We start from the raw sequence: 56,196 nt of genomic DNA on the forward strand, positions 1-56,196 counted from the left end.
TGAATATCAGCGACGCGAATCAAGTTACGGGGCGAGGCCAAGGTGCACAAGCCGGCGGATTCTGGCGGATCTGTAGTCCGTTGCGCAAGGCGCTGTAGTTAATCGGACTTTTGCTGTCTCGCTGTAGGACCAATGTGATCGGGCTGCTGTTTCAGTGCGAAGCGCTCCCCAAAAAAGGGGCTGCTACGCAGCCCAGCGGGAGCAAGCTCCCTCGCCACGGGTTCATCGTGTTACTTAAGTGATCAGCTTCAGGCGGTTCCGGCTTTTTTCCAGGCCAGGTATTGGGTCACCAGGGCCGCACCCAATTCGCTGGGGCGCGAATCCAGGGTTGGCACGCCGTGGGCGGCGAGCTGCTTGTGCAGCTCCGCCCGCGCATTCAAATAGTCCACCGTCCCGCAATAGGCCAAGGCCTCGGGCAAGGTTTGCACCGGTGCCTGGCGCAACCGGTCGAGGGCGTCTTCGCGCAGGCTGGCCACCAGCACCCTATGCTGTTGCCCCAGCCGTTTCACGGCCGCGAGCAATTGCGCATCGTCTTCATCCCGCAGGTTGGTCACCAGCACCACCAGGGCCCGGCGTTTTTGCCGGGCCAGCAGTTCGGTGACGGCGGCCTGGTAGTCGGCGGGACGTTGGCTGCTGTCGAGGTCGTACACGGTGTTAAGCAGGACGTTGAGTTGGCCGGTGCCTTTGACCGGGGCGAGGTAGCGGCTTTGCTCGCTGGCGAAGGTGCTCAGGCCCACGGCATCGCCCTGGCGCAGGGCGGTGTAGCTGAGCAGCAGGCACGCGTTGAGGGCGTGGTCGAAATGCGCCAGCTCGCCGTCCTGGCTGCGCATGCGTCGGCCGCAGTCGAGCATGAAGATGATCTGCTGGTCGCGCTCGTCTTCGTATTCCCGGGCGATCGGCGTGCGATGGCGGGCGGTGGCTTTCCAGTCGATCTGGCGCAGGCTGTCGCCCTCGCGGAATTCGCGCAGTTGATGGAATTCCTGCCCCTGGCCGCGGCGTTGCCGCTGGCGAATGCCGAGCTGGCTGAGCCAATTGTCCACCGCCAGCAACTGACCGTCGTAGAGCCTGGCGAAATCCGGGTAGACGCGGGTGTGGTCGACGGCGTCCAGCAGGCGCTTATCGGTCCACAAGCCCAGCGGGCTCGGCAGGTTGGTTTCGCACTGGACGAAGGTAAAGTGACCGCGCTTGAGCGGGCGCAGGCGGTAGCCGACCTGGCTGCGCTGGCCGGGTTGCAGTTCGACCGACTGCGGCAGGTTTTCGAAGTCCAGGCCATCGGGAACATGATCGAAAAGCTGCACGTGCAGCGGCTGGGCAAAGTCGTGGCTGACTTCCAGGCGGACATCACCCCAGCGGCCCAGGGCCAGGCTCCCGGGCATTTGCCGTTGCACCCGCGGCGAGGGCAGGCGCCGGACGCGCACCGCGTCGAGCAGCGCCAGGGCCAGCAAGGCCAGCAGCAACCCCCAGTTGATCGACAGCAGCGTCGATGGCACCGCGATGCCCAGCGCTCGCAGTGCGCCGAGCACGATACTCACGCCCAGCAGCACGGCGAGCCAGGTCAGCAGCAGGCGTGAGGGTTTCATCGGCGCATGCCCTTGCAGGGGATGTTTGCCTTGGCAAAGAAATTTGCTGCAGTGAGGTTTCCTGTGGCGAGGGAGCTTGCTCCCGCTGGACGCGCAGCGTCCCTTGGCGGTGTGTCAGATAGAACTTGGGGGCTGCTTCGCAGCCCAGCGGGAGCAAGCTCCCTCGCCACAAAAAGCATGCCTGCCACAAAGAATTTTCCTGGCACAAAAAGCATTCCTGGTACAGAAGACATTCCTGCCATAGAAGGTATTCCTGGCACAAAAAGCACGCTTGGCACAGACGCCCTCATCACAACCGCGGCGCCGGCACTTGATCAAGCAACTGCCCCAGCACCTGATCCACCGACAGCCCTTCGATGTCCAGTTCCGGTGCCAGCCGCACGCGATGGCGCAGTACGGCCAGGGCGCAGCCCTTGATGTCGTCCGGCACGACGAAGTCGCCGCCGCGCAACAACGCCCGGGCCCGGGCGCAACGCACCAGGGCAATCGACGCGCGAGGCCCGGCGCCGAGGGTCAGGCCCGGCCAACTGCGGGTGGTGCGGGCCAGGCGCACGGCGTAGTCGAGCACCTGGTCGTCCATCGGCAGGTCGCTGGCGATGCGTTGCAACGCTTGCACGTCCTTGGCCTGCAACACCATGCGCAGCGGTTGCACATCGAGCATGTCGGCGCGGGTCGAACGGCTGACCTGGCGGACCATGTCCAGCTCCTGGTCGGCATCCGGGTAATCCATGCGCACCTTGAGCATGAAGCGGTCGAGCTCGGCTTCCGGCAGCGGGTAGGTGCCTTCCTGTTCGATGGGGTTCTGGGTGGCGAGGACCATGAACGGCTGGGCGATGGGCAGGGCACGGCCTTCCAGGGTGACCTGGCGCTCCTGCATGGCTTCGAGCAGCGCGGCCTGGGTCTTGGCTGGCGCACGGTTGATCTCGTCGGCCAGCAGCAGATGGGTGAACACCGGGCCCTTGCGCAGCTTGAACTGCTCGGTCTGCAAGTCGTACACCGCGTGCCCGGTGACGTCGCTGGGCATCAGGTCGGGGGTGAACTGGATGCGCGCGAACTCGCCGTTGAAACAGCGAGCCAGGGCCCGCACCAGCAAGGTCTTGCCCAATCCGGGAACGCCTTCGAGCAATACGTGGCCACCGGCGATCAATGCCGTGAGCACATCGTCGATCACACTGGCCTGACCCACCACCGCTTTGCGTAGCTCGGTGCGGATGGCCTGGGCCAACTGACTGGCGCGCTGGCGCTGTTGGGCGGCGTGGGCCTGGCCGTCGGCAGGTTCGTTCTGTTCAGTCGTCAATTCTGGCGTTCTCCTAACGGTTAAATCCTATTTACTCGTGATCTAACGCTTTCATCCTTCAGTGCCGGGCAGTGATAGCTGAGTCGCTGGCACACCTTAGCCCATCTGAAAATGCAGGTTTGGAAAGATTAATCCGGCGAAGCGTGCGGGCAACCCCGCTTCCACCGTTCGAGACCGGGGGGTACTGCTAACCACGATCCCCGCTTCGATCAAGCGGCCCAGCTCTTCGGTTGCCAGCCGATCCTTCAAGCCTGTGAATACCTTGAACTCCGCCCGCGGCATTACGCCCTGAGTGAGAAGCGCCAGTACGGCAGCAGCACTGGTGGGTCGGATGCCGGCACGGCGAAGCTCAGGATCCGTCGAGAACACATGAACAACCTGTTCGCGCAGCTTGGCCGGGTTTAGCGAGGTCGTCATGTACTCGATCTGGTCGTGGCAGACATCGAGCATGAACTCGATGAAGTTGAAGTAGTGACGCTGTGAGAGTTGGCCGCGCCCGTCATAGTCACCTTCGCGAGGGCGATCAGCCAGGGCCAGGAAGCGATAGTACTCATCTTGCCTGCGAGCCAGGCCGCGAGACAGTGACCAAAGAAAAGGTTTTAGCCCGAGGTGAACCAGTTGCAGGTGGGTGAGCATCCGAATCACTCGACCATTGCCGTCCAGGAAGGGGTGAGCAAGCGCCACCCGGTGATGGCCTGCCAGGGCAGCGATCAATTGGCGCCGCGGATCCCTGATTCGTCCGTAGTGCAACTGCAGATGCTCAAGCATGGGCAATACAACAGCCGCCGAGGGAGCGACATGCGCGCAAACCTGGACCTGTTCATTTTCTTCGGCCCGCAGCCTGCCGGGTTCCATCAGGCGCCCATCGCCCAGGGTCAGTTCCTGCTTGGACGCGTCCTTGAACAGACGACGATGGATGGCCGCGATCAACTTGGGATCGAACAGCGCGGAGAAATTGTCCGCTGGCCGCATACGAAGTAGCCGCTCCATCACTTCCTGCTGCGTCATGTGGTGCACGGCCAGCTCTTTGAGTTCCTTTCTTTCCCGTTTTGGTGTCGTGCGAGCAACTTGGAGGTCGGCAATCTCGGTGCGATGCCCTTCGATCAGGTTCGAGTAGTAGGTGTTGGTGATGCGCAACAGGCCCGCCAGTTGCCTGGATGTCTCATCGGCCAGCCGTCCGGCCAGGAAGGCTGCCTTGCGTGGCAACTGATCCGCGGCCAGAAAGATCGAGTCGGGCAGAATTTCTGGTCCAAGTACCAAGTTCACAAGGCATTCCTAAGGCTTTGCAAATGGGCGACCTGGCGGCAGAACTCGGCGCCGGACATCCGCTGTTTCGGCCGTGGGCTCAAGGCCTGGCTGATGGCCCGCGTCGGTTGTCGGGTCAGGCGGGCGAGTACCTGCCACTGTTCGGCGACGGCCAGTTGTTCGAAACCTGGGTGAAGGTGGCGTGCCCGGCGCAGCACGTCTTGCTGCAAGGCGTGCAACAGGTGCTGCTGGCCGTTGTGGCGCAGGTGGAAACCGGCGCTGGCCTGCACGTGTTCTTCCAACTGGCGCCGCGCCTTGGAGGCGGGGGGTTGCAGCGGGCCATGGCGCACCGCCGAATGCCAGAACCACAGGGCAACCAGGGCCAGCAATGCCACCAGCGCTTGGGGGAAATAGCGCAGCAACAGGGTCAGCAGGTCGTCGTGGTCGGTATTGAACAGCAGCGTGACGTCCGTGTCGGCGCTCAAGTACCAGAGCAGCCAGGCGTTGTCGTACTGGTCGATCGCATCGTTCTTCCACAGCTCGGCATCGGTGAGCACGGTGATCGAGCCCAGGCCGAGGGTCAATTGCATCATGTGGGTCGACGACGCGCTGTTGGCCCAGGCCTGGGCCAGGTTATGCGGGTCTTCGAGGTGAAAGTCGGTGTCGAAGCCGATATAGGCCGGCGCCTCTTCGTCTTCCAGGTAGAGCTTGGTCAGTTCCGGATAACGGTCCTTGATCAGTTCGGGCGCGGGCTCCTTGAGGTCCTTGCTGAGGAATTGGCGCAGGCGCACGCGGTCGAGCAGCAGGTCGCCGCTGTTGCCGGCGCTGTCGTCCCACAAGGCTTCGGCCACGAAGAGCAAGCGCCCGCCGGCCCGGGTCCAGTTCATCAATCGGTCGACTTCCCGGGGCGTCATGTGGGTGCGCTCGCCCAGCAACAGCAGGCTGTGCTGGCGAGGCTCCAGGGTGGGCAATACATCCAGGCTGTTGGCGTGCTCGACGTTGATGCCCCGCTGGCGCAGGAAATGCTCGGCGGCCAGGTAAGGGTTGGCCTGGGCTTCGGGAGAAGGGCCGTGCTCGACGACCTCTTCATAGGGCACGGCTTTGGCGTAGAGATAGAAGCCGAATGCGCACACCACGGCGGCCAGCACGGCGCCGATCAGCCACCCCGCATGCCGGCTCATCGAGACGTTCCCGGACCGAATAGCCCGCGCCAGCCGTCACACAGTTCCTGTTGCAGGTGGGTCGGCGGTGGGCGATGCCCGTAGGCAATGTTTTGCCAATGCAGCGTCAGGGCTTTGCTGAAGCCCAGCAGGTCGTCCTGCTTGAGCTGTTCGACGCGTTGCAGCACCTGGCCTTCGGTGTCGGACGGTTTCAAGGGGATCTTGAAGTCATGATGCAACCGGCTGAGCAGCGCCCGGTACAGCAGGCCCAGGGCTTCACGGGGTTGCGTGGCCCACAGTTGTTCGACGCTGGCGGCGATGTCGGTCGGCAGGCTTTCTTCACGGATATCCAGGCCGAACATGCGTGCCGGCGCCGCTCGTTCCACGGGCAGGCGTGGCGTCGGTCGGCGATTGACCAGGGCCTTGAGCCGTTCCCGATAGTGCCAGGCCAGCCAGACGATCGCGCCTATCAAGCAGGCCCACAGCGCGATCTGGATCAGCGCGGCGGCGATGTCGAAGCGTTGGCCGCCGAGCCATTTGAACAGGGCCTTGAGCCAGCTCGGTTTGGCCTCGGTCTCTTCGGTCTCCTCGGCGGGTTCAGCGGTGTCTTCGCCGAAACGATAACGGGTGATGGTCTCGGAGTTCTTGAAGGGCGGGGCGTCGAGGATCGCCTCGATGCCGTCCCGGGAGGCTTCGCTGGTGAGGGGCTGGTTGAGCAGCCGCGGGCTGTCGGGGCCGTTGGTGTCCTCTGCGGCAAACGCCGGGGGCGCCAATGGCAGCATCACCAGGGCCAGGAGCAACAACACCGGGGCTACGCCGCTCAGCCGTTGGCGAAGGCGCCGGAACACCAGTTCGATGTCCCACGCCTCGAGGATCGTACGCCGGTTCAGGTAGAGGCTGAAGCCGCAGGCGACGTACACCGGTTCCCACAAGATCAGCAGCAGCGGATACAGGAAGTTGACCAGGTGCTCGAACCACAACCAGTCGTGTTCGGCTGCGGACACCAGCGTCTCCCAATCCCATTGCAGTTCGACTTGTTGCGGCACGAACAGATAGAACAGCGCCATCAGGCCGAACCACAGGGCGGTTTCCAGGTGCATGCCGATGATGGTCAACCATTGCGAAGCGCCACGGTTGCGTTGCAGCAATACCCGTATGCGTTGCTCCCGCGCTTCACCGGCGAGCCCTTCGAGTTGCACCACCGGCAGCAGGAAACTGCGGCTCAGGCTCAGCCGGCGCCAGGTCAGGCTGGCCAGCAACTGGGGCTTGAGCAGCGCTGGCCATTGGCGCAAGGCCTGCCTCAAGGTCGGGGTTTCGCCAAACAGCGCCTTGGACAGAATGTACAAGGGCAGACGGTCAAAGGCCGGCTTCAGCCACCAGAACAGCATCACCACCAGGGACGGTGAATCCCACAGCAGCAGGGTCAGCAACAGGTACACCGGTAGCGTGATGATCGCCCAACTGGTCATCAGCAAGCGTCGATGCTGCTGGCTCATCAATACACCCAGGTCCATGGCTTCCCAGGTGGTGCGTGGGCGGATGACGACGGTGGCATCACTCAGGCGCATGGCGGACCCGTCCGGCAAACGACAGATAGCTGATCACCAACAGCCACAACAACGCGCCCACCGTGTATTTGGTGGCGGGCGTCGCGGCGCTGGAGGACCAGTAGGCCTCGATGAACGCGGCAATGAGCAGGAACAGCATCACGCCGCCGATCATCAGCACGCTTTTGCCCGCCGCGAGCCGCAAGGCCTCGCCCCGGGTCAGGCGTCCCGGCGCGATCAAGGCCCAGCCCAATTGCAGGCCCGCGGCACCGGCCAAGGCGATGGCGGTGAGTTCGAAGGCGCCGTGGCCGATCACGAACGACCAGAACGTTCCCCCCGAGCCGATCTGGGTCAGGTGCCCGGCCACTGCGCCGATGGTCAGGCCATTGAAAAGCAGGAAGAACGCGCTCCCGAGACCAAACATCAAGCCACTGGCGAACGTCTGAAAGGCAATGCCGATGTTGTGCATGATGTAGTAGCCGAACATGACCCAGTCTTCGCTGGCGGCCCGTTCGACCGAGCGCCCCAGGTGCCCGGAGGCGGGGTCATACATGCTGCGGATCTGGCTGATCTCGTCGGCGCCCTGCACGCTGTAGACCAGTTCCGGAAACAGATAGACCAACAGCCCGATGCCCACCAGGCTGCCGAGGAACAGCAGGCTGGCGGCCAGCACAAAGCGCCATTGTTCACGTACCAGGCGAGGGAAACCGACCAGGATGACGGCCGAGAGGCTGGCCGAGGGGCGGCTGCGATCCCGGTAGAGTTGCTGATGACCGCGTAGCGCCAGTTGTTGCAGGGTGTCGACCAGCAAGCTGCTGTAGCCCCGGGCCTGGGCCAGTGCCAGGTGATGGCAGAGCCGTCGATAGGCGGCGGGGAAATCACCGCTCTGGGGCACGTTGCGGCTGCGCTCCAGTTGATCGAGTTGTCGGGACAGATGCTCCCATTCGCCTTGGTGGCGGCTTTCGAACAGGCTTTGCTTCATGTCGGCCCCAACAGGCCGCGGGCGATGCCATTGAGCTCGGCGGTGGCGTTCGGCCCCTGGACGTTCAGTGGCGCGGCCAGGATCGCCGCCAGTTCGTTGACCCGCGCCCGGGACAGTTCTGCTTGGCGTTCGGCGAAGCCCAGCACGGCGCGTTGTTCATGCAAGTTCAGGGTGAAAGGCGTGCGTATCGGCGGGGCCATGGGCAATGCGGGGCGTTTGACAGGTTGTTCGCGATACACCACCAGCGTGCCGGCCGCGAGGTCGCCCAGGCGCTTGAACGCCGGATGCTGCAGGCAGCAAATGGCCCCGAAGGTGTAGCCAAAGGGCAGCATGTCGACGAAACGCAGCAGGTTGCGGATCAACGACGCCGACCAGCCGATGGGCCGGCCATCGTCCTGCACCACGCGCAGCCCCATGATCTGCTTGCCGGGAGAGCGCCCCTGGTTGAGCACCTCGAACAGCACCATGTACCACCAACTGACGACAAACAGCAGGATGGAACCCAGGCCGAGCCCCAGCTCACCGAAAAATGCCAGGACCAGGAAGAAAAACCCCAGGACCAGCCCGCGAATGCCCAGGTCGATGGCGAAGGCGATTGCACGCGGCATCAACCCCGCCGGGCGCAGCGGCAGGTCGCTGCCTTCCGGCGTTTCAACCTGATAACGCGTGTCCAGGGGCGCGGGCAGCGTCGCGTTCCTTTGCAGTGCTGGGGTCTCGAGCATGGGCAACCTGTGATGGGCCAGACCGAATCTTCAATCTCGGCCCAGATGCTAGCAGTCTTCGCGCGGGCAAACGATAGAACTGTGGGTCATTTCATGGTTTGCAACAGGATTGGGAGGGCGAACACGGTCTGTACCTCCATGCCGGGATTGCACTCGCAGGCACCGCAGACCAACTGTGGGAGCGAGCTTGCTCGCGATGACGGCAGCCCATTCAACAGGGATGCAAGCTGACCCACCGCCATCGCGAGCAAGCTCGCTCCCACATGGGGCATGGGGTGGACCCGTGTGTTGGCATTCAAAAGTTACAGCACTGCTGGTCGCAGGCGGGTTCGAGCGCCTAGACTTCGCCAGTCTTCAGTTCAGGAACAGCCCGTGACTTCCATCTTCTGGTACGACTACGAAACCACCGGCATCAACCCGCGTTGCGACCGGCCCTTGCAGGTGGCGGGTATCCGTACCGATTTCGAGCTCAATGAAATCGACGAACCGGTGAACCTGTATTGCCGGCCCAGCGATGACATCCTGCCGCATCCGGCGGCCTGTGCGATTACCGGCATCACCCCGTCATGCCTGGCCGAAAAAGGCTTGAGCGAAGCCGATTTCATGACCCGTGTCCACGACCAACTGGCCGCGCCCGGTACCTGTGGCGCCGGCTACAACACCCTGCGCTTCGACGATGAAATGACCCGCTACAGCCTTTATCGAAACTTCTTCGACCCGTACGCGCGGGAATGGCAGGGCGGTAACAGTCGCTGGGATCTGATCGACCTGGTGCGCGCGGCCTATGCGCTGCGCCCACAAGGCATTGTCTGGCCGCAGGAAGACGGTCGCGTCAGCCTCAAGCTCGAACGCCTGACCGCCGCCAACGGCATCGACCATGGCCAGGCCCACGACGCGTTGTCGGACGTGCGCGCGACCATCGCCCTGGCTCGCCTGATCCGCCAGCAGCAGCCCCGGCTCTACGACTGGCTGTTCCAGTTGCGCAGCAAACAGAAGGTGATGGACCAGATCCGCCTGTTGCAGCCGATGGTGCATATTTCCGGTCGCTTCTCGGCGGCGCGCAACTACATCGGCGTGGTCCTGCCCCTGGCCTGGCATCCGAAAAACCGCAACGCCCTGATTGTCTGCGACCTGCACCTGGACCCCCAGGGCTTGTTGGACCACGACGCCGACAGCCTGCGCCAACGGTTGTATACCCGCCGTGAAGAACTGCTCGAAGGTGAGCTGCCAGTGCCGCTCAAGCTTATCCATATCAACAAATGCCCGGTGGTCGCGCCGTTGTCGGTGCTGCGCCTCGAGGACCAACAGCGACTGGCGCTGGACATGGAGGGTTACCAACAGCGGGCATTGCGGCTAACTGACGCACAGAAAGTTTGGCAAGATAAACTTCAGGCTATTTATGGCCACGAAGATTTCACCGCCAGCGAGGATCCCGAGCAACAGTTATACGCAGGCTTCTTGGGCGACCGCGATCGGCGTTTATGTGAACAAGTGCGCATGGCGGACCCGGCGCAATTGGCTCAAGAGCGCTGGCCTTTCGATGATGAGCGTCTGCCGGAACTATTGTTCCGATATCGCGCACGCAACTTTCCAGACACCTTGGATCCCAAAGAGCAGGGGCGTTGGAGACTTTTCTGTCAACAACGTCTGTCCGCCCCGGAATGGGGAGCGCCTAATACCTTGCAAAGTTTTGACGAGGCGATGGGAGAGTGGCTGGACCTGTCGACACCCATGCAGCGAGAAGTACTCATGCAATGGCAAGGCTACAGCCAGCAATTGCGCAAACGTTTAAGCCTTGAGTCGCTATGAATTGAAAAGATGACAGGCATAAAAAAACGCCAGCAATCGCTGGCGTTTTTTTGTTCGCAAAGAAGCATGCGACGCGGCGAGGCTTAGCCCAGCAGGGTTGCCCAGCCTTCTACCACGTCACCGCCCCACTTGGCTTTCCACTCTTTCAGCGTCTTGTGGTTGCCACCTTTGGTTTCGATGACTTCGCCGTTGTGCGGGTTCTTGTATTGCTTAACTTTGCGAGCGCGCTTGGTGCCAGTAGTTTTGACGGCGCCACGTGGCGCTTTGCTCGACTTGGCTTCTGGATCCAGCAGGGCAATGATGTCACGCAGCGACTTGGAGTATTCGCCCATCAGCGTGCGCAGTTTGCCTTCGAATTCCAGCTCGGTTTGCAGTTTGTCGTCTTGCGACAGATTTTTCAGGCGAGCTTGCAGTTCTTTGATGGCTTCTTCTGTGGCGCGGTATTCATTGATCAAGGACATGTGGACTACCTTATGTAGGACGCGGGTGACAAGGAGACAGTGCGGCAATAGTAATCAGACAGTTTCATCAAGTAAACATTTAACCGATGTTTTATTTAATTAATTAGTGCTGCGCCACAAAAAAACCTGTTGCAGTTAAATACCGTGACAGTGTCTTCACATCTATTCACACATATAGCCGGCCTTGCCAGGCCTCGCCGGCCATGGCCTGGGGCGGTCGCCCAGGCTCCGGCGTGTCATCGATACTGCAGTTTTGCCGCGCAATGGCTAGAATGGCCGCCTTTGCGAAGTTCTGGAGTTTCCCTAATGCGCACTTTTCGTCTGGTGATTGCTTGCCCGGACCGCGTCGGCATCGTTGCTAAAGTCAGTAACTTTCTGGCGTCCCATAACGGCTGGATCACCGAAGCGAGCCATCACTCGGACAATCAAAGCGGTTGGTTTTTCATGCGTCACGAGATCCGTGCCGACTCGCTGCCCTTCGGTATCGAAGCCTTCCGTGAAGCGTTCGCACCCATTGCCCAAGAGTTCTCGATGGACTGGCGCATCACCGACACCGCGCAGAAAAAACGCGTGGTGCTGATGGCCAGTCGTGAATCTCACTGCCTGGCTGACCTGTTGCACCGCTGGCACAGCGATGAGCTCGATTGCGACATCGCCTGTGTGATCTCCAACCATGATGACTTGCGCAGCATGGTGGAATGGCACGGCATCCCGTACTACCACGTGCCGGTCAACCCGCAAGACAAGCAGCCGGCATTCGCCGAAGTCTCGCGGCTGGTCAAGCAGCACGACGCCGAAGTGGTGGTGCTGGCCCGCTACATGCAAATCCTGCCGCCGGCGTTGTGCAGCGAGTACGCCCATAAGGTCATCAACATCCACCACAGTTTCCTGCCGTCGTTCGTCGGGGCCAAGCCGTACCACCAGGCCTCGATGCGCGGTGTGAAGCTGATTGGCGCCACCTGTCACTACGTGACTGAAGAGCTGGATGCCGGCCCGATCATCGAGCAGGACGTGGTGCGCGTCAGCCACAGCGACAGCATCGAAGACATGGTGCGTTTCGGCCGTGACGTCGAGAAAATGGTGTTGGCCCGCGGTCTGCGTTATCACCTGGAAGACCGGGTGCTGGTGCACGGCAACAAGACCGTGGTCTTCTGACTACGCTTCGAAGGGCCTGGACGAGCGATCGCCAGGCCTTTTTATTGACTAAAGAACAACGATGCCCCGTGGCGAGGGAGCTTGCTCCCGCTGGGCTGCGAAGCAGACCCAAAACCATTCAACACCGTGCACCGGGGAAAAGAGTAGGCAGGCTTTACGACTGCTGCGCAGCCGAGCGGGCGCAAGCTCCCTCGCCACAGTGATTCATACCGCTCAAGGAGCAACGCTGCGCCATGACCGATCCATTGGACAAAGCCACCTCCAAGGCCCCAGCCACCCTGGGCGAAGGCTGCCTCCGCCGCTACGACCCTGACGCATTGAGCCCGGAGGACGGCACCGAGTTTCCCGACGCCGCGCAATTGTGGGAGCAACTGCATCCCCAGGACGAGGCCGAACAAAAGCCGTGACCGGTCAGGCTTGCCTGAGCCTGATCAGCTTCTTGATCAACGGCCGCCCGACCATCAGGAAAAACACCGGCCCGCCGGCCACCAGGTAGAAGTAATAGGTCACCGCCCGCCAGATCAGGATCGCCGCCGCCGCGGTGGACTTGCCCACCATGGGCGCCAGCAGCGCCGCCGAGGTCAGTTCGGCCGCCCCGGCGCCACCGGGCAGCAGGCTGAACTGTCCCGCGCTCAAGGACAGCATCTGGATCAGGAAACTCCAGGCCCACTGCAAGTCCGCCCCGAGTCCCTTCAAGGCCAGGTACAACACGCTGTAGCGCAGCGCCCAATGCAGGCAGGTCAGGCCGAAGACCTGGAACAGGGTCCGTCGCGGCAATTTCAAGGTGTCGGTGAACGCCGCGAGGAAGTTCAGGATCTTGCGGCCCCAGCGTCGGCGGGTGGTGGTCTTTACCCGCAAGTGCCGCAGCACCCGAGCGCCCAGCAGGATCAATCGACGATGATAACGGGCCACCAGGACGCAGCCGAACAGCCCGCCAAACAATGAAATCGCGCTCAACGCCAGCATCCATTCCAGGCGCTGGCTGAGGTTCTGGAACAGCGCGTAGAACAGAATGCCCACCAAGGCACAGAGGAAGAACAGCAAGTCGCTCAGTTGATCCATGGCGAACACCGCGCTGCCATGGGCCGGGCGCACGCCGTTGCGCGCTAGCAGGGCCATCAGCGTCAGCGGGCCGCCACTGCCGCCGGGCGTCGCGCACATGGCGAACTCGGTGGACATCACCACGCCCATGCTTTTCCACCGGCCGATGCGTCCACGGTATTCACCCAGCAACAGGCGCAAGCGTACGGAGTTCAAGCCCCAGCACAGCACGATCATGCCGAGCATGGCCAGCAGCAGCGACAAGGGAAAACGCTGCACCCGCGACCACATTTCCCCGCCGCCGACCAGCAGCGGCACCAATAGCGCCGTGAGCAGCGCGGCGCCCAGCCAGATCAGCCGTTTCATGCGGCGCTACGGGCCAGCAGCCCCTGGGTCGCCAGCCCGCCGACCTTGGTCATCGGCACGCGCCCGTCGTTGAGCAGGCGTTCGAGGGTGCGCAGCCAATAGTCGCGGGAAAATCCGTGGCGCATGTCCACCGGGTGCAAGCCAAGGCGAATCACCGGGGCCTGGCGCCAGCGCTGTTCACGCTGGTCGCTGATGACTTTCGACAGGCCACGGCGCCAGGCGCTGCGGGCGCTCCAGACCAGGCCCGGCGCGTCGATGGCGGTAAAGTCGGGCAGGCGATAGAGGTGTTGGGTATCGCTGGTGTAGCTCAGCGGCAACTGGCGCAACGCCCGACGCGTGCCTTCGCTCATCAGCCAGGCCGGGGCGACGAAACCTTCCAGCGGCCAGTGGTAACGCTCAAAGGTGTCGATCCCGGCGCGCAGGCGGGCGAGGGCGGCTTGCTCGGACAGGTTGTAGAACTCCCCTTCGTGGGTATAGACCCGGCGCATGAACCAATCCTTGGGGTGACGGGCAACAGGGCCGTCGTCGCAATGGTAGTAGCCATGCAACACCAGCTCATCGCCACGCTCCACCCGACTGTCGAGCAGGCGCCGAAAGCCGGGGTGAGCCTCCAAGGCATTGTTGCGATGAAAATCCGGCACCACCAGCCAGGTCATCGGCACCTGGCCGAGGGCATCGACGGCCTCGACGAAGGGCTGGTAATCGGGCCAGGTTTGCGGAGCCACGTCGTGCAGCACCAAAAGCACGCTGGGTGAGGAACTCATCGACACGGACCTCGCCTCAACCATTGGCCAGCAGCGGTAGCTGTTCGCCGAGCACGGCGTGGTAATGCCCCAGCAAACTGTTGACCACGGTATCCCAAGCGTAATGCCGTTCCACATGCCGGCGCGCCAGTGCACCACGGCGCTGGCAGCCTTCGGCAAACAGTTGCCGCACGGCATTGGCCATGGCCTGCGGGTTGTTGGGCGTGCACAGCAACCCGCAGTCCTCATTGACGATTTCGGTGAAGGCCCCGGCCGCCACGGCCACCACGGGAATACCGCTGGCCATGGCTTCGAGGATCACCAGGCCGAAAGTTTCCTGGTCACCGGCGTGCAACAGGGCATCGGCGCTGGCCATGAGCCGGGCGACTTGCGGCGCCGGGCAGAACTCATCGACCACCGTGACGTTGTCCGGCACCACGGCGGGCATCGACGAGCCCACCAGCAACAGGTGATAGCGCTCGCCCAGGCGTTTCATGCACTTGAGCAGCACCGGCAGGTTTTTTTCCTTGGAGCCGCGACCGGCGAAAATCAGCAGGCGCGTGTCTTCGGCAATGCCCAGCTCGGCCCGCAGTTCCGGGTCGCGGGCGGCGGGGGTGAAGGTTTGCAGGTCGACGCCCAAGGGTTGCACGAAGACGTTCTTGACCCCCAGCCCGGTCAGTTTGTCGGCCATGACCTGGCTTGGGGCCAGGACCCGGTCGAAATTGCCATATAACTTGCTGACGTAGGCTTCGATGTTGGGAGTGAACCAGTTGCCCATGCGGTTGCTCACCAACAATGGCAGGTCGGAGTGATAGAAGCCGATGACGGGCACATCGAGCTGACGACGGGCATCCAATGCGGCCCAGGCGGTGAGGTACGGGTCGCCGACCTCGATCAGGTCCGGCTGCAGATCGCGCAGGACATTGCGCCACGGCGCCAGGCGAAGGGGAAAACGATAGCCCTTGCCGAACGGCAGCGCAGGGGCCGGAACCTTGTAGATTCCGTCGTGCTCGCTCAAATGCGCGCCGGGAATCAACAGGCTGTGACGAATACCGGGCCGATCGCCCAGGCGCCGGTGCTTGGCATCCAGGTAAGTGCGCACGCCTCCGCTGGCAGGGGCGTAGAACATGGTTATGTCCGCGATATGCACGATGAACATCCCTCCGGTCTGTGTTCTCCTGTGTTGACCTTCATGAAGAATAGATGTTCGGTTGGGGTTGTGGTGACGGGGTGTCAGTGGCGTATTGCTGGGTTTGACAGGGCCTCATCGCGAGCAAGCTCGCTCCCACACGGGATCTGTGCATACCACAACCCCCTGTGGGAGCGAGCTTGCTCGCGATAGGGCCAGCCCGGGTTCCCAGCTATTATTCCTGCTGCCGAGGCCTTAATGCCCCAGGCATGCTTTTATATAAGCGTGCAAAATGGCGTCATATCGCAAACACCACGGGTGACCACATGCCTGACTCATCGCAACTCGTTATCGGCGCCGACCTCAGCGGCCAGCCCATCGGCCAGGCCATGCGCCTGGCGAACCGCCATGGCCTGGTGGCGGGCGCCACCGGTACCGGCAAGACCGTCACCTTGCAGCGCCTCGCGGAAATGTTCAGCGATGCCGGCGTGGCGGTGTTCGCGGCGGACATCAAGGGCGACCTGTGCGGCCTCGGCGCGGCGGGCAACCCTCAGGGCAAGATCGCCGAGCGTATCGCGGGCATGCCCTGGCTCGATCACAAACCCCAGGCTTATCCGGTGACCTTGTGGGATATCCACGGCCAGTCCGGTCATCCGCTGCGCACCACCCTGAGCGAGATGGGGCCGTTGTTGATCGGCAGCCTGTTGGAACTGACGGACAGCCAGCCATCGGCGCTCTATGCCGCGTTCAAGGTCGCCGATCGCGAGGGCCTGTTGCTGCTGGACCTCAAGGACCTGAAGGCGCTGCTCAATCACCTCAAGGACAATCCCGAGTTACTGGGGGATGATGCGGCGCTGATGACCACCGGCTCCAGCCAGGCGCTGCTGCGGCGCTTGTCCACCTTGGAGCAGCAGGGCGCGGACGCGTTGTTCGGCGAACCGGCCTTGCAGCTTGAAGACATCCTGCAACCGGCCAGCGATGGCCGCGGCCGCATCCACTTGCTCGACGCCAGCCGCCTGGTCCACGAAGCGCCGAAGGTCTACGCGACGTTCCTGCTGTGGCTGCTGGCCGAGCTGTTCGAGCAATTGCCCGAGCGCGGCGATGCGGACAAGCCGCTGCTGGCGCTGTTCTTCGACGAGGCGCACTTGCTTTTCGCCGGTACGCCCAAGGCGTTGCAGGAACGCCTGGAGCAAGTGGTGCGGCTGATCCGCTCCAAGGGCGTGGGGGTGTATTTTGTGACCCAGTCGCCCGGCGACTTGCCGGACGACGTGCTGGCGCAATTGGGTTTGCGCATCCAGCACGGGTTGCGAGCCTTCACGGCCAAGGAACAGAAATCCCTGCGGGCGGTGGCCGATGGTTTCCGGCCCAACCCGCAGTTCGATGCCCTGGCGGTGTTGACTGAACTGGGCATCGGTGAAGCCCTGGTGGGCACCTTGCAGGAAAAAGGCACGCCGGAAATGGTCCAGCGCGTGCTGGTGGCGCCGCCGCAATCGCGGATCGGGCCATTGAGCGAGGCCGAGCGCGCCGGGCTGATCGCCAGTTCAGCGTTGCAAGGGCGCTACGACAAGCCGATTGATCGCGAGTCGGCCTATGAGGTGCTGATGGGGCGCAAGGGGCTGGAGCCCCAGGCCGAAGCGGTACCGAGCAAGCCGGCGGCTGAAGCGCCCAGCTTCACCGAACAAGCCGGCGAGTTCCTCGGCACGGCGGCTGGCCAGGCACTTAAATCGGCGATGCGCCAGGCAGCCAATCAATTGGGCCGGCAGTTGGTGCGTGGGTTGATGGGGTCGTTGCTGGGGGGCAGCAAGCGCCGCCGGTAGTTGGGACCGAGTCGCCGCCCTTCGCGAGCAAGCTCGCTCCCACAGTGGATCGATGTCGTACGCAAAATGTGCGTCCACTGAAGATCCCCTGTGGGAGCGATGTCGTACGCAAAATGTGCGTCCGCTGAAGATCTCCTGTGGGAGCGAGCCTGCTCGCGATAGCTATCAGACAACCGCCGAAAATCTCAATCCTTGGGCCTGGCATGGGCCGCCAACCGCTCCAGCGCCGCCCGCAGGTTGGGATCGCTGATGCCGTCGGCGGTGGCCTGGATGGTGGCCGCGGCGTCGGTGGACAAATCCAGCGTATGCCCCTTGGCGCCGACCTGGACAGTGGGCGGTTGGACCTTGAACAGGATCCGCGTCAGGTTGGCGAATTCTTCGAACGCCTGGAGTTGGCGCAGCAAGCGTTTTTGCTGGTAGCGCAGGCGCGTGGCCCAGTGGCCGTCCGTGACGATCAGCAACAAGCTGCCTTCGCGCCACGACGCTACGTGGCAATGTTCGCGCGCGGCCGGTTGCAACTGGCTGTCCAGCAGGCGCTGCAGGTGGCCCAGGCGCCGGGCGTGGCCGAAGATGGCTTTCAGCGGCTTGGCTTCGCGCAGCAGAACGGCGGGTGCCTTGGCTGGAAGAGGGCGAAAGGCCATGAATGAGTACCGCAAATGACAGAGGCGCCATGGTAGCAGAAAGCGCCGGATGCGCCTCGACCCTCTCGCCCAGCGGCTTTCAGCTGCACAATCAATGAGTAACTTCTGCACTTGCGGGTTGAAGTTCGCGCAAAAGCCCTTATTTTAGTGTGGCCCCGTCACAGCGCTGTGCCAGCATCGTGGAATAACGCCACTTTCCTCTCCATCGTTTCCGGGTAGAATGCTCGTTCGCATGCGGCCATGAGGGCTGCACGGGCGACTCATGGGGCCGCCCTCCATCCCTTTAGTGTGGAAGATCCTGCCGATATGTTTGCGCCTTTGTTAAAGAAACTTTTTGGAAGCAAGAACGAGCGTGAAGTCAAGCGCATGCTCAAGACGGTACAGACTGTCAATGCCTTCGAAGAGCAAATGGTGGCCCTTTCGGACGATCAGTTACGCGCCAAGACTGCCGAATTCAAGGACCGCATCGCCAAAGGGGAAACCCTTGACCAGCTCCTGCCCGAAGCCTTTGCGGTCGCCCGTGAAGCCGGCAAACGGGTCATGGGCATGCGCCACTTCGACGTTCAGTTGATCGGCGGCATGACCTTGCACGAAGGCAAGATCGCTGAAATGCGTACCGGTGAGGGCAAGACCCTCGTGGCGACCCTGGGCGTGTACCTCAATGCATTGTCCGGCAAGGGCGTGCACGTGGTGACGGTCAACGACTACCTGGCCCGCCGCGACGCCAACTGGATGCGCCCGCTCTACGAGTTCCTCGGCCTGACCGTCGGCGTCGTCACGCCGTTCCAGCCGCCGGAAGAGAAGCGCGCCGCCTATGCCGCCGACATCACCTACGGCACCAACAACGAATTCGGGTTCGACTACCTGCGCGACAACATGGCGTTCAGCATGGAAGAGAAATTCCAGCGTGAACTCAACTTTGCCGTGATCGACGAAGTCGACTCCATCCTCATCGACGAAGCCCGTACCCCACTGATCATTTCCGGTCAGGCGGAGGACAGTTCCAAGCTGTACATCGAGATCAACAAACTGATCCCGCAGCTCAAGCTGCACGTCGAGGAAGTCGAAGGCGAAGTGACCCAGGCCGGGCACTACACCGTTGACGAGAAGACCCGCCAGGTCGAACTCAACGAGGCCGGTCACCAGTTCATCGAGGAAATGCTCACCCGCGTCGGCTTGCTGGCTGAAGGCGAGAGCTTGTACTCGGCCCATAACCTGGGCCTGCTGACCCACGTCTATGCCGGCCTGCGTGCCCACAAGCTGTTCCATCGCAACGTCGAATACATCGTGCAGGACGGCCAGGTCGTGCTGGTGGACGAGCACACCGGCCGTACCATGCCGGGCCGTCGCCTGTCCGAAGGCCTGCACCAGGCCATCGAAGCCAAGGAAGGCCTGAACATCCAGGCCGAGAGCCAGACCCTGGCCTCGACCACCTTCCAGAACTACTTCCGCCTCTACAACAAGCTGTCCGGCATGACCGGTACCGCGGACACTGAAGCGTTCGAATTCCACCAGATCTATGGCCTGCAAGTGGTGGTGATTCCGCCGAACAAGCCGCTGGCTCGTAAAGACTACAACGACCTGGTGTTCCTGACCGCCGAAGAGAAGTACGCGGCGATCATCAACGACATCAAGGAAGGCATGGCCCAGGGCCGTCCGATCCTGGTGGGTACCGCCACCATCGAGACCTCCGAGCACATGTCCGCCTTGCTCGACAAGGAAGGCATCGAGCACAAGGTCCTCAACGCCAAGTTCCACGAGAAGGAAGCCGAGATCATCGCCCAGGCCGGTCGCCCGGGTGCGCTGACCATCGCCACCAACCTGGCCGGTCGTGGTACCGACATCCTGTTGGGCGGCAACTGGGAAGTGGAAGTCGCCAGCCTGGAAAACCCGACGCCTGAGCAGATCGCGCAGATCAAGGCCGACTGGCAGAAGCGTCACCAGCAGGTGCTCGAGTCCGGCGGTTTGCAGGTGATCGCGTCCGAGCGTCACGAATCCCGTCGTATCGACAACCAGCTGCGTGGCCGTGCCGGTCGCCAGGGCGACGCCGGTTCCAGCCGTTTCTACTTGTCTTTGGAAGATAGCCTGATGCGCATCTTCGCCTCTGACCGGGTGAAGAACTTCATGAAGGCCCTGGGCATGCAGCCAGGCGAGGCGATCGAGCACCGCATGGTGACCAACGCCATCGAGAAGGCCCAGCGCAAGGTCGAAGGTCGCAACTTCGATATCCGCAAGCAATTGCTCGAGTTCGACGACGTCAACAACGAACAGCGTAAAGTGATCTATCACATGCGTAACAGTTTGTTGGCCGCCGACAACATTGGCGAAACCATCGCCGATTTCCGCCAGGACGTGCTCAACGCCACCGTCAGCGCCCACATCCCGCCGCAATCGCTGCCGGAACAGTGGGACGTCGCCGGCCTGGAAGCCGCCTTGCAGAGCGACTTCGGCGTGGCATTGCCGATCCAGCAATGGCTCGACGAAGACGATCACCTGTACGAAGAAACCCTGCGTGAAAAACTGCTGGCCGAACTGATCGCCGCCTATAACGAGAAGGAAGACCAGGCGGGCGCCGAGGCCCTGCGTTCCTTCGAGAAGCAGATCGTGCTGCGGGTGCTGGACGACTTGTGGAAAGATCACCTGTCGACCATGGACCATCTGCGCCACGGTATCCATTTGCGTGGTTACGCCCAGAAGAACCCGAAGCAGGAGTACAAGCGCGAGTCCTACACGCTGTTCTCCGAGTTGCTCGATTCGATCAAGCGCGACTCGATCCGTGTGCTGTCCCACGTTCAGGTTCGCCGCGAAGATCCGGCCGAAGAAGAAGCTCGCCTGCGCCAGGAAGCCGAAGCCCTGGCCGCGCGCATGCAGTTCGAACACGCCGAAGCCCCTGGCCTGGAAGTGGTCGCCGAAGAGGGCGTCGATGTGGATGTCGCCCTGGCGACCGCACCGGTGCGCAACGAGCAGAAGCTGGGCCGTAACGAACTGTGCTACTGCGGTTCGGGCAAGAAATACAAGCATTGCCACGGGCAGATCCAATAATCCCGTTTCAACGCTGAACGACCCCGCGCCGCGACAAGAGTCTCTTGTCGCGGCGTTTTGCCATTTGATCAGTCGTCTTGATAAGGACGATGCTGAATACATTTATTAAGGAGCGCATTCATGGCTGTTGGTCTTGGTCCGTTGCCCACGTTGCACCCAGTTGCCGGTTTTGAACTCGGTATCGCTTCGGCCGGCATCAAGCGCCCCGGGCGCAAGGATGTGGTGGTCATGCGTTGCGCCGAAGGCTCGACGGTGGCAGGCGTGTTCACCCTCAACGCCTTCTGTGCCGCGCCGGTGATCCTGGCCAAGCAACGTGTGCAAGGGCCGGTGCGTTACCTGCTGACCAACACCGGCAACGCCAACGCCGGCACAGGCGCGCCAGGCCTGGCCGCCGCCGAGCGTACCTGCGCCAAGCTGGCTGAGCTGACCGGCGTCGACGCCAGCCAGGTGCTGCCGTATTCCACCGGTGTGATCGGCGAGCCGCTGCCGGTGGAGAAGATCGAAGGCGCCCTGCAAGCCGCCCTCGATGACCTGTCGGAAAACAACTGGGCCGCGGCCGCCACCGGCATCATGACCACCGACACGCTGCCCAAGGGCGCGAGTCGCCAGTTCCAGCATGACGGCGTGACCATCACCGTCACCGGCATCAGCAAGGGCGCCGGCATGATCCGCCCGAACATGGCGACCATGCTCGGCTACATTGCCACCGACGCCAAGGTCTCGCGCCAGGTGCTGCAAGACCTGATGCTCGACGGGGCCAACAAGTCGTTCAACCGCATCACCATCGACGGCGACACGTCCACGAATGACTGCTGCATGCTGATCGCCACCGGCCAGGCCAACCTGCCGGAAATCACCGAGGCCAGCGGTTCGTTGTTCGCTGCCCTGAAGCAGGCAGTGTTCGAAGTGTGCATGGAAGTGGCCCAGGCCATCGTCCGTGACGGCGAAGGCGCGACCAAGTTCGTGACCGTGCAGGTCAACGGCGGTGGCAACCACCAGGAATGCCTGGATGTCGGCTACACCGTGGCGCACTCGCCGCTGATCAAGACCGCGCTGTTCGCCTCCGACCCGAACTGGGGCCGGATCCTTGCCGCCGTCGGCCGGGCCGGCGTGCCTGAGCTGGACGTGAGCAAGATCGACGTGTTCCTTGGTGAGGTCTGCATCGCCAGCCAAGGTGCGCGCGCTGCCACCTACACCGAAGCCCAGGGCGCGGCGGTGATGCAGCAGGAAGAAATCACCATCCGTATCGAGTTGGGACGGGGTGACTGCAGCGAAACGATCTGGACGACTGACCTGTCCCACGAGTACGTCAAGATCAACGCTGAGTACCGGACTTAATACGCTCGGGACCGAGCTGCTCCAATCGCGAGCAGGCTCGCTCCCACAGTGGATCTGTTGGGTGATATCGATAGTGTTCACACTACAAGCCCCTGTGGGAGCTTGCTCGCGATGGCAACAGAACAGACACCTCAGAACCACAAGAAAGGAATCCCCATGAGCCTGCACCTGATCATCGGCGACAAAGATCTCTCTTCCTGGTCCATGCGCGGCGCGCTCGCCCTGGCGCTGACCGGCGCGAAGTACACCGAAGAGTTGGTCAGGCTCGGCCAGCCGGATACCCGTGAAAAGCTGCTCAAATATTCAGCCACGGTCAAGGTCCCGTTGCTCAAGACCGAATTCGGCGTGATCTCCGATTCCCTGGCGATTGCCGAATACCTGGCCGAACAATTTCCCGAGGCCAATCTCTGGCCCAGGGACGTGGCTGCCCGGGCCCAGGCGCGCTCGGCCTGTGCGCAGATGCACAGCGGCTTTTTCGCCCTGCGCAACCATATGCCCATGGATCTGCTGCACGATGCGCCGCTGTCACCGATGCCATCCGACGTGCAGGCGGACATCCAGCGGATGCTGGCGTTGTGGGCCGAATGCCGTGCGGCGGCGACCGAAACCGGTCCCTACCTGTTTGGCCGCGTAAGCCTGGCCGATGCATTTTTTGCCCCGGTTGCCGTACGCTTGCGCACTTATCAAGTGGCACTGCCGGAGGTCGATGAGGCCTACGTCCAAACCCTATATCAATGGCCAGCGTTCAAGGCGTGGCAACAAGCTGGCCTGGAGGAAACTACGCGGTGAAACGAGTCCATGTGGCGGCGGCGGTGATCCGCGACGCTGCCGGTAAAATCCTCATTGCCCGACGGGCCGACACCCAACACCAGGGTGGCCTGTGGGAATTTCCTGGCGGCAAGGTCGAGGCCGATGAGTCCGTCGAGACGGCCCTGGCCCGCGAGCTTCATGAGGAACTGGGCATTGTCGTCGACGCTGCCCGGCCGTTGATCAAGGTGCGTCACGATTACCCGGACAAACAGGTGTTGCTGGACGTCTGGGAAGTTTCGGCGTTCAGTGGCGAACCCCATGGCGCCGAAGGTCAACCGTTGGCTTGGGTGACGGCCCGAGACCTGACGAATCATGAGTTTCCAGCGGCCAACCAGCCGTTCGTCGCGGCGGCCCGTTTGCCGGGTGAATACCTGATCACCCCGGAAGGCCTTGAGACGCCAGCCTTGCTGCGCGGCATGCAGAAGGCGATTGCCGGCGGGATCAAGTTGGTCCAGTTGCGTGCGCCCAACGGCTACGACCCGCAATACCGCGATCTGGCGGTGGATGCGGTGGGGTTGTGTGCCGGCAAGGCCCAACTGATGCTCAAGGGACCGTTCGAGTGGCTGGGGGATTTTCCTTCCGCTGGCTGGCACATTACCGCTGCGCAACTGCGCAAGCATGCCTCGGCCGGTCGACCATTAGGCAAGGACCGTTGGCTGGCGGCTTCTTGCCATAACGCCGAGGAACTGTCCCTGGCGCAGCAGATGGATGTGGACTTCGTCACCCTTTCGCCGGTGCAGCCGACCCAGACCCATCCCGATGCGCAGCCGTTGGGCTGGGCGGAGGCGGCGCGGTTGATCGAGGGCTTCAACCGGCCGGTCTATCTGTTGGGCGGGGTAGGGCTTGGCGAGCAGCAAAAAGCCTGGGAGGCCGGGGCGCAGGGTGTGGCGGGGATTCGGGCGTTTTGGCCTGAGGCTTGATTTTGTGGTGTAACCGCTGACGCCATCGCGAGCAGGCTCGCTCCCACAGGGATCTGTTGAGTGGCATCGATAGTGGTCACAACACAACTCCACTGTGGGAGCGAGCCTGCTCGCGAAGACGGCCTGACAGGCGATTACACCTTTCAGATCAGCTTCCAGGCTTGTCCGCCGCCTCCCACAGCACCTCCGCCACCCCTTGCCGCCGGGCTATGACCCGCGCCGCGACGAACAATAAGTCCGACAACCGGTTGATATAGGCCAGCCCCGGCCCGGCCAGCGGTTCCACCGCGTTCAGTTGCTGGCAACGACGTTCGGCGCTGCGGGCCAAGCTGCGACAGACATGGGCTTGCGCGATCAAGGAAGAGCCGCCGGGCAGGATGAAGTTTTCCAGCGGCCCCAGTTCTTCATTCCACAGGTCAATCGCCGCTTCCAGCCGCTCGATTTCCGCCACGTTCAAGGCTTGGTACGCCGGCATCGCGAGCTCACCACCCAGGTCGAACAACCGGTGCTGACACGGCGCCAACACTGCGATGACTTCCTCCAGCGCCGAATGCCGGACGGACTCCTCGGCCAGCCCGGCGAGCAACAAGCCCAACTGGCTGTTCAGTGTGTCCACTTCGCCGATGGCCTCGACCCGTGGATGATCCTTTGCCACGCGGCGACCATCGCCCAACCCGGTTTCACCTTTGTCGCCGGTGCGGGTGTAAATCTTCGACAGGCGAAAGCCCATGCTCAGCGCTCCAGTTGTTTGTTTTCCTGGGCCACCATCGACGTGCCCGCCAGGGGCAGGCGCAGCGTGAAGCAGGTGCCTTGGCCCGGCGCCGACTGCACTTCCATCTGGCCCTTGTGGTTGTTGGTGATGATGAAATATGAGACCGACAGTCCAAGGCCGGTGCCCTGGCCGATCTCCTTGGTGGTAAAGAAGGGTTCGAAGGTGCGCTTGCGCACGTTCTCGCTCATGCCGATGCCGTTGTCCTCGACCTGGATTTCCGCCCACGGCGGATTCAACCGTGTGCGCAGGATAATACGCCCGGGCTCGCTGTCGTCCTGGCGCTGATGAATCGCCTGGGCGGCGTTTTTCAGCAGGTTGAGCAGCACCTGTTCCAGTTCGTTGGCCGTGCCGGGCACCGGCCCCAGGTTCGGGTCGAACTGGCGGATGATCGCCTGGCCCTTGAAGTCGAAGCCGATCGCCAGGTCGAAGTCGTTACCGGCGATTTCCACCGCCTGGTCGATCAGTGCGGGCAGGTCGCAAGGCGCCATTTGCCGGGTGCTGCGCCGGCTGAAACTGAGCATGTGGGTGACGATTTTCGCCGCCCGGGCGCCGGCTTGCTGGATGCCGTCGAGCAACTGCGGAATCTCGCGGCTTTCCAGGTAGCGGTTGACCACCGGCAATTCGATGCCCAACTGCTCGGCCTGTTCGAGGTTCTTTGGCAACTCCGGTGACAGCCGCCGACGGATGTTCTGCACGTTGTGCAGGATGGCGCCCAAGGGGTTGTTGATTTCATGGGCCATGCCCGCCGCGAGGCCACCGACCGAGAGCATTTTTTCCGATTGCACCATCATTTCTTCCAGCGACAGGCGCTGGGTGATGTCATCGATGCGGATCACCACGCCACGCCCGGCGCCGCCCATCAACGGGTAGAAGGTCAGGGCGTAATGCCGGGCTTCGTCGTCCTTGGTCCAGGTGACGCGTTCGATCTTGGCCACCGTGTGTTGCTCGACGGTCTGCTTGAGTTGGGGCAGGTACGGCTTGAGTGGTTCGAAGGCGAGGAAGATCGGCTGGTTCAAGGCCTCGTCCAGGCGCGTGCCGGAGAGGGCGCTGGCTTCCTGGTTCCATTGGGTCACGTAGAGTTGTTCGTCGAGGGCGATCAGCGCCGACGGCATGGAGTCGATGATGCTGTTGAGGTAGTTCTGGAAGCCCGTGAGTTTTTTCTCGATCTTGCTGCGCACCTGGACTTCCAGCTCCAGCTTGCGATTGGTATGGCGGGTTTCTTCCGCCAGGCCCTGGGCCTGGTCGTAGGCGGCCTGGGAGTCGTCCCGCGCGCGCTTGAGTTGCTGTTCCCGGGCTTCGATCCGCGACAGCATGGTATTGAACGCCTCGGCCAGGCTGCCGATTTCATCATGGTTGCCCCGGGCGGCGCGCAGGGCATAGTTTTCCTCGCGGGTAACCTGGCGTGACAGCTCTTCGAGCTGATGGATCGGCTGGGTGATCAAGCGTTTGATCTGCTGGGCAATGACCAGCCACAGCAACACGCTGAAAATCAGGATGCCAAGGCTGGCGGGCAGGGTGCCGGTGTAGAACGCCGTGGGCAATTCGCTGCTGGCCACCAGCAACAGGTGGCCGGGCTCGGTGCCGGGACGGGGCAGGGTAATGACCTTGTTGCTGCGAAATTCACCCGCTTGCCAGGCTTGTATGTTGCGGTAATGGTCCGGCAGCTTGAGCTTTTCGCCCTGTTGCAGCTGTGCCAGGCGCTCGCCCTGGCCGTCGTACAGCGCCGCCGCCCGCAGCGGTGCATAACTGTTGAGCTCGTCGAGCAGGCGTTGGGCACTTTGGGGCGATTGCAGGGCGTCGGAGATCAGGCTCGGATTGGCGATCAGCCGGCCAATGGTCTGCAGGGCCTGGGGCGCCATGCTTTCCTGGGAAATGTAGTAGGCGGCGCTGATAAAGGTCAGGTTGGCCACCAGCAGCACAGTGGTCAACAACACCAACAGGGCGGCCAGCAGTTTCTGGCCGACCGGGAGGTTTTCAAGGCGCTGGCGCAATGGCATCAGACTCGTCGTTAAGAAAGGAACACGAGGGCCAGCGTAGCCGCTGCTCAGTCGCTGGGCAATCCGAGGTTGTTCAAGTGGGCAATCAGCCGCTGGCGCAGTTGTTCCAAGTGCGGCACGGTCAGCTCATGGCGCTGGGCGACCTTGCAGGCGTAACCGAGCAAATAGCTGATTTCGGTACGGCGCCGATTGGCCACATCCTGGTACATCGAGGAGTAATTGGCGGCCGTGGCCTGGATCACCCGCTCGACTTCCGGCTGCAGATCCTCGGCTGCCGCGGGCTGGCCGCAGCGTTCGAGCAAATCCGTGAGTTCCGCGCACAGGGTCGCCACTTCGCAGCGGTGTTCCTGCAGGCCGCCGTTCTTGCAGTGATGCAGCACGGTCAGCGGGTTGATTGCGCAATTGAGCGCCAGTTTGCGCCAGAGGCGGGTGAGGATCTCGGCGCTCCATTCGTGGGGGATGCCAGCGGCGGCCAGGTCGTCCAGCCAGAACGGTGCCACCGGGTGAGCCGGGTCGCCCAACCAGGTGTAGCCATGGCCGGCGAACACCACGCGCCAGTCACCGTCGCGGAACGCGCCTTCGGTGCTGGAGGCGCTGATGCAACGGGCCTGGGGCACGCAATTGGCCACCGCGTCCTGGCTGCCGAGGCCGTTCTGCAACAGGATCAGCTCCGATTCGGCGCCCAGGCGATGGGCCACCGACGTCACCGCCGCCTCCGCGTCGTAGGCCTTGCAGGCCAGCAGCAGGCGCTTGATCGGCTCCGGGCTGTCTGCCGTTTCGCCCGGCACCGGGTAGCACTGCGCCTGGCCCTGTTCCACCAGTGTCAGGCCCCCGACGCTGCGGTAGGCCTGCAAGCGCGCTTCGTTGCGCAGCACCAGCCGCACCGGCAACCCGGCCCGGGCCAGGCGCGTGGCCCACAACGTGCCGAGACTGCCGGCCCCGAGAACATGCCAGGTGGTCGACATCAGTTTTTTACTCGGATTGGCGCAGGCATCGGAGGGCTCGCAGTGTCGGCAGGAAAAGAGCCGTTATAATGAGCCCGATTTTAACCACAAGCCAAGCGCGCGCCGTTGATACTGGCGCGCCTTTTTATTTGGAGAACACTACATGCCGTCATTCGACGTGGTATCCGAACTGGACAAACACGAAGTCACCAACGCGGTTGAAAACGCCGTCAAGGAACTCGACCGTCGTTATGACCTCAAGGGCAAGGGCAGTTTCGAGTTCAAGGAAAAAGACCTGACCGTGAACCTGACCGCCGAGGCCGACTTCCAGCTCGAGGCGATGATCGAGATCCTCAAGCTGGCCCTGGTCAAGCGCAAGATCGATGTGCAGTGCCTTGAGGTCAAGGACGCCTATGCCTCGGGCAAGCTGATGAAGCAGGAAGCCGTGCTCAAGGAAGGCATCGACAAGGAGCTGGCGAAGAAGATCGTCGCTCATATCAAGGACGCCAAGCTCAAGGTGCAAGCCGCCATCCAGGGCGAGCAGGTGCGGGTCACCGGCAAGAAGCGTGACGACTTGCAGGAAGCCATTGCGGCACTGCGCGCCAAGGCATTCGACATGCCCCTGCAATTCAATAATTTCCGCGACTGATTTCGGATTTTCGCGGTTACCGTGGCGAGGGAGCTTGCTCCCGCTTGGGTGCGCAGCACCCATCAATAGGGCCGCTACGCAGCCCAGCGGGAGCAAGCGCCCTCGCCACACAATGCCGCGTGCAACAGGAATAAGGAGAGTTAGATGGACTTGAACGCTGAAGTGGACAACCTGGTCAAGGCTTCCCAGACCTGGATTCCCATGATCATGGAATACGGCAGCCGCGTGCTGCTGGCCGTCCTCACCCTGGCCATCGGCTGGTGGCTGATCAACAAAGTGACGCAGAAACTGGGTGCTTTGCTGGCCCTGCGTAACGCCGACCTGGCACTGCAGGGGTTTATCAGCACCCTGGCCAACATCATTCTGAAGATATTGCTGATCGTCAGCGTCGCTTCGATGATCGGTGTGGAAACCACTTCGTTCGTCGCCGCCATCGGTGCCGCCGGCCTGGCGATTGGCCTGGCCTTGCAAGGCAGCCTGGCGAACTTCGCCGGTGGCGTGCTGATCCTGCTGTTCCGTCCGTTCCGCATCGGTGACTGGATCGAAGCCCAGGGCGTGGCTGGTACGGTCGACAGCATCCAGATCTTCCACACGGTGTTGCGCACCGGTGACAACAAGACTGTCATCGTGCCCAACGGTAATCTCTCCAACGGCATCATCACCAACACCAACCGCCAGCCGACCCGCAAGGTCGTATTCGATGTCGGTGTGGATTACCAGGCCGACCTGCAAAAGGCCCGGGAAGTGTTGCTTGAGTTGGCCAAGGATGAACGCGTGCTGGCGGATCCGGCACCTGAAGCAGTGATTTCCACCTTGGGCGACAGTGCGATCACGGTGTCGTTGCGTATCTGGGTCAAGACCGCGGACTATTGGAGCGTGATGTTCATGCTCAATGAGCTGGCACGGGATCGCTTGAAGGACGCGGGCATTGATATTCCGTTTCCACAACGAGTGATTCGGGTGGTTCAGGAAGGGCCGGCGCAATAACGACTTGAATATAACCTGGCACTGGAGTCAGGTTATGTTTAGTTAGCTTGCTATTTAAGAAGTTGTGCTAGAGCTGACATTGCAAAGGACATAAAAAAACCGCTCACCTGATCAGGTGAGCGGTTTTTTGTTTGTTGCGGGTGAAGCTATCGAACTAGCACTGAATTACAAGATGCTCAGTGGGTATTCGACGATTACGCGGAAGTCGTTGTTGTCTCGGTTGCCACTGGCGGTGGTGTAAGAGGTGTTGGTGCGGTAGAAAGCGCTACGAACACGGAACGACAGGTCTTTGGCTGGACCGCTTTGCAGAACGTACTTGGTTTCGAAGTCCCATTCGTGCTCTTTTGCTTCGCCATCAGCGGTGGAAATGTTGTCACCGGTAACGTAACGAGTCATGAAGCTCAGGCCAGGAACGCCGTAGGTTTTCATGTTCAGGTCGTAGCGAGCCTGCCAGGAACGCTCGTCCTGACCGTTGAAGTCGGAGTACTGGATGGAGTTGGCGAGGAAAATGGTACCGCCGCCGTCAACGCCGTACACGTAGCCGGTATCACCGGTGGAGCGCTGGTGAGCCAGGGTGAACTTGTGGGCACCGATGGCATAGGCTGCTGCGAGGGACCAGATGCGGTTGTCAACGTCGCCGCTGAGCTTCTGGCCTTGGTCCTGGCTGTCATAACCGTTGAAGTCGAAGTTCAGGGACTGATCTTCGTTGATCGGCAGGGTGTAGTTCAGGTTCAGGTATTTCTTTTTGTAGTGGTCTTCAACATCGGAAGCCGCTACGCCACCGACGAAATTGTCGGTGAACTGGTAGGTCGCGCCAACGATGTCAGCGGATTTCAGGCCAAGGCCGTCATCACCCATGCCAGTTTGCGAGCTGATGGCGTTGAAACGACCTGCGGTCAGCTCCAAGCCTTTGATTTCTTTACTGGTGATCAGGGTACCAGTGGCACCTTCCGGCAGCAGACGGCTGTCGTCAGTGGAGAAGACCGGGCTGGTAGTGAACTGGTTACCGTATTTCAGGACGGTGTCGGACAGGCGGAATTTAACCGCGCCACCCACTTTAGATTGTGTGTCTTCCAGGTTGCCGTCGCTGTCACTAGCGAACAGACCGTTACCGGCACGACCGCTGCCGCCATCGATGCGAACGGTGCCAAATGCGAAGCCGTCAACGCCTACACCAACGGTGCCTTGAGTGAAGCCCGACTCGTAAATGGCACGAGCGGCAACACCAGACTCTTCACGATAACTTTGACGAGTGTTTAGTTCGTTCTTGAAATCACGGTTCATGTACAGCGCACGGGTCAGAACAGTCAAGCTCTGATCTTCGATAAAACCCTTGGATTCCTCTTGGGAGGACGCCATTGCGAACTGCGAGGTACCGGCCGATACAGCCAGTGCGATCATGCTCCACTTCATCACGCGCATCGTGATTTGCTCCTTTGGTTTTTAGAAGAGTACTGCCGTCCCACCTGTTTTTTTATCTGGGCGGCTCTTTCTTTTTGTGTCGGCGCAAACTTATATCACGTCGACATTCTTTGGCGATACTTGCCCATTCAACCTTTCAGCTTCTTTACGACCCTGTCGCCAATGGCTCGATCCATGTCGCATTTCAGCTGTTCCGACGCAACCGTATTCACAACTTTTATGTTGTTTTCTTTTTTCGGCGTCGGTGTAAAGAGTCCGTCATTACCGCGTTTGAAGCTCCTGTGGGCAGCCTTGCCACTTTAATTTGTATGTCGGCAGGTTCTCGCTTCCGGCGAGACCTTTGGACAGTGCGGGTATGAATGCAACAAGCATGCTCAAACCCGGATTTCGTTTACATTTTTTTCACATTTCAGCGGTTGACGCGGTGAAACCTCATGAAACCGGGCTCCAAAGGCCTTGTTTTAAATAGGGTTGACTCGTGTGTAGCTCTCGTGTTTGACACCGACAAACGTGGCAAGACAACCAAAAATGTTACCGGTTCACCCTACCCAGTGAGTAAATCACGGATGCTTTGTGCACTGAGGGTAGACGCACTGTGCTGTTTTGGTGCAAAAAATTTTCAGGTTGTACGAAAATCTTACAGCGTCGAGGCTTTACCTGGGCCCTGGCACGGTCCTTTCAGGGTATTGCCGTACCGCTTGCGCTGTGTTGGTGCGACCGCTTGCACAAGTTGATGCTCGCGGGATGAAAAATCCTTCGAAGCAATGAGCATCGGGACGCTACGCAGTGATCGATCCGGCGTTCGCGGGTATGCTGCGCATCTGTGTCCGATGCAGGCCTGCGGGTCGCTGAGCCGGGCAGAATCGATAACGAGGAGTACGCACGGTGTTTGCCTTAGATCCACGACTGCAACAAGACACATTGCCCATCGGCGATTTCCCGTTGTGCCGGTTGCTCTTGTCCAATGATTCCAATTACCCGTGGTTCATTCTCGTGCCGCGGCGAGAAAATATCAGCGAATTGTTTCAGTTGGATGACATTGATCAATTGCAGCTGTGGAAAGAAACCGCGGCGCTGGCCGAAACCCTCAAGGATTCGTTCGATGCCGACAAGATGAACGTTGCAACCTTGGGTAACGTCGTCAGTCAATTGCACATGCATGTCATCGTGCGCAAGCGCGATGATGCCGCCTGGCCGGCGCCGGTCTGGGGCAAGCACCCGGCCCGGCCTTATAATGCAGGGCAGGTCGCGGGCATTCGTGAACGGGTGCGGGTGGCCCTGGCCGATGATTTCAAGTTTCTGGAGGGCTGAACCATGAACCTTGAAGAACGCGTAACCGATCTGGAAAGCCGCCTGGCGTTTCAGGATGACACCATCCAGGCATTGAATGATGTGTTGGTGGCGCAGCAACGGGTGGTCGAGCGTCTGCAGCTGCAGATGGCGGCGTTGCTCAAGCGCCAGGAAGAAATGGCCGGGCAATTCGAGTCGTTCGAAGAAGAGGCACCACCGCCTCACTACTGACGTGGCCCGATTGACGGGCAATAAAAAACCGCGAGCAGCCAGGCTGCATCGCGGTTTTTTTACGCTTGGATCAGCGGCGCGGCAGCGCGGCGATCACGTCTTCGGCCTGCAGCCCCTTGTCGCGATTCATCACGGAGAATTCCACACGCTGGCCTTCCACCAGGACACGATGGCCTTCGCCGCGAATGGCCCGGAAATGCACGAAAATATCATCGCCGGAGTCGCGGGAGATGAAGCCGAACCCTTTGGACGTGTTGAACCACTTCACCGTGCCGGTATCGCGGTTGGACATGTCGTAGTTCTCCGCAGCGGCGGCCGGCGACGACTTCTTGTAGAAGCTGACGGCCAGGTGCAGTGCCACGGCGAACAGTGCCGCGCCCAGGCTGAACAGAATGGCCGGTTGCCCGCCGATTTCCGGCATGGGCGCCAGCAGGGCCAGGGTTTGCAAGGCAACGGCCAGCACCAGCAGGACGCTGACCAGGTTTTGCAGTTGATGACGTGGACCTTTGTTCCAGTAAGGGATGACGGGCGCAAGGGTCAGGTTGAGCAGGCCGAAAAAGGCCAGGTACAGTGCATCGGGGTGTTGCAGGTAAGGTGTGGCTTCGGAACCCAGGCTAGGGATGAAGGACAGCAGCAGGGCAGCTGCGCCCATTAGCAAGTGGACGATTTTCAACATTTTGATTGGCTCACGGTTAAGACAGATCACAAGGAAGAGCGGGTCGGGCACGGTTCGCTTCGAAACAATGAGAGGCGTTGGACACGTACCCGAACCAGCCTATGCGCTACGCCCGGGAAAATAAGCGTAGCGACACACTGCCTATTTAACAGCAAAGCTGGGGCCTTCTCAAACCTGTTACGGGCGTGCGTCGCGCTGTTCGTCGGCCAGAAAAGGCTTGCGGCTGCTTGAAGGTGTCAGGCAAGCGGCGGTGAATTTTCCAGGGTATCGGAACCGCCGGCGGTCCTGGCTTGTCGGTTCTGGAGGGCTGGCGATCTGTCGCAGGCCGTGGGCGGCCAAAACCACTAGAGTGGGTAGGGCTGTTGTCGAATTCATCACTTTCAGGAGATCAACCCCCATGGCAATTGATATCGGTATCAGTGAAGAAGACCGCAAGTCCATCGTCGACGGGCTTTCGCGCCTGCTGTCGGACACTTATGTGCTGTATCTCAAGACCCACAATTTCCACTGGAATGTCACAGGGCCGATGTTTCGGACTCTGCACTTGATGTTCGAGGAGCAATACAACGAGCTGGCCCTGGCGGTGGACCTGATCGCCGAGCGAATCCGCGCCCTTGGCTTCCCGGCCCCGGGCGCCTACTCGGTGTATGCGCGCCTGTCTTCTATTAAGGAAGAGGAAGGCGTGCCTGCCGCCGAAGACATGATCCGACAACTGGTCGAGGGTCAGGAGGCGGTGACGCGTACGGCCCGTGGCATCTTTCCTTTATTGGACAAGGTCAGCGACGAGCCCACCGCTGACCTGCTGACCCAGCGCATGCAGGTCCACGAAAAGACCGCGTGGATGCTGCGCGCGCTACTCGAAGGCCAATAAGCCCAGACGGGGATGACGTGGGGTGGGGCTTATTGCCTGCACGTGCCGTGTAGGACGACGTAATTCGTCGCCGGCCTGCTGTTGGCTTGTCCTACGCCCATGGTCATAAAGTCATCTGGAACTGGCGGTGCCGTTGAGCTTCCATAGAGCCACGGATGGGTTGTTCCAACCCAGAGGCTCGTATGGCAAAGGAGTGTCAACGGTATGATTCAAGGAAAAGAACCCGGAGAAGGGGGGCGAGGGCGGTTCCAGCCCATCAGCGTCGACCCGTTCGTCCGGGGGTTCGATATGCAGCTGGCCCGGCCCCTGGCCCGATCCATTCGCTTGAACGGGTTCGCCACCTGTCTGCGGCTGGAGCAGGTTTATTGGGATATCCTCGGCGACATGGCCGAGCTCAACCGCTGCTCCATCAGCACGTTGCTGTCCCATGTGGACAGGGAAGTGCACCTGCGTCACGGCGGGGTGCGCAATTTCAGCGGGTTGGTGCGCGTGGTCTGTGTGGTGCACAGCTTGAAAGAGGCGGGAATGGATCATCGTGTGGTCTAGCCCCGTCAATGGTTGCGAGCGCGGTGTCCCCCAGGGGAATGAGTTCATTCGTGGCGAGGGAGCTTGCTCCCGCTGGGCTGCGCAGCAGCCCTCCTTGTGAGCGCTTCGCACTCAAGCGGGAGCAAGCTCCCTCGCCACAATGAGTCGCGCAAGCCTTGAATGAACAAAAGGATCGGCAATGACTGTGCGGTCTTACGGCTGCACAGGCCGCATTTAATGGATATAATCCCGCTCTTTGCCGCAAAGCCTGCCTTTGCGCGTGTAACCTGATCGCCGAGACAACCCCATGCCGATGTACGACTACCAATGTGCTTCCTGTGGTCATCAGATGGAAGCCATTCAAAAGATCAGCGCTGCACCGCTGGTCGATTGCCCTGCCTGCCAGGCGCCGGAACTGAAAAAGATGCTCTCCATGCCTGGTTTCCGCCTTGGCGGCACGGGCTGGTATGAAACCGACTTCAAGACCGGCGCCAAGAAAAACCTGGCCGGTGGCGACAAAGCTGCTTGAGTTGAATACGCGCGAGTTCTTGCACGGGCAGGGCCTCCAACCGAATGTCGAATTACGAGAAGTGAAACCACTACCATGATGCGCAGCCAGTATTGCGGCCAACTGAACGAAAGCCTGGAAGGTCAGGAAGTTACTCTTTGCGGATGGGTCCATCGTCGCCGTGACCATGGCGGGGTGATTTTCCTCGACATCCGTGATCGTGAAGGCCTGGCCCAGGTGGTGTTCGATCCGGATCGCGCTGAAACCTTCGCCACCGCCGACCGCGTGCGCAGCGAATACGTCGTCAAGATCACCGGCAAGGTGCGCTTGCGCCCGGCTGGCGCCGGCAACGCCAACATGGCGTCGGGCTTGATCGAAGTGCTGGGCTACGAGCTGGAAGTGCTCAACGAATCGGAAACCCCGCCGTTCCCACTCAACGAATACTCCGACGTCGGCGAGGAAACCCGCCTGCGCTACCGCTTCATCGACCTGCGTCGCCCGGAAATGGCCGAGAAGCTGCGCCTGCGTTCGCGCATGACCACCAGCATTCGTCGTTACCTGGACGAGAACGGCTTCCTCGACGTCGAGACGCCGATCCTGACCCGCGCCACGCCGGAAGGCGCCCGCGACTACCTGGTGCCGAGCCGTACCCACCCCGGCAGCTTCTTCGCCTTGCCGCAATCGCCACAGTTGTTCAAGCAACTGCTGATGGTGGCCGGGTTCGATCGCTACTACCAGATCGCCAAGTGCTTCCGCGACGAAGACCTGCGTGCCGACCGTCAGCCTGAGTTCACTCAGATCGACATCGAGACCAGCTTCCTCGACGAAAAAGACATCATGGGCCTGACCGAAGGCATGATCCGCAACCTGTTCAAGGAAGTGCTGGGTCTGGAATTCGGCGAGTTCCCGCACATGACCTTCGAAGAGGCCATGCGCCGCTACGGTTCCGACAAGCCGGACCTGCGTAACCCGCTGGAACTGGTGGACGTGGCCGACCAGCTCAAGGACGTCGATTTCAAAGTGAACAGCGGCCCGGCCAACGACCCGAAATGCCGTATCGCGGCCCTGCGTGTTCCAGGCGGCGCCAGCATGCCGCGCAAGCAGATCGACGACTACACCAAGTTCGTCGGCATCTACGGTGCCAAGGGCCTGGCGTACATCAAGGTCAACGAGCGCGCCGCCGGTGTCGATGGCTTGCAATCGCCGATCGTGAAGAACATTCCTGAAGCCAACCTCAATGTGATCCTCGATCGCGTCGGTGCGGTTGACGGCGACATCGTGTTCTTTGGTGCCGACAAGGCCAAGATCGTCAGCGAAGCCCTGGGCGCGCTGCGCATCAAGCTCGGCCACGACCTGAAGCTGCTGACCTGCGAGTGGGCGCCGATGTGGGTCGTCGACTTCCCGATGTTCGAAGAAAACGACGACGGCAGCTTCTCCGCGCTGCACCACCCGTTCACCGCGCCGAAGTGCTCGCCTGAAGAATTGGAGGCCAACCCGGCCACCGCTCTGTCGCGCGCCTACGACATGGTCCTGAACGGCACCGAGCTGGGTGGCGGTTCGATCCGTATCCATCGCAAGGAAATGCAGCAGGCCGTGTTCCGCCTGCTGGGCATCAACGAAGCCGAGCAGGAAGAGAAGTTCGGTTTCCTGCTCGACGCCCTGAAGTACGGTGCACCGCCCCACGGTGGCCTGGCCTTCGGCCTGGACCGCCTGGTGATGCTGATGACTGGCGCCCAGTCGATCCGTGAAGTGATCGCGTTCCCGAAAACCCAGAGCGCGGCCGATGTCATGACCCAGGCGCCGGGCGTAGTGGACGCCAAGGCGCTTCGCGAGTTGCACATCCGTCTGCGTGAACAGCCTAAGGCTGAGTAAGGCTGGCACCTGAGAGGGCGCATCTTCGGATGCGCCTTTTCATTGGCGTCGATATTTCTGATTGTCGGCCACTGCGCACGCGCAGGGCGGGCAATGTTCCAAAGAGAAACGGAGCGAGTTATGGCAGGTCATTCCAAGTGGGCGAACATCAAGCACCGCAAAGAACGTCAGGATGCCAAGAGAGGCAAGATCTTCACCAAGTGGATCCGTGAGCTGACGGTCGCGGCCCGCCAGGGTGGCGGCGATCCGGGTTCCAACCCGCGCCTGCGCCTGGCCCTGGACAAGGCCTTGGGTGCCAACATGAGCCGCGACATCATCGACCGGGCCGTCGCCCGTGGCGCGGGTGCGACCGAGGCCGACAACGTTGAAGAACTGACCTATGAAGGTTATGGCCCGGGGGGTGTGGCGGTGATGGTCGAATGCATGACCGACAACCGCAACCGTACCGCTGCCGCCGTGCGTCACGCCTTCAGCAAATGCGGTGGCAACCTCGGCACGGACGGCTCGGTGGCCTATCTGTTCGAGCGCAAGGGGCAGATCAGCTTCGCCCCGGGCCTCGATGAAGATGCCCTGACGGAGGCGGCCCTGGAGGCCGACGCCGATGACGTGGTCAGCCATGAAGACGGCTCGTTCGACGTGTTTACGTCGTTCTCCAGCTTCTATGCCGTGCGCAACGCCCTGGAGGCGGCCGGTTTCAAGCCTGCCGACGCGGAAATCGTCATGCAGCCGACCACCAGTGCCGAACTGGACCTGGAAGGGGCCGAAAAGGTGCTCAAGCTGATCGACATGCTGGAAGACCTGGATGACGTGCAGAACGTTTATTCCAACGCTGATATTCCGGAGTCGGTGGCTGAACAGCTGGGTTGAGAAAACCTGTTCAAACATTGACGATTGCCATTGATCAATTTGTGGGAGCGAGCTTGCTCGCGATAGTGGTACATCAGTCAACACTGCGTTTGCTGATCCGACGCCATCGCGAGCAAGCTCGCTCCCACAGGGTCGCAAAGCTCCTCTTTAAGCCGCAGGCGTTATGACTTTAATCCTTGGTATCGACCCTGGTTCGCGCATCACCGGCTACGGTGTGGTTCGCGATACCGGGCGCGGCTGCGTGTATGTCGCCTCTGGTTGCATCCGCACCGGGGCGGGTGAGCTGCACGAGCGCTTGCAGATCGTTTATCGCGGCGTACGCGAAGTCATCCAGACCTACGGCCCGGTGACCATGGGCATCGAGCGGGTCTTCATGGCGCGCAACGCCGATTCGGCCCTGAAGCTGGGGCAGGCCCGGGGTGCGGCCATCGTGGCGGGCGCCGAGGAGAACCTGGAGATCGCCGAATACACCGCGACCCAGGTCAAGCAGGCGGTCGTCGGCACGGGAGCGGCGAACAAGGAGCAGGTGCAAATGATGGTGATGCACTTGTTGAAACTGGTCAGCAAGCCACAGATCGACGCCTCCGACGCCCTGGCCATCGCCATTTGCCATGCCCACACCCGCTCCAGTCTGTTGCCCCATGGCCTGGGAACCGCACGCAGTCGTGGCGGACGCCTGCGTCTCTGATAGCATCAGCGCTTCATTCATGAACCCGAGCCCGTTGCGCCTGTATCGTCGGCCTTAATGCTCGTGTTGTTACTCGCCAGCCTGGGGCTGGCCAACGCCCAAGGATCTGAAACGTGATTGGACGCTTGCGCGGCACCCTGGCTGAAAAACAGCCGCCGCACCTGATTCTGGATGTAAACGGCCTGGGCTATGAGCTGGAAGTGCCCATGACCACGCTGTATCGCTTGCCGTCGGTCGGCGAGCCGCTGACCCTGCACACCCATTTGGTCGTGCGCGAGGATGCGCAGTTACTCTATGGTTTCGTCGGCAAGCGCGAGCGGGACTTTTTCCGCGAGCTGATCCGTCTCAATGGCGTCGGTCCGAAACTGGCCCTGGCCTTGATGTCGAGCCTGGAAGTCGACGAACTGGTGCGTTGCGTGCAGTCCCAGGACACCTCGGCCCTGACCAAGGTGCCGGGGGTGGGCAAGAAAACCGCCGAGCGCCTGCTGGTCGAGCTCAAGGACCGCTTCAAGGCCTGGGAGGCGGTGCCGGCCATGTTCGCCCTGGTGCCGCACCAGCCGGATGCGCCGGTGCCAGCGGTCAGCGCCGAAAACGATGCGGTCACCGCGCTGATCTCCCTGGGCTACAAGCCTCAGGAAGCCAGCAAGGCGATTTCCGCCATCAAGGAAAAAGGCCTGAGCACTGAAGACATGATTCGCCGTGCCCTGAAGGGAATGATTTAAGTGATTGAAGCTGACCGTCTGATCGCCGCCACGGGCGCGCCCCGTGACCGCGAGGAAATCCAGGATCGCGCGATGCGTCCTGTCCGCCTGGCCGACTACATCGGCCAGCCGACCGTGCGCGAGCAGATGGAGCTGTTCATCCAGGCCGCCCGTGGGCGCAGCGAATCGCTGGACCACACCTTGATCTTCGGCCCGCCGGGCCTGGGCAAGACCACCCTGGCCAATATCATTGCCCAGGAAATGGGCGTCTCGATCAAGAGCACATCGGGGCCGGTGCTCGAACGGCCGGGCGACCTGGCGGCGCTGTTGACCAACCTTGAGCCTCATGACGTGTTGTTCATCGACGAAATCCATCGGCTGTCGCCGATCGTCGAAGAAGTGCTGTACCCGGCCATGGAAGACTTCCAGCTCGACATCATGATCGGCGAAGGGCCGGCGGCGCGCTCCATCAAGCTCGACCTGCCGCCGTTCACCCTGGTGGGCGCCACCACCCGCGCCGGCATGCTGACCAACCCGCTGCGGGACCGTTTCGGTATCGTCCAGCGCCTGGAGTTCTATAACAACGCCGACCTGGCGACGATCGTCAGCCGCTCGGCGGGCATCCTCGGGTTGCCACTGGACCCCGCCGGGGCCTATGAAATTGCCCGGCGTGCCCGGGGTACGCCGCGCATCGCCGCCCGCCTGCTGCGTCGGGGGCGGGATTTTGCCGAAGTCCGGGCCAAGGGCCACATCACCAAGCCGATTGCCGACCTGGCGTTGAACCTGCTGGACATCGACGAGCGGGGTTTCGACCACCAGGACCGGCGCCTGCTGCTGACCATGATCGAGAAGTTTGACGGTGGCCCGGTGGGCGTGGCCAGCCTGGCGGCGGCCATCAGCGAAGAACGCCACACCATTGAGGATGTGTTGGAGCCTTACCTGATCCAGCAGGGCTACATCATGCGCACCCCACGCGGGCGCGTGGTGACCCGCCATGCCTACCTGCATTTTGGCTTAAACATCCCGACACGAATGGGCGAGATGCCGGTGGTAGACGAATTCCTCGATGCCGTGGACGATTGAACGAGCTCCGAATGCCGACTTTTTTCCAGTTCGTGCTGTCCCAGACGACGCCTGGAGCGTCAATGCGTTCGAGAATGAAAAAACAGTTGCCTGGCCGATTGGCAACCTGAGGAGTAAGCACTAGAGTATGCGCGCGCAAAACGGGCTGGAGTCGTTCGCACATCGCTGTCGCGTTTATTACGAGGACACCGATGCTGGCGGCATCGTCTACTACGTCAATTACCTCAAGTTTATGGAACGGGCTCGAACCGAACGGCTGCGGGAACTGGGTTTTGCCCAATCCGCGCTGGCAGGGGAGGACCTGTTATTCGTCGTGCATTCCAGCGAAGCGCGCTACCACGCGCCGGCGCGACTGGACGACGAACTGGTGGTAAGTGCCGATGTCATCGAATTGAACCGTGTCAGCCTGCGCTTCAAGCAGCAGGTCAGGCGGGCTACGGATAACGTGCTGCTCTGCGAAGGGCAGTTTTTGGTGGCCTGTGTGCGCACCCATAGTTTGAAACCCCGGGCCATTCCCGAAGCTCTACGCGCGGCCTTTGCCGGCGTGAGCGGCGCGGGTACACACTCAGAGCAGGAGATAAAGCGTGGAAGCTAACGTCGTCGACCATTCCTCCATGTGGAGCCTGGTCAGCAATGCCAGCGTCGTGGTGCAACTGGTAATGCTGACCCTGGTAGCCGCATCGGTGACCTCATGGATCATGATCTTTCAGCGCAGCAACATGCTGCGCGCCGGTCGCCGTGCCCTGGAGAGCTTCGAAGAGCGCTTCTGGTCCGGCATCGACCTGTCCAAGCTGTATCGCCAGGCCGGCAGCAACCCGGACCCGGATTCGGGCGTCGAGCAGATCTTCCGTGCCGGCTTCAAGGAATTCTCCCGCCTGCGCCAGCAGCCCGGTGTGGATCCTGAAGCGGTCATGGAAGGCGTGGCCCGTGCCATGCGCGTCGCCATCTCCCGCGAAGAAGAGAAACTCGAACAGGGCCTGCCGTTCCTGGCGACCGTTGGTTCGGTCAGCCCGTACATCGGCCTGTTCGGTACCGTGTGGGGGATCATGAATTCCTTCCGTGGCCTGGCATCCGCCCAGCAAGCGACCCTGGCCACCGTGGCCCCAGGTATTGCCGAGGCACTGATCGCCACCGCCATCGGCCTGTTCGCGGCGATCCCGGCCGTTATCGCCTACAACCGCTTCGCTGCCCGCAGCGAAACGCTGACCAGCCGTTACTACACCTTCGCCGATGAGTTCCAGGCGATCCTGCACCGCAAAGTGCACACCAGCGAAGAATAAGCAGGTATTTCCCAATGGCTTTAATCGCTCGAGCCCGAAAAAAGCGCAAGCCGGTTGCCGAGATGAACGTGGTGCCCTACATCGACGTGATGTTGGTGCTGCTGGTCATCTTCATGGTGACCGCGCCCATGCTCAATCAGGGCGTGAAGGTCGATCTGCCCAAGGTTTCCAGCGAAGCCTTGCCGCAGGACAACAACACCCAGGTACTGACCATTTCGATCAAGGCTGACAAGACCTATTACTGGAACCTTGGCAGCGAAGTGGATACCGAGAAGCAGCAGGACCGGGCCATGACCTTGCCGCAGATGACCGACGCGGTGACCAAGATCATCAACGCCGGTAACGGCAACGGCAAGCGTACCCAGGTCTTCATTCGCGGCGACAAGACTGTCGACTACGGTGCCGTGATGGGCGCCATGGGCGGGCTGCAGAAAGCCGGGGTCGGTAATGTTGGCTTGATCACCGAGGCCCCCTGATGCAGCAACAGCGAGAGCCGTCCGCCTCGGAAAGCTACTTCTGGCCCAGTGTCCTGGCCATCGGCCTGCATGTGCTGGTGTTCGGCATGCTGTTCGTCAGCTTTGCCATGACCCCGGAGCTGCCGCCGGCCAAGCCGATCGTGCAGGCGACGTTGTACCAGCTCAAGTCGAAAAGCCAGGCCACTACGCAGACCAACCAGAAGCTTGCCGGTGAGGCGAAGAAATCCGCCGCGCGCCAGACCGAAGTCGAGCAGATGGAACAGAAGAAGGTCGAACAGGAAGCGATAACGGCCGCGGCACAAAAGAAAGAGGAAGCGGCTCAAAAGGCCGAGGAAGCCAAGAAGGCCGATGAGGCGAAGAAAGCGGACGAGGCGAAAAAGGCTGACGAAGCCAAGAAAGCCGACGAAGCGAAGAAAACCGCCGAGGCCAAAAAGGCAGAAGAGAAACAATTGGCTGATATAGCCAAGAAGAAAGCCGAAGAAGAAGCCAAGAAAGCCGCTGAAGAAGAGGCTAAGAAAGCGGCCGCTGAAGAAGCGAAGAAAAAGATCGTCGAGGACGCCAAGAAAAAAGCGGCCGAAGATGCCAAGAAGAAAGCTGAAGCTGAAGAGGCGAAAAAGAAAGTCGCCGAAGACGCGAAGAAGAAAGCCGCCGCCGACGCCGCCAAGAAAAAGGCCCAGGACGCAGCGCGTAAATCCGCCGAAGACAAAAAGGCCCAGGCCTTGGCAGATTTGCTTTCCGACACGCCGGAGCGCCAGCAGGCCTTGGTCGATGAGCAGGGCGATGAAGTCGCCGGCAGCTACGATGATCTGATTCGCGCCCGAGCGGCGGAAGGCTGGGCTCGTCCGCCTTCGGCGCGCAAAGGCATGACGGTAGTATTGCAAATCGGCATGTTGCCCGACGGTACGGTTACCTCGGTCAGCGGCGCCAAGTCCAGTGGTGACGGTCCGTTCGACGCTTCGGCGGTCGCAGCGGTCAAGAACATTGGGCGTTTGACGGAAATGCAAGGAATGAAGCCGAGCGACTTTGCTCCCTATCGTTCATTCAAGATGACATTCACACCTGAGGATCTAGCCTTGTGAGAAACCTTCTTCGATCAATGCTGGTCGTTATCTGCTGCCTGGCAGGGATAGCGGTAGCAGAGGAAAAGAACATCCTGGTCACCAGCGGCAGCGACCGGGCCACCCCGATCGCCGTCGTACCGTTCGGCTGGCAGGGCGGTAGCGTCCTGCCGGACGACATGGCGGAAATCATCGGCAACGACCTGCGCAACTCGGGTTACTACGCGCCGATTCCGAAGCAGAACATGATCAGCCTGCCAACCCAGGCCAGCGAAGTCATCTACCGTGACTGGAAGGCCCTGGGCGCCCAGTACATCATGGTCGGCAGCATCGTTCCGGCCGGCGGTCGCCTGCAGGTGCAGTACGCCCTGTTCAACGTCGCCACCGAGCAGCAAGTGCTGACCGGCAGCGTGTCGGGCAGCGTCGACCAGTTGCGCGACATGTCGCACTACATCGCCGACCAGTCGTTCGAAAAACTCACCGGCATCAAGGGCGCGTTCTCCACGCGCATGCTCTATGTGACGGCCGAGCGCTTCTCCGAGAACAACACCCGCTACACCCTGCAGCGTTCCGACTACGACGGCGCGCGTGCGGTGACCCTGCTGCAATCGCGCGAGCCGATCCTGTCGCCGCGCTTCGCCCCCGATGGCAAGCGCATCGCCTATGTCTCGTTCGAGCAGAAGCGTCCGCGCATTTTCGTGCAGCACATCGACACCGGTCGTCGTGAGCAGATCACCAACTTCGAAGGCCTGAACGGTGCGCCAGCCTGGTCGCCGGACGGTTCGCGCCTGGCGTTCGTGCTGTCCAAGGACGGTAACCCGGACGTCTACGTGATGAACCTGGCTTCGCGTTCGATCTCCCGCGTCACCAACGGCCCGGGCATCAACACCGAACCGTTCTGGGGCAAGGATGGCTCGACCATCTACTTCACCTCCGACCGCGGCGGCAAGCCACAGATCTACAAGACCAGTGCCGGTGGCGGCGGTGCCGAACGCGTAACCTTCGTCGGTAACTACAACGCCAACCCTAAACTGTCGGCTGACGAAAAGACCCTGGTGATGATCCATCGCCAGGATGGTTTCACCAATTTCAAGGTGGCGGCCCAGGATTTGCAGCGCGGTAGCGTAAAAATCCTCACTGATAGCACTCTGGACGAGTCACCTACTGTTGCGCCCAACGGCACCATGGTAATCTACGCCACCCGCCAGCAGGGCCGGGGAGTCTTGATGCTCGTGTCCATTAATGGACGCGTGAGGCTCCCGCTTCCTACCGCTCAAGGCGAAGTCAGAGAACCGTCCTGGTCCCCTTACCTGAACTGACGCGGCGCAATACGTTTTACTTAACACACTGGGGTTCATTAGGAGTTTCACGATGGAAATGCTGAAGTTTGGTAAATTTGCTGCGCTGGCTCTGGCCATGGCTGTAGCTGTAGGTTGCTCGTCCAAAGGCGGCGACAATGCCGGTGAAGGCGCTGTTGATCCAAACGCTGGTTACGGCGCTAACACCGGTGCAGTTGACGGCTCCCTGAGCGAAGAAGCTGCTCTGCGCGCAATCACCACCTTCTACTTCGAATACGACAGCTCGGACCTGAAGCCAGAAGCCATGCGCGCTCTGGACGTTCACGCCAAGGACCTGAAGTCGAACGGCGCTCGCGTTGTTCTGGAAGGCAACACCGACGAACGTGGTACTCGTGAGTACAACATGGCACTGGGCGAGCGTCGTGCGAAAGCCGTTCAACGCTACCTGGTACTGCAAGGTGTTTCCCCAGCTCAGCTGGAACTGGTTTCCTACGGCGAAGAGCGTCCAGTTGCTACCGGCAACGACGAGCAGTCCTGGGCTCAAAACCGTCGCGTCGAACTGCGTAAGTAATTCGTCATGCGAACGTGCCGTCGTGCTGTAACTGTTCTGGCTCTCAGCCTCGCGCCGCTTGCGGCGTGGGCTGCGGTTCCTGTGGTCGATAACGATGCCGGCTATAACAATAGCGGGAGCAGCTATCCGCCTGCAGGTTACGGTACGAACGGCGCCTATGCCGGGGGAGGGGTTTCGGCCCCTGTCTCGGCACAGGGCCAGCTGTTCAACCAACTGCAGCAAATGCAGGATCAGATCTCGCGCCAACAAGGTGTGATCGAAGAACTGCAAAATGATATCTCGCGCATGAAGCAGGAAAGCCTGGAGCGATACCAGGATCTTGATCGGCGCATAGGAACCGGCGTTGCACCTGCCGCGACTCCTGAGAATTCTCCTGCCGGTGGCGACTTGAACGCCCCCGGTGCAGCCGCAGGCGCGGGGGCAGCCGCTCCGGCAGCACCTGCCGCCGGTGGCGAACCGGCTGATCCGGCGAAGGAAAAGCTCTATTACGATGCTGCCTTCGACCTGATCAAGGCCAAGGATTTCGACAAGGCCAGCCAGGCCTTTGCCGCTTTCCTGCGCAAATACCCAAACAGCCAGTACGCGGGCAATGCCCAATACTGGCTGGGCGAAGTGAACCTGGCCAAGGGCGACCTGCAAGGTGCCGGCCAGGCGTTCGCCAAGGTGTCGCAACTGTATCCCAAGCATGCCAAGGTGCCGGATTCGCTGTACAAGCTGGCTGACGTAGAGCGCCGCCTCGGTCACACCGACAAGGTGAAAGGCATTCTGCAGCAGGTGGTGGCCCAGTACCCGGGGACATCCGCCGCCCAGTTGGCCCAGCGTGATCTGCAACGCATGTAAGCCGGCTTGAGCTGTTTTGAAGAAACCCGCGCCTGTCGCGGGTTTTTTCGTTAGAATTCACGCCCTTTTTCTGAAACACGCTTTTTGGGATCTGCGCGTTGGCGGGGTTCCTTGAAGTGCCTGACGGAGGCGGACAGCCTGTTTAGCTGTTACGCCCGTGGCGACTATGCAAGACACATTGAGAATCACCGAAGTTTTTTACTCGTTGCAGGGTGAAACGCGAACGGCTGGGCTGCCCACGGTATTCGTGCGCCTCACCGGTTGTCCGTTGCGTTGCCAGTACTGTGACAGCGCCTACGCCTTCAGTGGCGGCACCGTGCGATCCCTCGACGATATCCTGGAGCAAGTGGCCAGTTATCGTCCGCGTTATGTCTGTGTCACGGGCGGCGAGCCCTTGGCGCAACCCAACGCCATCCCCTTGCTCAAGCAATTGTGCGATGCCGGTTACGAGGTTTCGCTGGAAACCAGCGGCGCCCTGGATATCTCGGCCGTCGACCCGCGCGTCAGCCGCGTCGTGGACCTGAAAACCCCAGGCTCCAAGGAAGCGCATCGCAACCGTTACGAAAATATCGAACTGCTGACGCCCAACGACCAGGTCAAGTTCGTGATCTGTTCGCGAGAGGATTACGACTGGGCCGTGTCCAAGTTGATCCAGTACGGGCTCGATCAGCGGGCCGGCGAAGTGTTGCTATCGCCGAGTCATCACGATTTGAGCGCCCGGGATCTGGCGGATTGGGTGGTGGCGGATAACTTGCCGGTGCGCCTGCAATTGCAGCTGCATAAATATCTTTGGAACGACGAGCCGGGGCGCTGAGATGACTGAACATACGAATATGGCTGAAAAACGTGCGGTCATCCTGTTGTCTGGTGGCCTGGATTCGGCCACGGTCGTGGCCATGGCCCGTGCCGAAGGCTATCGCTGCTACACCATGAGTTTCGACTACGGCCAGCGCCACCGCGCCGAGCTGCACGCCGCCGAACGGGTGGCCCGGGACTTGGGCGTGGTGGAACACAAAGTCATCGGCTTGAACCTCAACGGTATCGGCGGTTCGGCCCTGACCGACAGCTCCATCGACGTGCCCGAGGCCCCAAGTGAAGGCATTCCGGTGACCTATGTGCCGGCGCGTACCACGGTGTTCCTGTCCTTGGCGCTGGGCTGGGCGGAAGTGCTGGGCGCCCGCGACATTTTCATTGGCGTCAATGCCGTGGATTACTCCGGCTACCCGGATTGCCGCCCGGAGTTCGTCGAAGCGTTCGAACGCATGGCCAACCTGGCGACCAAGGCCGGCGTGGAAGGGCAGGGTTTCCGCATCCAGGCGCCGTTGCAGAATCTCAGCAAGGCCGACATCGTCAAGGCGGGCGTGAAGCTTGGCGTGGACTATGGACTCACTGTTTCCTGCTATCAGGCCGACGATCAGGGCCGCGCTTGTGGCAAATGCGACAGCTGCCGCCTGCGTGCTGAAGGCTTTGCGGCGGCGGGTGTGAGCGATCCAACCCGTTATTTTTGATTTATTTCAAATTAAGTGTTGAATAGTCCTTAGAAATCAGTATTATACGCGCCACCACACAGCGGGTCGTTAGCTCAGTTGGTAGAGCAGTTGGCTTTTAACCAATTGGTCGTAGGTTCGAATCCCACACGACCCACCATTTTTAGCTGTTTTAAAAGTCTGGAAGGCCCACGAAAGTGAGGATTTCCGGATTTTTTTTTGCCCATGAAAAAGCCCACCCACCGAAGTGGGGCTCAGAGCAGGCCCTCCTCGGCGCATACTTGCATGATCTGCTCGCGAAGCCAGATGTTGGCGCTGTCCTGGCTCGCTTTCTCGCTCCAGACCATCTCCAAGGTAAAGTTCGGTAAGCCCGCGGGTGGCGGGTGTTCGCCGAATTGTGCTTGATCGCAAATCAATGCCTGGATACGCCGAGGCAATGTCAGGACGAAGTCGGTTCCAGCGATCAGGTTCAACGCTGCTACGTAGCTGTTGGCTCTTGCGACTATCTTGCGGCTATAACCCTGTCGGGCGAGCCAGCCATCGATCATGTTGGTGTCAGACGTCCACGGTGTTGGAAACACGTGCTGGCGCGCGGCGAACGCTTCCAGGCTGAAGTCTTCTTGCGGCCCTGGGAAATTGTTATCGAGCACGCACACCAACTCGTCTTCGAGCAGCACCTGGGAGCGCAGGCCTATGACGTCGCCATGGAAGTGTGGCCCGAAACAGACGACAAGATCGAAGCGATCGTCCCGCAGTGCATCAACCGGGATATCCCGATGAAATTTCGTCGTGTTGATGACCACCGCAAAGCGCTTGCCGATGAAGCGTTTGACCAATTTGGGCAGGATCAGCAGTTCGAAGTATTCCGGCGCACAGAGGTTGAAGGTGATTTCTTCCTGATTCGGATCGAATGTCTGGAGGCCGGAATGGCATTGATTGATTGCCTCTAGAACCCCCAGTATCTGGCCGTACATGGCGGTGGCTTTATGAGTGGGGCGCATGCCGGAGCGGGTACTGATGAACAGCTCGTCTTCGAAACTGGTGCGCAGTTTCCTCAGGCAGTAGCTCACGGTTGACTGGCTGACGCATAAGGCCTCGGCGACCTGGGTGACGCTGCCTTGTTCGTACACCGCTACAAAAACCATCAGGTCTTGCATGTCCAGCTTTCTGAGCAGGTTACTGACCAGCATCAGCTATTCTCGGCGTCATCCCTGCGTCTCTCTTTGTCCTGGCGAAAGTCCTCCATTTATACAGGAGCCCGGGGCTTTTATCTTTGCTGGGCTTACGACAAGCGCTGTCTAGTGGCCTGTGTGGCTAATTCGTGCACTCAACTTCGGCGCCAGAACTTGCCAGCCTGCGTTGCCATTCCTCGCCGTAGCGGGCTACGACTCGTCATGGCGCCTTGCCTGGCAAGCCCTGGCACTCGAATTTGAATACTCGAATTAACCGTACAGGCCACTAGTCTATATGCCGCGCGTATTGTTTGGGATCGAAGCGCAGGACCATCATGAGCATCAACGCCATGACGGCAGTGAGTGACCACCAGGCCCATTCGAAGCTGCCCGATTGATCGCGAATCACCCCGGCAATCAATGGCGAGAGCCCGGCGATCAGGTAGCCGATGCCTTGCACGAATGCGGTCAGGCCACCAGCTCGTCGCGGGTTGTCCAAGTGGTCGAGGGAGACGATCAAACTCATTGGGAACAGGCCGCCGATGCCCAGGCCCAAAAGGCAAGGCCACAACAGGCTGAAGCGTTCCGGGCTTAGGATCAGGTCGCAGAAGCCGCCGATGATAAGGGCCAGCAGGGCGGTGAGGACCCAGCGTTTATCCCGGCTGCGGTTGGCAATCGCCGGAGTGACGAGGCCGGACAGCACCTCCATGGCCGTGAGGAACCCCAGCAGCAGGCCAGCGTGTTGTTCGCTCCAGCCCTTCTCCACATAGTACGGGGCCAGCCAGGCCAGTACACAGGTGTAGGAGGCGGTGCCCAGTCCGAAGAAAATCGCCAGCAGCCAAGCCCGGGAATTGCTGAAGAATGACGCTTGCTGCCGGACAGGCGCTCCGGGCAACGGGGGCACGGCTGCACGCTGGGCATACCAGCAACCCAGGGCAATCAACGCCAACAGTGCCCAGATCGCCAGGCCGATGCGCCAGCTGCCAGTTTGCGACAGGACAAGCGGCGAAAACGATGCGGCAAGTGCCGCCCCGCCCATGATCGACGTGACATACAAACCCATGAACAGCGAGACGTTGTCGGCGTAGCGCGACTTGATCAGGGCCGGCATCACCGCCTGGATCAACGCGATGCCGAGCCCGGCCAACACCGCGCTGACGATCAGCTCGGCGGCGCTGTCCAGGTACAAGCGCGATGCGGTGGCGATACCGATAATCAACAGCGACAGCACGATGGTGCGGTGCTCGCCGATGCGCTGGGCGATGCGCATGCCCAGGAACATCGCCAGGCCCATCGCCATCACCGGCAACATGGTCAACAGCGAGGCGGTGCTGAAGCTCAGCGGGACCTCCCCGCGAATGGCGGATAACAGGGGCCCGACGGCGGCCATCGAAGGCCGCAGGTTCAGCGCCACCAACACGATGCTGACCATCAGCCAGACGGCATGGGTGCTTGAGGTTCGAACGTTTTCCATGACAGGGCCTTGGCTGGATAAAACCCCATTTAGGCCAGGGCATCTTGCGATGGGCAAACTGAAAACTGGCTGCTGGTATTGAAAAATTAAATACCGCGCCCGGCTGCCCTTTGTGGCGAGGGAGCTTGCTCCCGCTGGGCTGCGAAGCAGACCCGAAAGGTATGGGTACCCTTTGCCTGACACACCGGGTGCTCAGGTTTTGGGGGGCGCTTCGCAGCCCAGCGGGAGCAAGCTCCCTCGCCACGAATTCAGTGCCGGTTATTCCATCCCGGGGCTTAACGTCCCCAACCAGGCCACCAACCCCAGGATGACCACCGCCACGGAGAACTCCAGGACCATGCTGCGCCGCAGAGCCTTCACCGCGACCCCATGCTCGCCGCTCTGTCGGGCACTTTCCAGGAGTGGGCTCAGGTGAAAGCGGTTCAGCGCGGCGAACGCCAACATGGCCGCGAACAAGATGAGTTTGAGCGCGAGCAACTGACCATAAAGGCTGTCGAGCAGCCCGACGATACTTGGGCCGACGATGAACAGATAGTTGATTACCCCCGTCACGCTGATGACCGCCACGATCACTGCCCCGGCGACTTCAAACCCGGTCAATGTCCGGGCCAGCACCGCCAACTGTGGTTCGGCCTGGCGAAGCAGCAGGGCAAACGCCGCCAGGGCTCCGACCCAGCCACCCGCCGCCCACAAGTGCAGGAAGTCAGTGATGAAGTGCCAGTTGCGGCGGGTGCCTTCGTCCATGGCGCCGTGGCCTGCCCAGGCCAATGTCGCCAGGGCCACGGCCCCGCCCAGCGTGACCAGGCCAAGGCTGGCGGCCAGCCAACGTTTATTGAGCGTCACGGCGAAACCGGCCAGCACCAACGCCGCCATGCGCAGCATCCAGGTCCAACCGACATCGGTCTCCAGCACCATCATTTCAACGTGCGGCCACAGTTCGGTCCACTCCGAAACACCGCTCATGGCCCAGGCCATGCACGCCATGGCGGCCAGGGAGAGCAACCCACCCAGCACCGCCGTGGCCAGCAGCAGTGGCGCGAAAGGCAACTGCGCATCCGACACCCGCTCCTGGCCTCGCAGGCTATACAGGCCAAACGCGGCCAGACCGAACAGCAACATCAAATCCAGGTACAGGGCAAAGCGCAGCGCGATGTTGATCGAGTCGCTCATCAACTCACTTCACCTTGAACGTGACGTTGCCGGTGATCGGGTGCGTGTCGGACGACACCGCGCGCCACTGGACCTGATAGGTGCCTGCGGTGAGAGGGGCATTCGGCGTGATGACCATGGTTTTCGGATCATCGCTGCCGGACACCTTGGCCGGCATCGGCATGGGCGAATGCGCCGCCATGCCCTGCATCGCGGTCATCATCAGCTTGGCGCCGGAAAACTTGGTCAGCAGGTTTTCGGAAAAGTGCAGCTCGATCTTTGCCGGTGCCGCCCCTTCGGCACCTTCGGCCGGGGTGGAGGACAGCAGTTTTGGATGAGCCTGGGCCAGTCCACTGAGCAACAGGCCAACGGACAATACGACAGCGGTTTTGATGACTGACATGCAAGGACTCCTACAACTTGGTTTTTAGTTTTTAGTGAAACAGATCAGAACCACAGGCGCAGGCCCAGTACCAGGCGGGCTTCGCTGCGGTCTTCACCCTCTTCTCGGACGTAGTCGGCGGTGTTGCCGTAGACCCGATTCCAGGTGACACCAATGTAGGGCGCGAATTCGCGGCGTATTTCGTAGCGCAGCCGCACGCCGAGTTCGGTGTCCGACAAGCCCGAACCGACGCCACGGGCGGGATCGTTCTTGCCATAGAAGTTGGCTTCGGCGGTGGGCTGCAGGATCAACCGATTGGTCAACAAGATGTCGTAGTCGCCTTCCAGGCGCGCCGCGCTCTGGCCACCTTCGCCGATGAACGCGGTGGCTTCGGCTTCGAAGTTGTAGAGCGCCATGCCTTGCACGCCGAAGGCGGCCCAGGTTTGCGAATCGCCCGGCTTGAAGTCCTGACGCACGCCGGCCACCACATCCCACCAAGGACTGATGGCGTGACCCCACAACGCCTGCAATTCGGCTTTTTCGGTCTTGCCATTGAGGCGTTCACCTTCGGAGCGCAGCCACAAACGGTCGATGGCGCCACCGATCCAGCCGGAGGCGTCCCAGTTCAGGGCGCTGCCGTCATCGGCGTCCTGCCATTCCAGTTGGTCGATGAGGAAAAATGAATGGATGGCGCTGTCGTGCACCGTATGTCCGCCATGATCCTCGTAGACGGCGGCGCGGTCGGCGGCGGTCAGTGCCGGGATCGGCGTGCGGCTGCTGGTCGGCGCCGGTTGCATGGGTTCCATGCCCTGCATCGAGTCCATGCCTTGCATCTGGCTGTGGTCCATGCCGGGCATGTCATTGCTCGCGGCCCAGGCCGAGAGGCTGCTGCCAAAAGCAAGAATGGCCAGGGGCAGGGCGGGGTATTTCACGATAGGGGTCATGGTCGCTTCCTCATTCCTGCACCCGAACTTCACGGAACATGCCCATCTCCATGTGATACAGCAGATGGCAGTGATACGCCCAGCGCCCGAGCGCATCGGCGGTGACCCGGTAGCTGCGCCGGGCGCCCGGTGGCACGTCGATGGTGTGCTTGCGGACCATGAACTGGCCGTTCTCATCCTCCAGGTCGCTCCACATGCCGTGCAGGTGGATGGGGTGGGTCATCATGGTGTCGTTGATCAGCACGATGCGCAGTCGCTCGCCGTACTTGAGCAGCAGCGGTGCGGCGTCGGAGAATTTCACGCCGTTGAACGACCAGGCGAACTTCTCCATGTGCCCGGTCAGGTGCAGCTCGATCGTGCGGCCCGGCTCGCGGCCGTCGGGGTCAGGGAAGGTGCTGCGCAGGTCGGCGTAGGTCAGCACTTTGCGGCCGTTATCGCGCAGCCCCATGCCCGGGTCATCGAGCTTGGGCTTGGCGTTCATGGCCTGCATGTCCACCAGGGGATTGTCTTTCTCGGTGTCGGGGTGCGCGAGCATGTTGTCCATGCCCCGCATGGCACTGTGATCCATACCGGCCATGTCACCCATGCCCTGCATCTGGCTGTGATCCATGCCTTGCATCGCGCTGTCGTCCATCCCCGCCATGCCCTGCATCGAGTCATGGTCCATGCCTTTCATTTCGCCCATGCCGCTGTGGTCCATGCCCGCCATGCCCATGTCGTCCATGGTCACCAAGGGGCGTGGGTCCAGGGGCGGCACCGGCGCCGACAACCCGGCCCTGGCCGCGAGGGTGCCACGGGCATACCCCGTGCGGTCCATGGACTGGGCGAACAGGGTGTAAGCCTCTTGGGTCGGTTCGACAATGACGTCATAGGTTTCCGCCACGGCGATCCGCAACTCATCGACGCTCACCGGCTTGACGTATTGGCCGTCGGACGCCACCACGGTCATCTTCAAGCCGGGAATGCGCACGTCGAAATAGCTCATGGACGAGCCGTTGATAAAGCGCAGGCGCAGACGTTCGCCAGGCTTGAACAGGCCGGTCCAGTTCATGTCCGGCGCCTGGCCGTTCATGAGGTAGGTGTAGGTGGCGCCACTGACGTCAGCCAGGTCAGTGGGGTTCATCTTCATCTCGGCCCACATCTTGCGATCGGCCACGGTGCTGGCCCAGCCGTTCTTGCCCACATCGTCGATGAAGTCGCCAACGGTGCGTTTGTTGTAGTTGTAGTAGTCCGACTGTTTCTTGAGCTTGCGCAGGAGGGCGCCAGGGTCTTCGTCGGTCCAGTCGGTGAGCATCACCACATAGTCCCGTTCGTACTGGAAGGGTTCGGGTTCCCTGGCATCAATCACCAGCGGGCCGTAGACCCCGGACTGTTCCTGGAAACCGGAATGGCTGTGGTACCAGTAGGTGCCGTTCTGCCGGACCTTGAACTGATACACGTACATGCCGCCAGGCTCGATGCCCTTGAAACTCAGCCCCGGAACGCCGTCCATGTTGGCCGGCAGCAGGATGCCGTGCCAATGGATGGAGGTGGTGTCCTCCAAGCGATTGCGTACCCGCAGGGTCACGGTGTCGCCTTCACGCCAGCGCAACAGCGGGCCGGGGCTGCCACCGTTGATGGTCTGGGCGGGGCGGGGGCTGCCGGTGAAATTGACCGGGCTTTCGCCGAAGAACAGGTCGAACTCGGTGCCTGTCAGTACGCTGGGCAGGCCCGAGCCGGTGACTGCCCAGACCGGCGCACGCCACAAGCCAAGGCCGCCGAGGATGCCGCCAGCAGTCAGGCCCTTTACGAAGGTTCGCCGGGAAGTTTTTGTTTGCATGGAATGAAAGTCCGTCCGTCGATTCGCAGCGAACACCGGTTCCCCTGTGTTGCGTTGAAAAGAAGATGACATAAGCCGGCGGAGCGGGTGATTACATTTCAGTCAGCTTGCCGGACGTGAATACCGGGGCGCTTTTGTGGCGAGGGAGCTTGCTCCCGCTGGGCCGCGAAGCGGCCCCGAGATCTGCCATCCTATCTGCCAGTCTGTTGTTCCCGGCCTTTTTGGGGCCGCTTCGCAGCCCAGCGGGAGCAAGCTCCCTCGCCACAGTGGAGCGCATCCGGCTCTGTGGCCGGGCACAGGTCAGAATGATCTTTTGCATCGACGGGATATTCTGTAGCCTTGCCGGCTTCACGCTGTCCCGTGCCTGATTGATACCCACTTTCCCGGCGGTACCCGAGTGGTCCGGAGCCGGGTGTATACTCGACTTTCGCGCTAAACGCGCTTGCAGGTCTTGCGAACATGACGCAAATTTCCGAACGCCTTCTGGTCCAGGCCCACCTCGACGCCAAGCAGCCCAAGCCGCTGACCGCCGAGCAAGAGGCCTGGTACCGCGCCGCCATCGCCGCTGAGCTCAAGGCTCAGGACGCGGTGCTGGTCGCGCACTTCTACTGTGACCCGATCATCCAGGCCCTGGCCGAGGAGACCGGGGGCTGTGTCTCCGATTCCCTGGAAATGGCCCGCTTCGGCAATGCCCATCCGGCCAAGACCGTGGTGGTGGCCGGGGTCAAGTTCATGGGCGAGACCGCCAAGATCCTCAACCCCGAAAAACGCGTGTTGATGCCGACCCTGGAGGCCACCTGCTCCCTGGACCTGGGTTGCCCGGTGGACGAATTCTCGGCGTTCTGCGACCAGCATCCGGAGCGCACCGTGGTGGTGTATGCCAACACCTCGGCGGCGGTCAAGGCCCGTGCCGACTGGGTGGTGACGTCCAGTTGCGCGCTGGAAATCGTCGAAAGCCTGATGGACAACGGCGAGACGATCATCTGGGGGCCGGACAAGCACCTGGGCACCTACATCCAGCGCAAGACCGGCGCCGATATGCTGCTCTGGGACGGTGCCTGTATCGTCCATGAAGAGTTCAAGTCCAAGCAGTTGGAAGACATGAAGGCGTTGTCCCCGGACGCCGCGATCTTGGTGCACCCGGAGTCGCCGACCTCGGTGATCGAGCTGGCGGATGCGGTGGGTTCCACCAGCCAGTTGATCGCCGCGGCCCAGACCCTGCCGAACAAGACGCTGAGCGTCGCCACCGACCGCGGCATTTTCTACAAGATGCAGCAGTTGTGCCCGGACAAGGTCTTCATCGAGGCCCCTACTGCCGGTAACGGCGCGGCATGTCGCAGTTGCGCACACTGCCCATGGATGGCGATGAATACCCTGGAACGGACCCTCTAGAGCTTGCAGGAAGGCGCCAACGAGATCTTCGTCGACCCGGCGCTGATCCCCCAGGCGATTCGCCCGCTCAAGCGCATGCTGGACTTCACCCAGGCGGCGCGGATGAAGCTGGCGGGCAATGCCTGAAGCTGAAGAATATCTTCAGGCTTGCGGGGCTTCCTGTGGCGAGGGGATTTATCCCCGCTGGGCCGCGAAGCGGCCCTAAAACCTGACACCACGGAGTGTCGGGATGCCCAAATGGGGCGCGCTTCGCGCCCCAGCGGGGATAAATCCCCTCGCCACAAGTGCATTTCAGTCTGTCTTGTTCGATGACCTTTATTTGGTTTTCTTGGGAATCCGCACCAGCTGCGTATCCGAGTAGATGTCATGCCAGCTGCGCTGGCGCTTGTCGAACAGCGCCCAGATAAAGCCCAGCCCCACCAGCAGCACTGACGCAATCGACACCACGAACCGCAACAGCGCCTGCCACAGGCTGATGGCGGTGCCATCGGCATTCTGCACACGGATGCACCACACCTGCATGCCCAGGGTCTGGCCGTTGTGGGTCCAGAACTTGGCGAAGAAGCCGAACAGCATGAACAGCAGCACGGTGGACAGCAGCGGATCGCCGTCCAGGGCACCGGCTTCGGTCAGGGCGCGCATTTTTTCTTCGCCGATGATCGCCATCTGGATCATCTTGTAGGCACCGCTGGTCACGATCAGCAGCGCCGTGCACAGCAAGAAGTCATAAAACATCGCAGCCAGGCGACGGCCCAGGCCGGCGGGAGGAAAGTCGCCCTGGGGAGTGAGCAGGTGTTTCGGCATGACGGCCTCGGCTGAAAAAAGAAGCCATTTTACGGATTTACGCCCATAAAAAAGCCCCTGATATCAATCAGGGGCTTTTTAGTTCGCGAAAGCCTTAGGCTTCGGCTTGAACCTCGTCAGCCTGCATGCCTTTCTGGCCTTGCACGGCAACGAAAGTGACTT

General features: G+C 61.3%; 54 protein-coding genes, 1 tRNA gene and 1 pseudogene (1 of these 56 only partly in view). 31 read left to right on the top strand and 25 right to left on the bottom strand.

All coding sequences use genetic code 11. The annotated features are described in order from the left end of the window. Positions 1 to 248: 248 nt before the first annotated feature. The 7 genes from HGO40_RS13395 to HGO40_RS13425 form a co-directional block, all read right to left on the bottom strand. Complete coding sequence (locus tag HGO40_RS13395) at positions 249 to 1,580, bottom strand: DUF58 domain-containing protein (protein WP_250963389.1); 1,332 nt, start codon at positions 1,578 to 1,580, stop codon at positions 249 to 251. 289 nt (positions 1,581 to 1,869) lie between these two features. Beyond that, complete coding sequence (locus HGO40_RS13400) at positions 1,870 to 2,877, bottom strand: AAA family ATPase (protein WP_250963390.1); 1,008 nt, start codon at positions 2,875 to 2,877, stop codon at positions 1,870 to 1,872. Positions 2,878 to 2,973: 96 nt separating this feature from the next. Next, positions 2,974 to 4,143 (bottom strand): Fic family protein, encoded by a 1,170-nt coding sequence (locus HGO40_RS13405; RefSeq protein WP_250963391.1) that lies wholly within the window; start codon positions 4,141 to 4,143, stop codon positions 2,974 to 2,976. Further along, entirely contained in the window at positions 4,140 to 5,303 is a 1,164-nt protein-coding gene (locus HGO40_RS13410) for a DUF4350 domain-containing protein (protein WP_250963392.1), read from the bottom strand. The genes HGO40_RS13405 and HGO40_RS13410 overlap by 4 nt, the downstream gene beginning before the upstream one ends. Beyond that, complete coding sequence (locus HGO40_RS13415; protein ID WP_250963393.1) at positions 5,300 to 6,850, bottom strand: DUF4129 domain-containing protein; 1,551 nt, start codon at positions 6,848 to 6,850, stop codon at positions 5,300 to 5,302. The genes HGO40_RS13410 and HGO40_RS13415 overlap by 4 nt, the downstream gene beginning before the upstream one ends. Continuing rightward, a complete protein-coding gene (locus tag HGO40_RS13420) occupies positions 6,837 to 7,811 on the bottom strand; it encodes a stage II sporulation protein M (RefSeq protein WP_250963394.1) in 975 nt (324 codons plus the stop codon). The genes HGO40_RS13415 and HGO40_RS13420 overlap by 14 nt, the downstream gene beginning before the upstream one ends. Next, positions 7,808 to 8,533 carry an RDD family protein gene (locus HGO40_RS13425; protein ID WP_250963395.1) on the bottom strand — a complete coding sequence of 242 codons (726 nt, stop codon included), beginning with the start codon at positions 8,531 to 8,533 and terminating at the stop codon, positions 7,808 to 7,810. The genes HGO40_RS13420 and HGO40_RS13425 overlap by 4 nt, the downstream gene beginning before the upstream one ends. Positions 8,534 to 8,905: 372 nt before the next feature. Between HGO40_RS13425 and sbcB the strand changes: the two genes are divergently transcribed. Continuing rightward, positions 8,906 to 10,342, top strand: coding sequence for an exodeoxyribonuclease I (gene sbcB / locus HGO40_RS13430; RefSeq protein ID WP_250963396.1), 1,437 nt, complete (start codon positions 8,906 to 8,908; stop codon positions 10,340 to 10,342). Between the two features lie 83 nt (positions 10,343 to 10,425). On the opposite strand, the gene mvaT is transcribed toward sbcB, so the two are convergent. Further along, on the bottom strand, positions 10,426 to 10,803 hold the full coding sequence (gene mvaT / locus HGO40_RS13435; RefSeq protein ID WP_003205091.1) for a histone-like nucleoid-structuring protein MvaT: 378 nt from the start codon (positions 10,801 to 10,803) through the stop codon (positions 10,426 to 10,428). 306 nt (positions 10,804 to 11,109) lie between these two features. Here mvaT and purU point away from each other — a divergent pair, with 306 nt between their 5' ends. Both purU and HGO40_RS13445 read left to right on the top strand, forming a co-directional pair. Continuing rightward, the gene (gene purU, locus HGO40_RS13440; RefSeq protein WP_207964954.1) at positions 11,110 to 11,958 is read left to right on the top strand and encodes a formyltetrahydrofolate deformylase; all 849 of its coding nucleotides are present in this window, start codon (positions 11,110 to 11,112) and stop codon (positions 11,956 to 11,958) included. Between the two features lie 233 nt (positions 11,959 to 12,191). Then, positions 12,192 to 12,365, top strand: a complete 174-nt coding sequence (locus HGO40_RS13445; RefSeq protein ID WP_250963397.1) for a hypothetical protein — start codon at positions 12,192 to 12,194, stop codon at positions 12,363 to 12,365. 4 nt (positions 12,366 to 12,369) lie between these two features. Here the strand turns inward: HGO40_RS13445 and gpgF are convergent, their stop codons facing one another. Genes gpgF through gpgS form a run of 3 tightly spaced genes read right to left on the bottom strand, consistent with a single transcriptional unit; the run spans position 12,370 to position 15,267 of the window. Next, complete coding sequence (gpgF, locus tag HGO40_RS13450) at positions 12,370 to 13,365, bottom strand: glucosaminyl phosphatidylglycerol flippase (protein WP_250963398.1); 996 nt, start codon at positions 13,363 to 13,365, stop codon at positions 12,370 to 12,372. After that, positions 13,362 to 14,129, bottom strand: a complete 768-nt coding sequence (gene gpgD, locus HGO40_RS13455) for an N-acetylglucosaminyl phosphatidylglycerol deacetylase (RefSeq protein ID WP_250963399.1) — start codon at positions 14,127 to 14,129, stop codon at positions 13,362 to 13,364. The genes gpgF and gpgD overlap by 4 nt, the downstream gene beginning before the upstream one ends. 16 nt (positions 14,130 to 14,145) lie before the next feature. Next, the gene (gene gpgS, locus HGO40_RS13460) at positions 14,146 to 15,267 is read right to left on the bottom strand and encodes an N-acetylglucosaminyl phosphatidylglycerol synthase (protein WP_250963400.1); all 1,122 of its coding nucleotides are present in this window, start codon (positions 15,265 to 15,267) and stop codon (positions 14,146 to 14,148) included. 296 nt (positions 15,268 to 15,563) lie between these two features. Here gpgS and HGO40_RS13465 point away from each other — a divergent pair, with 296 nt between their 5' ends. Then, positions 15,564 to 17,054 carry a helicase HerA-like domain-containing protein gene (locus tag HGO40_RS13465; protein ID WP_250963401.1) on the top strand — a complete coding sequence of 497 codons (1,491 nt, stop codon included), beginning with the start codon at positions 15,564 to 15,566 and terminating at the stop codon, positions 17,052 to 17,054. 185 nt (positions 17,055 to 17,239) lie between these two features. On the opposite strand, the gene HGO40_RS13470 is transcribed toward HGO40_RS13465, so the two are convergent. Further along, positions 17,240 to 17,695 carry a DUF721 domain-containing protein gene (locus HGO40_RS13470; protein ID WP_053124648.1) on the bottom strand — a complete coding sequence of 152 codons (456 nt, stop codon included), beginning with the start codon at positions 17,693 to 17,695 and terminating at the stop codon, positions 17,240 to 17,242. Between the two features lie 306 nt (positions 17,696 to 18,001). Between HGO40_RS13470 and secA the strand changes: the two genes are divergently transcribed. From secA to HGO40_RS13490, 4 genes are all read left to right on the top strand, one after another. Further along, on the top strand, positions 18,002 to 20,737 hold the full coding sequence (gene secA, locus HGO40_RS13475; protein ID WP_250963402.1) for a preprotein translocase subunit SecA: 2,736 nt from the start codon (positions 18,002 to 18,004) through the stop codon (positions 20,735 to 20,737). 120 nt (positions 20,738 to 20,857) lie between these two features. Next, positions 20,858 to 22,075, top strand: a complete 1,218-nt coding sequence (gene argJ, locus HGO40_RS13480; RefSeq protein ID WP_250963403.1) for a bifunctional glutamate N-acetyltransferase/amino-acid acetyltransferase ArgJ — start codon at positions 20,858 to 20,860, stop codon at positions 22,073 to 22,075. Positions 22,076 to 22,231: 156 nt separating this feature from the next. Further along, entirely contained in the window at positions 22,232 to 22,864 is a 633-nt protein-coding gene (locus tag HGO40_RS13485) for a glutathione S-transferase family protein (protein ID WP_250963404.1), read from the top strand. Continuing rightward, the gene (locus HGO40_RS13490; protein WP_250963405.1) at positions 22,861 to 23,805 is read left to right on the top strand and encodes a Nudix family hydrolase; all 945 of its coding nucleotides are present in this window, start codon (positions 22,861 to 22,863) and stop codon (positions 23,803 to 23,805) included. Before HGO40_RS13485 ends, HGO40_RS13490 begins: the two co-directional genes overlap by 4 nt. Positions 23,806 to 23,953: 148 nt before the next feature. Here the strand turns inward: HGO40_RS13490 and HGO40_RS13495 are convergent, their stop codons facing one another. The 3 genes from HGO40_RS13495 to HGO40_RS13505 are packed head-to-tail and all read right to left on the bottom strand — an operon-like array spanning position 23,954 to position 27,539. After that, a complete protein-coding gene (locus tag HGO40_RS13495; protein WP_250963406.1) occupies positions 23,954 to 24,535 on the bottom strand; it encodes a cob(I)yrinic acid a,c-diamide adenosyltransferase in 582 nt (193 codons plus the stop codon). A gap of 2 nt (positions 24,536 to 24,537) precedes the next feature. Beyond that, positions 24,538 to 26,574: a sensor histidine kinase gene (locus tag HGO40_RS13500; RefSeq protein WP_250963407.1), complete on the bottom strand. Its 2,037-nt coding sequence runs from the start codon at positions 26,572 to 26,574 to the stop codon at positions 24,538 to 24,540. Between the two features lie 47 nt (positions 26,575 to 26,621). Beyond that, on the bottom strand, positions 26,622 to 27,539 hold the full coding sequence (locus tag HGO40_RS13505) for a putative 2-dehydropantoate 2-reductase (protein ID WP_250963408.1): 918 nt from the start codon (positions 27,537 to 27,539) through the stop codon (positions 26,622 to 26,624). A 142-nt stretch (positions 27,540 to 27,681) separates the two neighbouring features. Between HGO40_RS13505 and HGO40_RS13510 the strand changes: the two genes are divergently transcribed. Continuing rightward, entirely contained in the window at positions 27,682 to 28,167 is a 486-nt protein-coding gene (locus HGO40_RS13510) for a YajQ family cyclic di-GMP-binding protein (RefSeq protein WP_186706362.1), read from the top strand. Between the two features lie 144 nt (positions 28,168 to 28,311). Next, entirely contained in the window at positions 28,312 to 29,154 is an 843-nt protein-coding gene (locus HGO40_RS13515; RefSeq protein ID WP_250963409.1) for a mechanosensitive ion channel family protein, read from the top strand. Positions 29,155 to 29,319: 165 nt separating this feature from the next. Here HGO40_RS13515 and HGO40_RS13520 read toward each other — a convergent pair whose 3' ends face one another. Next, entirely contained in the window at positions 29,320 to 30,576 is a 1,257-nt protein-coding gene (locus tag HGO40_RS13520) for an OprD family porin (protein WP_250963410.1), read from the bottom strand. Between the two features lie 885 nt (positions 30,577 to 31,461). Here HGO40_RS13520 and HGO40_RS13525 point away from each other — a divergent pair. Both HGO40_RS13525 and HGO40_RS13530 read left to right on the top strand, forming a co-directional pair. Then, positions 31,462 to 31,887, top strand: coding sequence for an HIT domain-containing protein (locus HGO40_RS13525; RefSeq protein ID WP_250963411.1), 426 nt, complete (start codon positions 31,462 to 31,464; stop codon positions 31,885 to 31,887). A gap of 3 nt (positions 31,888 to 31,890) precedes the next feature. Beyond that, complete coding sequence (locus HGO40_RS13530) at positions 31,891 to 32,097, top strand: SlyX family protein (RefSeq protein WP_060740896.1); 207 nt, start codon at positions 31,891 to 31,893, stop codon at positions 32,095 to 32,097. 70 nt (positions 32,098 to 32,167) lie between these two features. On the opposite strand, the gene HGO40_RS30530 is transcribed toward HGO40_RS13530, so the two are convergent. Further along, the gene (locus HGO40_RS30530) at positions 32,168 to 32,773 is read right to left on the bottom strand and encodes a cold-shock protein (protein ID WP_284739099.1); all 606 of its coding nucleotides are present in this window, start codon (positions 32,771 to 32,773) and stop codon (positions 32,168 to 32,170) included. 397 nt (positions 32,774 to 33,170) lie between these two features. Between HGO40_RS30530 and HGO40_RS13540 the strand changes: the two genes are divergently transcribed. The 18 genes from HGO40_RS13540 to HGO40_RS13625 all read left to right on the top strand — a co-directional run bounded on the left by HGO40_RS13540 (position 33,171) and on the right by HGO40_RS13625 (position 47,058). After that, complete coding sequence (locus tag HGO40_RS13540; protein WP_053124624.1) at positions 33,171 to 33,644, top strand: Dps family protein; 474 nt, start codon at positions 33,171 to 33,173, stop codon at positions 33,642 to 33,644. A 204-nt stretch (positions 33,645 to 33,848) separates the two neighbouring features. Next, positions 33,849 to 34,190 carry a ribbon-helix-helix domain-containing protein gene (locus HGO40_RS13545; RefSeq protein ID WP_250963412.1) on the top strand — a complete coding sequence of 114 codons (342 nt, stop codon included), beginning with the start codon at positions 33,849 to 33,851 and terminating at the stop codon, positions 34,188 to 34,190. A gap of 286 nt (positions 34,191 to 34,476) precedes the next feature. Continuing rightward, positions 34,477 to 34,698 (top strand): FmdB family zinc ribbon protein, encoded by a 222-nt coding sequence (locus HGO40_RS13550; protein WP_250963413.1) that lies wholly within the window; start codon positions 34,477 to 34,479, stop codon positions 34,696 to 34,698. A gap of 75 nt (positions 34,699 to 34,773) precedes the next feature. Continuing rightward, positions 34,774 to 36,549, top strand: coding sequence for an aspartate--tRNA ligase (gene aspS, locus HGO40_RS13555; RefSeq protein ID WP_250963414.1), 1,776 nt, complete (start codon positions 34,774 to 34,776; stop codon positions 36,547 to 36,549). 120 nt (positions 36,550 to 36,669) lie between these two features. Further along, complete coding sequence (locus HGO40_RS13560) at positions 36,670 to 37,416, top strand: YebC/PmpR family DNA-binding transcriptional regulator (RefSeq protein WP_250963415.1); 747 nt, start codon at positions 36,670 to 36,672, stop codon at positions 37,414 to 37,416. A gap of 163 nt (positions 37,417 to 37,579) precedes the next feature. Then, positions 37,580 to 38,104 (top strand): crossover junction endodeoxyribonuclease RuvC, encoded by a 525-nt coding sequence (gene ruvC / locus HGO40_RS13565; protein ID WP_014339919.1) that lies wholly within the window; start codon positions 37,580 to 37,582, stop codon positions 38,102 to 38,104. Positions 38,105 to 38,217: 113 nt separating this feature from the next. Then, the gene (gene ruvA, locus HGO40_RS13570) at positions 38,218 to 38,826 is read left to right on the top strand and encodes a Holliday junction branch migration protein RuvA (protein WP_250963416.1); all 609 of its coding nucleotides are present in this window, start codon (positions 38,218 to 38,220) and stop codon (positions 38,824 to 38,826) included. Further along, complete coding sequence (gene ruvB, locus HGO40_RS13575; RefSeq protein ID WP_250963417.1) at positions 38,827 to 39,888, top strand: Holliday junction branch migration DNA helicase RuvB; 1,062 nt, start codon at positions 38,827 to 38,829, stop codon at positions 39,886 to 39,888. A 127-nt stretch (positions 39,889 to 40,015) separates the two neighbouring features. Next, on the top strand, positions 40,016 to 40,483 hold the full coding sequence (ybgC, locus tag HGO40_RS13580) for a tol-pal system-associated acyl-CoA thioesterase (protein WP_003205037.1): 468 nt from the start codon (positions 40,016 to 40,018) through the stop codon (positions 40,481 to 40,483). Next, positions 40,473 to 41,168, top strand: a complete 696-nt coding sequence (gene tolQ, locus HGO40_RS13585) for a protein TolQ (RefSeq protein ID WP_030140798.1) — start codon at positions 40,473 to 40,475, stop codon at positions 41,166 to 41,168. Before ybgC ends, tolQ begins: the two co-directional genes overlap by 11 nt. A gap of 23 nt (positions 41,169 to 41,191) precedes the next feature. Beyond that, a complete protein-coding gene (gene tolR, locus HGO40_RS13590) occupies positions 41,192 to 41,644 on the top strand; it encodes a protein TolR (protein ID WP_172681749.1) in 453 nt (150 codons plus the stop codon). Continuing rightward, complete coding sequence (gene tolA, locus HGO40_RS13595; protein ID WP_250963418.1) at positions 41,644 to 42,723, top strand: cell envelope integrity protein TolA; 1,080 nt, start codon at positions 41,644 to 41,646, stop codon at positions 42,721 to 42,723. The genes tolR and tolA overlap by 1 nt, the downstream gene beginning before the upstream one ends. Further along, positions 42,720 to 44,021: a Tol-Pal system beta propeller repeat protein TolB gene (tolB, locus tag HGO40_RS13600; RefSeq protein ID WP_411385475.1), complete on the top strand. Its 1,302-nt coding sequence runs from the start codon at positions 42,720 to 42,722 to the stop codon at positions 44,019 to 44,021. The genes tolA and tolB overlap by 4 nt, the downstream gene beginning before the upstream one ends. A gap of 52 nt (positions 44,022 to 44,073) precedes the next feature. After that, positions 44,074 to 44,571 carry a peptidoglycan-associated lipoprotein Pal gene (gene pal, locus HGO40_RS13605; protein ID WP_003205029.1) on the top strand — a complete coding sequence of 166 codons (498 nt, stop codon included), beginning with the start codon at positions 44,074 to 44,076 and terminating at the stop codon, positions 44,569 to 44,571. A 6-nt stretch (positions 44,572 to 44,577) separates the two neighbouring features. Continuing rightward, on the top strand, positions 44,578 to 45,411 hold the full coding sequence (gene ybgF, locus HGO40_RS13610) for a tol-pal system protein YbgF (RefSeq protein WP_250963420.1): 834 nt from the start codon (positions 44,578 to 44,580) through the stop codon (positions 45,409 to 45,411). 166 nt (positions 45,412 to 45,577) lie between these two features. Further along, a complete protein-coding gene (queE, locus tag HGO40_RS13615; RefSeq protein ID WP_186706351.1) occupies positions 45,578 to 46,225 on the top strand; it encodes a 7-carboxy-7-deazaguanine synthase QueE in 648 nt (215 codons plus the stop codon). A 19-nt stretch (positions 46,226 to 46,244) separates the two neighbouring features. After that, a complete protein-coding gene (gene queC / locus HGO40_RS13620; RefSeq protein WP_250963440.1) occupies positions 46,245 to 46,919 on the top strand; it encodes a 7-cyano-7-deazaguanine synthase QueC in 675 nt (224 codons plus the stop codon). Between the two features lie 63 nt (positions 46,920 to 46,982). Continuing rightward, a tRNA-Lys gene (locus HGO40_RS13625) sits at positions 46,983 to 47,058 on the top strand. 94 nt (positions 47,059 to 47,152) lie between these two features. Here HGO40_RS13625 and HGO40_RS13630 read toward each other — a convergent pair. The 6 genes from HGO40_RS13630 to HGO40_RS13655 all read right to left on the bottom strand — a co-directional run bounded on the left by HGO40_RS13630 (position 47,153) and on the right by HGO40_RS13655 (position 53,838). Further along, entirely contained in the window at positions 47,153 to 48,088 is a 936-nt protein-coding gene (locus tag HGO40_RS13630) for a LysR family transcriptional regulator (RefSeq protein ID WP_250963421.1), read from the bottom strand. A 268-nt stretch (positions 48,089 to 48,356) separates the two neighbouring features. Beyond that, positions 48,357 to 49,544, bottom strand: a complete 1,188-nt coding sequence (locus HGO40_RS13635; RefSeq protein WP_250963422.1) for a cyanate transporter — start codon at positions 49,542 to 49,544, stop codon at positions 48,357 to 48,359. A 258-nt stretch (positions 49,545 to 49,802) separates the two neighbouring features. After that, positions 49,803 to 50,714 carry a copper homeostasis membrane protein CopD gene (copD, locus tag HGO40_RS13640; protein ID WP_250963423.1) on the bottom strand — a complete coding sequence of 304 codons (912 nt, stop codon included), beginning with the start codon at positions 50,712 to 50,714 and terminating at the stop codon, positions 49,803 to 49,805. Positions 50,715 to 50,718: 4 nt separating this feature from the next. Continuing rightward, positions 50,719 to 51,096 (bottom strand): copper homeostasis periplasmic binding protein CopC, encoded by a 378-nt coding sequence (gene copC, locus HGO40_RS13645; protein WP_250963424.1) that lies wholly within the window; start codon positions 51,094 to 51,096, stop codon positions 50,719 to 50,721. Between the two features lie 44 nt (positions 51,097 to 51,140). Then, a complete protein-coding gene (locus HGO40_RS13650; RefSeq protein WP_250963425.1) occupies positions 51,141 to 52,019 on the bottom strand; it encodes a copper resistance protein B in 879 nt (292 codons plus the stop codon). 10 nt (positions 52,020 to 52,029) lie between these two features. Then, complete coding sequence (locus tag HGO40_RS13655) at positions 52,030 to 53,838, bottom strand: copper resistance system multicopper oxidase (RefSeq protein ID WP_250963426.1); 1,809 nt, start codon at positions 53,836 to 53,838, stop codon at positions 52,030 to 52,032. A 459-nt stretch (positions 53,839 to 54,297) separates the two neighbouring features. On the opposite strand from HGO40_RS13655, the pseudogene nadA reads away from it, so the two are divergent. Further along, positions 54,298 to 55,356, top strand: a pseudogene (nadA, locus tag HGO40_RS13660) (quinolinate synthase NadA). Between the two features lie 189 nt (positions 55,357 to 55,545). Here nadA and HGO40_RS13665 read toward each other — a convergent pair. Both HGO40_RS13665 and HGO40_RS13670 read right to left on the bottom strand, forming a co-directional pair. Next, positions 55,546 to 56,034: an RDD family protein gene (locus HGO40_RS13665; protein ID WP_250963427.1), complete on the bottom strand. Its 489-nt coding sequence runs from the start codon at positions 56,032 to 56,034 to the stop codon at positions 55,546 to 55,548. Positions 56,035 to 56,128: 94 nt separating this feature from the next. Continuing rightward, positions 56,129 to 56,196: the 3' end of a cold-shock protein gene (locus HGO40_RS13670; protein ID WP_003175786.1), read on the bottom strand. 145 nt of this gene lie beyond the right edge of the window; the window shows 68 of its 213 coding nt (coding positions 146-213); its start codon lies off the right edge, out of view; it ends in the stop codon at positions 56,129 to 56,131.

This window comes from Pseudomonas sp. CG7 (genome assembly GCF_023701885.1).
In the GTDB taxonomy this organism is placed as follows: Bacteria; Pseudomonadota; Gammaproteobacteria; order Pseudomonadales; family Pseudomonadaceae; genus Aquipseudomonas; species Aquipseudomonas zanjanensis.

What these genes read in the sequence shown, in the direction of transcription:
- HGO40_RS13395 (WP_250963389.1), bottom strand. Translation starts at nt 1,580, where the DNA reads ATGAAACCCTCACGCCTGCTGCTGACCTGGCTCGCCGTGCTGCTGGGC.
- HGO40_RS13410 (WP_250963392.1), bottom strand. Translation starts at nt 5,303, where the DNA reads ATGAGCCGGCATGCGGGGTGGCTGATCGGCGCCGTGCTGGCCGCCGTG.
- HGO40_RS13415 (WP_250963393.1), bottom strand. Translation starts at nt 6,850, where the DNA reads ATGCGCCTGAGTGATGCCACCGTCGTCATCCGCCCACGCACCACCTGG.
- HGO40_RS13420 (WP_250963394.1), bottom strand. Translation starts at nt 7,811, where the DNA reads ATGAAGCAAAGCCTGTTCGAAAGCCGCCACCAAGGCGAATGGGAGCAT.
- HGO40_RS13425 (WP_250963395.1), bottom strand. Translation starts at nt 8,533, where the DNA reads ATGCTCGAGACCCCAGCACTGCAAAGGAACGCGACGCTGCCCGCGCCC.
- mvaT (WP_003205091.1), bottom strand. Translation starts at nt 10,803, where the DNA reads ATGTCCTTGATCAATGAATACCGCGCCACAGAAGAAGCCATCAAAGAA.
- purU (WP_207964954.1), top strand. Translation starts at nt 11,110, where the DNA reads ATGCGCACTTTTCGTCTGGTGATTGCTTGCCCGGACCGCGTCGGCATC.
- HGO40_RS13445 (WP_250963397.1), top strand. Translation starts at nt 12,192, where the DNA reads ATGACCGATCCATTGGACAAAGCCACCTCCAAGGCCCCAGCCACCCTG.
- gpgF (WP_250963398.1), bottom strand. Translation starts at nt 13,365, where the DNA reads ATGAAACGGCTGATCTGGCTGGGCGCCGCGCTGCTCACGGCGCTATTG.
- gpgD (WP_250963399.1), bottom strand. Translation starts at nt 14,129, where the DNA reads ATGAGTTCCTCACCCAGCGTGCTTTTGGTGCTGCACGACGTGGCTCCG.
- gpgS (WP_250963400.1), bottom strand. Translation starts at nt 15,267, where the DNA reads ATGTTCATCGTGCATATCGCGGACATAACCATGTTCTACGCCCCTGCC.
- HGO40_RS13465 (WP_250963401.1), top strand. Translation starts at nt 15,564, where the DNA reads ATGCCTGACTCATCGCAACTCGTTATCGGCGCCGACCTCAGCGGCCAG.
- HGO40_RS13470 (WP_053124648.1), bottom strand. Translation starts at nt 17,695, where the DNA reads ATGGCCTTTCGCCCTCTTCCAGCCAAGGCACCCGCCGTTCTGCTGCGC.
- secA (WP_250963402.1), top strand. Translation starts at nt 18,002, where the DNA reads ATGTTTGCGCCTTTGTTAAAGAAACTTTTTGGAAGCAAGAACGAGCGT.
- argJ (WP_250963403.1), top strand. Translation starts at nt 20,858, where the DNA reads ATGGCTGTTGGTCTTGGTCCGTTGCCCACGTTGCACCCAGTTGCCGGT.
- HGO40_RS13485 (WP_250963404.1), top strand. Translation starts at nt 22,232, where the DNA reads ATGAGCCTGCACCTGATCATCGGCGACAAAGATCTCTCTTCCTGGTCC.
- HGO40_RS13495 (WP_250963406.1), bottom strand. Translation starts at nt 24,535, where the DNA reads ATGGGCTTTCGCCTGTCGAAGATTTACACCCGCACCGGCGACAAAGGT.
- HGO40_RS13500 (WP_250963407.1), bottom strand. Translation starts at nt 26,574, where the DNA reads ATGCCATTGCGCCAGCGCCTTGAAAACCTCCCGGTCGGCCAGAAACTG.
- HGO40_RS13505 (WP_250963408.1), bottom strand. Translation starts at nt 27,539, where the DNA reads ATGTCGACCACCTGGCATGTTCTCGGGGCCGGCAGTCTCGGCACGTTG.
- HGO40_RS13510 (WP_186706362.1), top strand. Translation starts at nt 27,682, where the DNA reads ATGCCGTCATTCGACGTGGTATCCGAACTGGACAAACACGAAGTCACC.
- HGO40_RS13515 (WP_250963409.1), top strand. Translation starts at nt 28,312, where the DNA reads ATGGACTTGAACGCTGAAGTGGACAACCTGGTCAAGGCTTCCCAGACC.
- HGO40_RS13520 (WP_250963410.1), bottom strand. Translation starts at nt 30,576, where the DNA reads ATGCGCGTGATGAAGTGGAGCATGATCGCACTGGCTGTATCGGCCGGT.
- HGO40_RS13530 (WP_060740896.1), top strand. Translation starts at nt 31,891, where the DNA reads ATGAACCTTGAAGAACGCGTAACCGATCTGGAAAGCCGCCTGGCGTTT.
- HGO40_RS30530 (WP_284739099.1), bottom strand. Translation starts at nt 32,773, where the DNA reads ATGTTGAAAATCGTCCACTTGCTAATGGGCGCAGCTGCCCTGCTGCTG.
- HGO40_RS13540 (WP_053124624.1), top strand. Translation starts at nt 33,171, where the DNA reads ATGGCAATTGATATCGGTATCAGTGAAGAAGACCGCAAGTCCATCGTC.
- HGO40_RS13545 (WP_250963412.1), top strand. Translation starts at nt 33,849, where the DNA reads ATGATTCAAGGAAAAGAACCCGGAGAAGGGGGGCGAGGGCGGTTCCAG.
- HGO40_RS13550 (WP_250963413.1), top strand. Translation starts at nt 34,477, where the DNA reads ATGCCGATGTACGACTACCAATGTGCTTCCTGTGGTCATCAGATGGAA.
- aspS (WP_250963414.1), top strand. Translation starts at nt 34,774, where the DNA reads ATGATGCGCAGCCAGTATTGCGGCCAACTGAACGAAAGCCTGGAAGGT.
- HGO40_RS13560 (WP_250963415.1), top strand. Translation starts at nt 36,670, where the DNA reads ATGGCAGGTCATTCCAAGTGGGCGAACATCAAGCACCGCAAAGAACGT.
- ruvC (WP_014339919.1), top strand. Translation starts at nt 37,580, where the DNA reads ATGACTTTAATCCTTGGTATCGACCCTGGTTCGCGCATCACCGGCTAC.
- ybgC (WP_003205037.1), top strand. Translation starts at nt 40,016, where the DNA reads ATGCGCGCGCAAAACGGGCTGGAGTCGTTCGCACATCGCTGTCGCGTT.
- tolA (WP_250963418.1), top strand. Translation starts at nt 41,644, where the DNA reads ATGCAGCAACAGCGAGAGCCGTCCGCCTCGGAAAGCTACTTCTGGCCC.
- pal (WP_003205029.1), top strand. Translation starts at nt 44,074, where the DNA reads ATGGAAATGCTGAAGTTTGGTAAATTTGCTGCGCTGGCTCTGGCCATG.
- ybgF (WP_250963420.1), top strand. Translation starts at nt 44,578, where the DNA reads ATGCGAACGTGCCGTCGTGCTGTAACTGTTCTGGCTCTCAGCCTCGCG.
- queE (WP_186706351.1), top strand. Translation starts at nt 45,578, where the DNA reads ATGCAAGACACATTGAGAATCACCGAAGTTTTTTACTCGTTGCAGGGT.
- queC (WP_250963440.1), top strand. Translation starts at nt 46,245, where the DNA reads ATGGCTGAAAAACGTGCGGTCATCCTGTTGTCTGGTGGCCTGGATTCG.
- HGO40_RS13630 (WP_250963421.1), bottom strand. Translation starts at nt 48,088, where the DNA reads ATGCTGGTCAGTAACCTGCTCAGAAAGCTGGACATGCAAGACCTGATG.
- HGO40_RS13635 (WP_250963422.1), bottom strand. Translation starts at nt 49,544, where the DNA reads ATGGAAAACGTTCGAACCTCAAGCACCCATGCCGTCTGGCTGATGGTC.
- copD (WP_250963423.1), bottom strand. Translation starts at nt 50,714, where the DNA reads ATGAGCGACTCGATCAACATCGCGCTGCGCTTTGCCCTGTACCTGGAT.
- copC (WP_250963424.1), bottom strand. Translation starts at nt 51,096, where the DNA reads ATGTCAGTCATCAAAACCGCTGTCGTATTGTCCGTTGGCCTGTTGCTC.
- HGO40_RS13650 (WP_250963425.1), bottom strand. Translation starts at nt 52,019, where the DNA reads ATGACCCCTATCGTGAAATACCCCGCCCTGCCCCTGGCCATTCTTGCT.
- HGO40_RS13655 (WP_250963426.1), bottom strand. Translation starts at nt 53,838, where the DNA reads ATGCAAACAAAAACTTCCCGGCGAACCTTCGTAAAGGGCCTGACTGCT.
- HGO40_RS13665 (WP_250963427.1), bottom strand. Translation starts at nt 56,034, where the DNA reads ATGCCGAAACACCTGCTCACTCCCCAGGGCGACTTTCCTCCCGCCGGC.